Below are 54,946 nucleotides of genomic sequence, written 5' to 3'. Positions count from 1 at the left end.
AAGTGTTAAATCAGTTATTTTATCACTTGACAGGTTAAACGTTTCAATTTAAGCTAATAGAGGATGTTAAACGTTTAACAAAACGGAGTTGAAATAAGTATGAGCAAGCCCAAACAAGTCACAATTGTAGAAGTGGCAGCAGCAGCAGGAGTATCCATTGCCACAGTCTCCAATGTGCTGAATCGAGGTGGTATTCGTTCGTCCAAAGAGACGATTCGCAAGGTCGAATTGGCTGCTGAGCAATTAGGGTATCGACGGAATACGATGGCAGCGGGTTTAAGCCGCAGCAAAACGTATGAGATCGGTCTCATCTTACCAGGGTTAACGAATTACTATGGAGAGCTCGCCGAACATTTGCAGATTGAAGCACATAATGCGGGGTATCACTTATCCGTATTTTCATCAGGGGGATTCGATCCGGATATTGAGCGGAGAAATCTGGAAGTTTTGCTGCAGCGTAGAGTAGACGGATTGATATGTCATGGTTTAGCAATGGGCTTCGAATCTACAAGGTCGATCGTAAACAGCGGTACGCCATTAGTTCTTATCAATGGTTGGAACTGGCCGGAGGATATTGCATTAGGTGCAGTGAATTTAGGCTTTGCAGCGGCTTGCAAACAATCCACTAAATTGTTGGTGGAACGTGGCTGTAGAGCACTTTGCTACGTAGGCAGTAAAGGTTCGAAAGTCATCGACGAACAGCGACGCATGGGTTTCAATGCCGGGATCGGGCAATATGCAAGCGATGTCATTCATGAGATCGTGGACTATAAAGATCTGGATATCGAAGCATTTCTCCAAAGCTTATTACAGCGCCATGTGGCACCCGTAGGCATCGTTGCTTTTGATGACCATGTAGCCTTACGAATCTTATCGGCAGCAAATATGCTCCAGATTGAGATTCCATATCAGCTTCAGATTATTGGAATTAATAACGATTATATAGCTAAACACAGTTATCCGGGTATATCAAGCTGGGACATTCCTTATAGCTATCAAGCCCAAACGGCCATTGACAAGCTGTTACATAAATTTGGCAATAAGGCTGAGTCTGGTGAGGAGCGAGAAATCGAGGTCCCCCTTACTTTTATAGAACGAGAATCAACCAAATCAAAGAAAACGGAGTGAATTGATCATGTGGAAACAAGCCATTGAAGATGCTTTGCAAAAAACGAAAGTGAATATCGAACGATTTGGGGACTTATTTCCGCACGTGAGCGAGAATGATGTGTATCATTTGAATCCAAATACGGATTGGACGGACGGCTTTTGGTCGGGTATTTTGTGGCTAGGCTACCAATATAGCGGTGACAAAGCGTTCCAGCAAGCTGCTCACAAAACGGTTGCAAGCTTTAAGCAAAGATTGAAAGACAATGTAGCTCTGGATCACCATGATATCGGGTTCTTATATTCACTATCTTCTAAAGCGCAATGGATTATTGAAAAAGATGAAAATGCTAAACAACTTACTTTGCAAGCAGCCGATGTACTGATGAAACGCTGGAGACCAAAGGGACAATATATTCAAGCGTGGGGTCCTGAAGGGGACAAAGAAAATGGAGGACGCATCATCATTGATTGCATGATGAACCTACCACTTTTGTACTGGGCTTACGAGCAAACTGGCGATGCCAAATACAAGGAGGTTGCCGTGATTCATGCGGATTTGAGCCGCCGCTATTTGGTTCGCGGCGATGATTCATCCTTCCACACGTTTTACTTTGATCAAGAGAGTGGTGAACCACTTCATGGCGGAACGCATCAGGGGTATCAAGATGGTTCAACTTGGACCCGCGGCCAAGCTTGGGGAATTTATGGGTTCGCGCTTTCGTACTACTATACGAAAAACCCGCTTTACTTAGAAACATCCAAGCGCTTAGCGCGTTACTTCTTTGACCGCTTGCCGCAGGATGATGTGGTATACTGGGATTTCAATGCGCCGGTGAACGCAGAAACGAACCGTGATAGCTCAGCTTCTGCGATTGCTTCAGCGGGAGCCTTAGAGTTATTGGAACACTTGGCTGCTGATGATGCTGACCGTGTATATTTGGAAAATGCGATTCAGCGCTCCATGACTGGGCTAGTTAAATCCTACGCAACCATTGGCAAGCCTGATGCTCAAGGCTTCATCGAACGCGGTTCCTATCACGTTCGCGGTGGAAGTGCTCCGGACGATTACATGATCTGGGGTGACTATTACTATTTAGAAGCTCTCGTACGGATGGAAAAAGGAATCAAAGGTTACTGGTATGAGTAATCAAGCTGCAGCCTGCAATGACCGTGCATATTGGTTGGCTACGATGCTTCGTATAGCTGATCCTGTGATAAAGGCATTGGCATCTAAGAAGCTGCGAGCAACAATGCCAGTAGAGAATAAAAAAGAAGAGCAGCTCCAGTTTTCGCATTTAGAAGCATTCGCACGCACACTGGTAGGCATGGCACCATGGTTAGAAAATCCAGCTCAAGATGCCGAGGAAGAGAAGCTTCGCATTCACTACGGTGAGCTAGTCCGAGCTGCTCTGGACGCGGCGACGGATCCGGAGTCGCCTGATTTTTTGAACTTTTCCAAAGGCATGCAGCCGATTGTTGATACGGCATTTCTGGCTAATGCGATCCTAAGAGCTCCTAACACGCTTTGGCATCGTTTGGACAGACGCGTTCAGGGCAATCTGGTGAAAGCCATGAAGGCAACAAGAACACGCAAACCGGGTTTCAACAACTGGCTCTTGTTCGCAGCTATAACCGAAACGGCTTTAGGGGTGATTGGCGAGGATTGGGATGCCATGCGCGTGGATTTTGCCCTTAAACAACACGAGCAGTGGTACCTTGGCGATGGAATGTACGGCGATGGTCCACATTACCATGCCGATTATTATAACAGCTTCGTGATTCAACCCATGTTGGTTGATATCATTGAGCAGGTTCATGGATATTATCCAGACTGGGCAGGAATGCGAGAGAATATTCTAATTCGAGCGCAGCGTTATGCTGCCGTGCAGGAAAGATCGATTTCACCGGAGGGAACGTTTCCTGTTACGGGTCGGTCGATTGCCTACCGCTTTGGTGCCTTTCAATCACTAGCCCACATTGCACTGCGACGTGAATTGCCGGAAGGTGTTGCGCCAGCTCAAGTAAGATGTGCACTAAGCGCGGTCATCCGCAGGCTGATTGAAGCCCCAGGCACTTTCGATGAGGCAGGCTGGCTGAAGATTGGACTTTGCGGACATCAGCCCGAGCTTGGCGAAACGTATATCTCCACAGGCAGCCTATACTTATGTTCAGCTGTTTTCCTTCCATTAGGATTGCCAGCAGATGACCCATTTTGGCAGGGGACAGAAACCCCTTGGACGTCTCTGAAGGTATGGTCAGGTCAAACCGTTGCCATTGATAAAGCGTTATAATAGATTGCTTAATAAAAAGCGCCTGTTTCTTAATGAAACAGGCGCTTTTTTCGTGTAAACTTAGAAGGGAAACTAGCTTGATCGGATGTTACTAAGCAGTTGGTTAATATTTATCCACAAGCAGCCCGATAGGACGGTTGTGGATAACTTTTAGATATGAGTGGAAAGAAAGTGGAGTGACTCTTTTGAATCAAGATTATCAGTTAACGTTACAGGAAGTGCTGGGACGACCCACTTTCGAGCAAGCCTATATTGCGGCAGGTAAACAGGGATTACAGCGACTAGTCCGCTGGGTACATATCATTGAGGTGATACAGTTTGAACAACTGCTGCAAGGTGGAGAAATGATCCTTACGACAGGGGCTGCCTTCAAGAGTGATACGGAATTGTTTATGACATATCTGGAGCAGTTGATCAATAAAAACGTGACATGCCTCTGTATCGAAATGGGACACTACTTGAGTTCAGTTCCACAAGAATGGATACATGCGGCGGAATCCTATCATTTCCCGCTCATTATTTTTCCACAAGCTGTGAGGTTCATTGACATTACGCAGGATATTCATGCGCATATTATCAATCAACACCATAAAGCACTTCAGGATTTGGAGAAAATATCGCGTGAATTCCATCGAATGACGCTTTCTTCACAAGGTGTCTCCCATGTACTAGGGCTGCTGCAAAGCAGTACCAAAGCCCAAGTTATTTATGTACCTCTGAATGGACAGCCGAAGTTTATTCCGCATTTGGGAAGCCGGGAGTCTGGACAGTGGCTGGATTTTCTAGAAAGTCGACTCGTCGAAAGCCCGAGCAACGGAAATATAGCGGCCCCTTCCGTTATGGAAGATGAGGGTCAAACTGTTATTGTCCAACCCGTTGGGGCTATGGGCAAAACATGGGCACATATCATCCTGGTGTTTAGCCGAAAACCGCAGGAATACGAGTATTTAATTCTGGACTCCGCTTCATTGTCTATCGCACAGGATTTGCTGCGCAAACGTTATATCGAGGAGCGTAAATTGTATTCACAGACGCTTTGGGTAGATGATCTGCTGCATCTGCGGATACGTGACGAAGAGCAAATAAAAGTATTGATTGGAACTGAATTTAAGCGACTTAACGAACTACCCTATCACGTCATCTTGATCGAATTTGTGCATGAACAAGCGGAAGGGTATAGCACAGAGGAGGAGGGAGTGGAATCTTCGGGTATTCATCTTTCACTTGCTGTAAGATCTGTTTTTGAGCAGCATTCCTTTCATCCACTAATTACGTTGAAAAATAATAGACTCGTGGTTGTAGCCTTTGATAAAGCGACGAAAAAACGATCGTCTAAAGAACGCCTTCAGCAAGTTTTCCAATCCATTCAATACCTGAAGGCCGAGGATGAGATCAGGTTAACTATTGGCGTTGGACAAAGCAATCGAAGCTTTATGCAAGCTCACTTAAGCTACCAGGAGGCGCTTCAAGCGATTTCGCTAGCTTCAACACTGCAAGGGAAGGTGCAGTTTTTTGATGAGCTTGGCGTATTTCAATTATTATTTCACATTCCAGATAAACAGATTTTACAATCCTTCGTACGTACGTATCTGGGACCGATCATCGATCATGATCAGATGAAAGGCAGCGAGCTCCTGCGCACACTCAAGGTGTACCTCGACACGGATGGCTCTAAACAAATCGCTGCCCAGCAGCTTTTTATTGTCCGACAATCGCTTTATTACCGCTTGGAAAAAATAGAAGAACTGCTTGGAGCCGACTACATGCTGCCGGAAAAGCGCTTGGCGCTGCAGGTAGGGATACGGGCTTACCAGCTGTTGAATCCGGAAATGAAAATGTGAAAAGAATTTGTAAACATTTTTTACAATTTGTCTAATGGAACGTCCATGGATCGGTCTTATACTTGGAGACAAGTAGAGATTGATCCATTTTTTATGGGATCGTCAAGAGAGGCTGATGCTAAATGATTATTGGGGTTCCTAAGGAAATAAAAAATAATGAGTTTCGTGTTGGTATGACGCCTAGTTCCGTCCTTTCTTACAAAAAAGCAGGGCATGACATTATCGTCGAAACCTTAGCAGGTCAAAGCATTGGTTTCACGGATGATGATTACACAGAGGCAGGCGCAACCATCGTTGCCTCAGCAGCTGAAGTATGGTCGGCAGATATGGTCGTTAAAGTGAAAGAACCACTTCCTGAAGAGTACATTTATTTTCACGAGGGCTTGATTTTATACACGTATTTACACCTTGCACCTGAGGCCGAATTGACGCATGCCTTAGCTCACAATAAAGTGACAGCAATCGCCTATGAGACCATTCAATTGGACAATGGCAGCCTTCCGCTGCTGACGCCAATGAGTGAAGTGGCTGGACGCATGTCCGTTCAGATCGGCGCTCACTTTCTGGAGAAAGCGCATGGCGGCAAAGGCATTCTGCTAGGCGGTGTGCCAGGAGTTGAACCAGGTAAGGTAGCTGTCATCGGTGGGGGGATAGTGGGTGCGAATGCGGCGAAAATGGCCATCGGGCTTGGTGCCGATGTCAGCATCGTTGATTTGAATCCGGATCGCCTACGTCAATTGGATGATCAGTTCCAAGGACGCGTGAAGACGATTATGTCCAATCCTTACAATATCGCCGAGGTCGTTCGTCGCGCTGATTTGGTCATTGGGGCTGTCCTTATTCCAGGAGCTCGAGCACCGCGTCTAGTTACGGAAGACATGGTCAAAATGATGAGCCCTGGCAGCGTTATCGTTGACGTAGCGATTGATCAAGGCGGATCCATCGAGACGATAGACCGCATTACCACGCATGATCAACCGACTTATGTGAAGCATGGGGTTATTCATTACGCGGTGGCTAACATGCCAGGAGCTGTTGCGCGTACGTCCACGCTTGCTCTGACGAATGTGACGACACCTTACGGCTTGCAAATTGCAAGCAAAGGCTATGCGCGTGCAGCTTTGGATAACAAAGCAATTGCAAAGGGCATCAACGTGGTTGCAGGTCATGTTACTTACCAAGCTGTTGCAGATGCACATGGCTACACGTATACGGATATTTACTCACTTTTGCAGTAAACGATATTTAGGATGGGGCTTCCGCAACTTTGGCGGAAGTCTTATTTTTGAGATAAGAATTTGTAGGGTTTGTCATTGTAGGAAGTCCATCTGGATTAGGTGTCGCGGCAAATCAGTATAATACGACGACCTTTACTCCTGTATCGACGACCAAAATCAGGTTAAATATAACAGCGAAACTGACATTCTCTTCCGGGATTGAATCGTGGAAGGTTTACGGGTCTTAACTGTGAAAAAAAGCTGTCCCTCTAGGTCTTTAAACGACCTAAAGGAACAGCTTTTTGTTTGGATCGAAAGGTTGCTTAGAACGCAGGTACGATGGCGCCTTTGTATTTATCTTCAATGAACTTTTTCGTATCAGCGGAGTTCAGTTCCTTAGCAAGCTTTTGCATCGCTTCGGAATCCTTGTTGTCCGGACGGGAAACGATGATGTTCACATAAGGTGAATTTTTGTCCTCAATGAACAAAGCGTCTTTCGTTGGATTTAGATTCGCTTGAAGAGCGTAGTTCGTATTAATAAGAGCCAAATCAAACTCACCGATCGTACGTGGCAGCATAGCAGGGTCTAATTCTTTGATTTGGAGTTTCTTTTTGTTTTCAATGATATCTTTAACCGTACCTTTGATGCCAACGCCGTCTTTCAGTTTAATCAAACCGTTTTTCTCCATCAGTGCAAGCGCACGGCCGGCATTAGAAGGGTCGTTAGGAATAGCGACCGAAGCGCCATCTTTCAATTCTGTTACGGACTTCACCTTTTGGGAGTACGCGCCGAACGGTTCGATGTGAACGCCAACTACTTTAACGAGGTTTTGCTTTTTATCTAGGTTATATTGATCCAGGTAAGGCTGATGTTGGAAAAAGTTAGCGTCCAATTGTTTTTCAAACACTTGTACGTTCGGTTGAACATAATCGTTAAACTCAATAACTTCAAGCTTAACGCCTTGTGTTTTCAATTTGTCTTTCAAGCTATTCAAAATTTCGGCATGAGGGACAGAAGATGCACCGACTTTAAGTGTAACTTCTTTTGCAGCAGCTGGAGTAGCAGAGGCAGCAGGTGCCGAGCTTGCAGGCGTTTCAGCGGCTTTCTGTCCGCATGCTGCAAGAGCAAGCACAACGAATAGAGCCATTAATGATAAAGTAAGTTTCTTCATGATGAGATTACCTCCAAAATAATGTGTTTTATTTGCGGTTAAATTTGGCGACCAAACGGTCTCCTAGCATTTGCAGGAGCTGAACGAATAGAACGAGAATGACGACGGTCACGATCATGATATCAGTACGGAACCGCATGTAGCCGTAGCGAAGCGAGAGATCCCCAAGTCCGCCGCCGCCCACGACACCTGACATGGCGGAGTAGGAGAGCAGGGCAACAGCCGTCACGGTAACGGCTGAAATCAGACCCGGACGCGCTTCTGGCATCAGGACGCGCCAGACGATTTGCCAAGGCGTAGCGCCCATCGACTGCGCGGCTTCAATGACGCCGCTGTCGATCTCGCGCAGCGCGGTTTCAACCAGCCGCGCGAGAAACGGCGCGGCTGCGATAACGAGCGGCGGGATCGCACCCTGTACGCCGATGGTTGTATGCACGATTGCCTTCGTGATCGGAAAAACGGAGATCATCAGAATCACGAAAGGCACAGAGCGAAGGATATTCACGATCAGCGAGAGCACTCCGTAAAGCGGCAGATTTTGCAGCAGTTGCCCCTTGGAAGTAAGAAATAAAATGATTCCCAGTGCCATACCGATGATGACAGTGAATAAGAGCGACCATCCCAGCATGACGAGTGTATCGCCAGTTGCTTTCGTAATTTCGGACCAGTTAATGTCCCAGGTCATATTCATTGGTTGAGCACCTCCACGTCGATTCCTTCTTGCTCAAGTTTGGCAATCACAGAATCGATTTCTTCTTGGTGTCCGCCTGTTAGTAGGGCTACCAATTGACCGTAAGGTACACTTTTCATCGAAGAAATAGTACCTTGAAGGATAGCAAAGGACACATTCGTCGACTTGACGGTTTCGAACAAGATCGGCTCATATGTTTTGGCACCGATGTAGGTAATTCGGATCACCGTTCCGTGCTTTTCTCCCTGTTTCACCATCGGATCCTGGTCTGAACTTTGTGCGAAATCAGAAACTTGTCCAACGAACTCTTTCGTAACCGCATGCTGGGGTTTCAGGAATACATCAAGCACTTTCCCTGTTTCAACGATCAAGCCTTTCTCCATAACAGCAACACGGTCACAGATCGCACGAATGACCTGCATCTCATGTGTGATTAGCAGGATCGTAATGCCAAGCTTTCGATTGATATCGAGCAGAAGTGCAAGAATTGCATTCGTTGTCTGAGGATCGAGCGCTGAAGTCGCTTCGTCACAGAGTAGAATATCCGGATGATTGGCCAAAGCTCTAGCAATACCGACACGCTGCTTCTGTCCGCCTGAGAGCTGGCTTGGATACTTATGCGCGTGTTCCTGCAGACCGACTAAATCGAGCAGTTCCTTAATTCGGGACTGAATCGCCCCTTGCCCCATCCCAGCCAACTTCAGAGGAAAGGCAATATTTTCGGCAACAGTAGATGAAGAAAGGAGATTGAAATGTTGAAAAATCATCCCGATTTTGCGGCGTTTCGTTTGCAATTGGCGAGAATCCAACTTTGTCATTTCTTCCCCATCAATGTGAATGCTGCCAGAGGATGGTCGCTCCAGTAGATTTACACAACGCAGTAAAGTACTCTTTCCTGCACCCGAGTGTCCGATGATGCCGAATATTTCTCCACGATCGATATGTAAATGGATCTGCTGGATGGCCGGTACACGTCCCGGTATATCCTCATATACTTTTTGTAAATTTTCGATATGAATCAGGATGAATACCTCCTATTCCATGCAAATATTGGTGATTATATATTTTGACCAACGGTAGATCATTTTATAAGAAATTGCAACAGGATGCAACATCTAAAATATGGAAAGTGAATATTCGCTTTGCATTGACGCTCCATATATTTGCATATAAACTGAGGTTAAGCGTTTCAATTAGGGAAGATAGCGCTTATATAAAGTAAAGACTGCATTCTTTAAGTTTTTGCTAAGGAGGAGACAAAATTGACAAATTTGCAACAACGCCAAAATGAAATCAAGACCAAAATTGCCGCTGCGGCATTCAAGCAGCCTATTTTAAATAGCGGTTTATTATTTCATCACGATATCCGAGATAATTTCTACTATGCATCTTACTTATTTGCAGCTTCTCAGGAAGAAGCTATCCCATTTGACGGGGATCGTCTACAGGCTAAGATCAAGGCTGAGGGTATCCTGTTTCAAGTTTTGGAACTCCAGGACCAGAACGAAGAGAGTGGAACCTATGGTCATTGGCCCTTACATTTAAGACCTAATCCCCAAGAAGCACCGAAAAATGCACTTCCTGTTGAATTGATGGGGAGTCTGATGGTTTATTTCTATCAACGCTATTCAGATAATTTGAGTGAATCATTGCGAAGTTTATTCGCTTTAGCGCTGATGCACATTTATAAAAGTAACTTTTATCGTAAACCATCTGAGCATTACAGCCATCATGAAGCGAAATACACAGCAGCTAAGCTTATTTTCGGAGAGCTTTATGACGATAAGGCATTGCTTGAGGATGGCTGCCAAAGCTTGCGCAGTACGCTGAATCGGGTTACTACGATAGGCATGTCGGAGTATGGAGGGTTACCTTGGTTCTGGCACTGGATGCAGGCTTTTACGTGCGCTTGGGAGCTTATGAAGGATACAGAAATCAAAGCTGAATTAGCTCGTTTATTGGACTACCTCTGGGAGGTTCGCTCGACGTATTATCTGGGAGGGGCATGGGTGGGCCCGCATTCACGGATATGGCCGCATGATATGCCGAAGGACACCAACGTGCTGCACGATTATGTCCAGTTTGGAGATTTCACATTACCGGATCACATGCCTCGAACCGAATATGCAGGTTTTATAGCCTATGAAGTTTCGTCAGAAGTTCAGCGTACAGCCTTACATCGTGCGGCTCCGGTAGAAATTACTCGCAGAGTTCCCAAACAAGCAGCTCTAGCTGTTGGCAATAACGATGTGCTGCATAGTTATGTATATATCACAGAAAACTTTGCGCTAGGCGGTATGTGGGAACGCGTACAGGAGTTTGATAATGAACAACATCGCTGGGATGTAGCCCTTCCGTTAGATGCGGTCCAAGGTGTGAATCATTTATATTTTTTTCACCCAGGACAAGGCTATGCAGAAGGAGATTTACGTCATCAAAGTAAATATATAGAAGTACTTTTTCACCAAAATGCATTGATCGCTTCCTATCAAATTCCAGATGGTCAGCCTGAATTCATTAAGGGATGTCTGCCTGTAGGAGAATGGATAGAGGAACCGATTGGAATGTTTGGATTATGTGGTCATGTTTACATGGCTGTTTATGTGCAGCAGTCCTTTGAAAGGGAAGTACGCGAAGATCGATCCGTTGTCACAAGCAAAGGAAGAACGAATTCGGTAGTTATCGAGTGTATCGACAAGAAAACAGCTGAAACCCTTCAAATAAGGGATATACGGCAATTTACGAATGTGATGAAGCAGAAACAACCGGTTTATAAGCTGTCCAGCGAGGACGATTTGCAAATCACCTATACGACTTTGAAGGATGAAACAATGGTTTTATGCAGTGGCTTACATAGTGACAGGAAGATCATCAGACTTGTAAATGGCGAAGCTATTGATTTCTCTAGCTATACGGTCGCTTGAAAATAATAGAAAAGAGGATATGACATGCCATTATTTGATTTTCCATTAGAGAAGCTAGTTACTTATGAAGGACGTAATCCCCGCCCTGAAGATTTCGATTCTTATTGGGAGCGGGCAATTGCTGAGATGAAGGCTGTCGATCCCCAAATCGAACTTCGTCCGAGTGAATTTCAAGTGCCTTACGCTGAATGTTTTGATCTCTATTTTACAGGTGTCAAAGGGGCGCGTATTTATGCCAAATATGTTCGTCCTAAACACGCAGATAAGCCGCATCCGGCTATCGTTGAATTCCATGGTTACTCCGGTAGCTCAGGTGATTGGTTAAGTAAATTACCTTATGCCGCTCTAGGCTACTCGTTCTTTTCACTAGATTGCCGAGGTCAAGGTGGTTTATCGGAAGATGCGGGGGGCGTGAAGGGAACGACGCTTCGCGGACATATCGTTCGTGGTTTAGATGATCATCCTGATCAATTGCTGTACAGGGATATTTTCTTAGATACGGCTCAACTCGCCGGCATTGCGATGAGTATGCCAGAGGTTGATCCTGAGCGTGTAGGCGCAATGGGTGGCTCTCAAGGAGGCGCCTTGACGATCGCTTGTGCTGCACTGGAGCCTCGCATTAAGAGGTTAGCGCCTGTTTATCCATTCCTTAGCGATTATAAGCGCGTATGGGAAATGGATTTGGCGAAGGATGCCTATCAGGAACTGAAGGACTTCTTCCGCCGTCACGATCCACAGCACAAACGCGAAGATGAAATATTCACGAAGCTGGGCTATATTGATATTCAGAATCTGGCAAATCGCATCCAAGGTGAAGTGCTGATGGGTGTTGGTCTTAGCGACACCGTATGCCCGCCTTCCACGCAGTTTGCTGCTTATAACAAAATCAAGTCGAAAAAGCAGTTTGAGTTGTACCCGGATTATGGTCATGAAGGATTACCAGGCTTCAGCGATAAAACCTTGCAATTTATGTTGGGCCTTTAAAATGAAATGCCTCTCACATCTTCATGATGGAGAGGCATTTTTCGTTTATTTATTCTGCTGTCGGTACTGGCTGGGAGTGACACCGGTCATTTTTTTAAAAAGCTGGTTAAAAAATTTCATATCCTGATAACCGACACTTGCAGCGACATCGCTGATCTTGTGATCGTTCGCTCGTAATTGCTGACAACAGGCTTCAATTCGCGCGTGCTGCACGTACTCCATGAAGGACATTCCCGTATGCTTTTTAAGCTGGCGATGAAGCTGACGCTCGCTGATCGTCAATCTGGCGGCAGCTTCGGTGAGCGAGATTGGGCTGCTGCAATGCCCGCGAATATGGGCGAGTAGACTATCTAAGTCCTGAAGGCTCGCTTTGGACGCTTCCGGTGTGAAATCCATTTTGGAGCGATACATGTAAACAAGAAGCTGTGCCACACAAGTTTGTAAAATCGTCATAAAGCCGCTGCGATGGGCGTTATATTCGAAATGCAATCGTTCAAAAAGAGGCTGGAATTCCCCATTGCGTTCTTTAAAAGAAAGCCAAGTCGACTGTTCGGTTGCCTGCGTGAACAGGACGTTGAATTCCTCTTTACTTCCATTCAATTGCGAGTGAAATAATTGGTTCAACCATTCCTGGGTGAAAATGCAATTGTAAACTACAAGGTTTTTTTTCTGAGCAATTGATGATGGGCGGAACACATGGGAGACACCAACCGGTATGAAGAAGAGATCACCTTTAGAAACAGGTAATGAGGTATTGTCAATGTAATGTGCACCGCTGCCCTCAGCTACATAGCTAATTTCAATAAAATCGTGCGTATGCTGCAGCATTTCAAATGATTCGTGAACGCGGTTGACGTAAAGCGGAAGTTCCGGAAGGAAAAATTGATCGCCGGGTGTTTCGATAATGCTTCGTTTAATGGTCATTTCGTTTTACTCCTGTTATGTCAATTAAGACCCTAATGATTGTCGGAATTAACCCTAAAAATGAGTACGCTCTCATCATAAAATAAAGGCATCGAAGTAACAATCATTATTTTAGGTGGAGGCAGCTGAAATGAGACAATTAGAAATCGACTGGCAAGCACAATGGGTTTGGGGTAATGGTGAGGTAAGTCCACGAAATGAGTGGCGGTGTTTCAGAAAGACATTCGATGTGGGTTCTGAAGGCTGGGGAGCAGCAAAAATATCCATAACGGCAGATTCGCGATACGCTTTATATGTGAATGGAACCAAAGTGGGACGAGGTCCTGTTCGCTCATGGCCATTCGAGCAGTCCTATGATACATACGAAATTGGACACTTGCTGCACAAAGGACGACCTAATGTGATTGGGGTCATGGTGCTCCATTTCGGTGTGTCCAATTTCTACTATTTGCGCGGACGCGGCGGTTTGTTTGTGCAAGTGGAGTGTGAGCATGAGGGTCATTCTGTCGTAGAGCTGGTGACGGATGAAAGCTGGAAAACCTCGCTGCATCTTGGGTATGATAGCCGCTCTGGGCGGATGTCATGTCAGCAAGGCTATGCTGAGCGGATGGATGCGAGCGCTTGGTCAATGGATTGGTATTTGCCAGATTACGATGATTCTGCATGGGGTCAAGCCACAATCATTGGAGCTGTTGGTATAGAGCCTTGGAGCAGTCTTGTGCCGAGAGATATTCCATTCCTTACTGAGGAACTCGTGTGGCCTGTTCGGATTGAATCCCTCCACCAGGTAAAGCCCGTTGCATGGACTGCTTCGATTGATGTCCGTAATCAAATGGTGCCAGAGAGTGTGAATCATGCGAATCCAGTGGGTTTTGCTGGGTATATGGCAACGGTAGTGAGAACCGAGAAGGCAGCAAAAGCTGTGTTAGGAATCGTACAGCCGAGCACTGTGAAGGGATGCAGCGTGAATGGAGAGTGGCTGGAACCGGAGCGTTATACGGGGGTATTGCCGGAAAGGTATGCCGAGATAGAACTGAAGGCAGGAGACAATCTCATCTTGTTGGAGACGACTGGCGTTGATCATGGCCGAACGCTGCAGTTGGGCATTGATTGCGATGCTTATTTTGAGGTCGTTTCTCCTTTAGGGGAAGCAGGCATCGATACTTCACCATTTATTTCAATTGGTCCTTTTGCATCTTTTGAATGCATTGATCACCAGGAAAGCAGTGATTCTTTGCACCCTTATGAAGGCTATGGCTCTTCTTCAGCGGGGGATGATCGAGGGGATGAATTGGAAGCAGAAGCCTATCCCGCTTTTAACACGTATGTAGAGATTCGGAGTCTTTCTACTGCTAAGGACCTGAGTCGCTATACGGATAGGATTCGCCCTTTCCCACTGGAATTGGTGAGCAGGGATTCTATCTTTGCACTCAGTGTCTGGAAAAAAGAAGCGCTGGCGCAAGCTGTGCCGTACCCTTTGCAGCAGGCAGTTATCCCAAGTGTGAATCCAGCAATATTGCCGAGATATGAGGGTTCAGATACGGAATTTATCCTTGATTTTGGCCGTGAGTTATCGGGATTTATACAATTTGAAGTAGATGCTGCTGAAGGAACCATACTTGATTTCTATGGCTATGAATATATGCGCGACGGTTGGCGTCAAGACACGTTCGATTTAGACAATACGCTGAGATACACGTGTTCGGAAGGACGTCAATCGTATACCTCTTATGTGCGGAGAGGATTCCGATATTTGATGGTTACGGTAAGGAATGCGGCAAGAGCAGTCAAAATGTATGGCGTACAGGTGCAGCAAAGTAATTATCCCATAGCCGAGATAGGCAAGTTCCAGAGTTCTGATGCGCTTTTGAACGATATATGGCAGATTAGTAAGCACACAACTCGACTTTGTATGGAAGATACGTTCGTTGATTGTCCGGCCTATGAACAGGTTTTCTGGGTTGGGGACAGCCGTAACGAGGCATTAGTCAATTATTACGTGTTCGGAGCTACGGAGATTGTCGAGCGTTGTTTGCGGTTAGTGCCTGGTTCCAGAACACAAACACCTTTATACGTGGATCAGGTTCCTAGTGCTTGGAGCAGCGTTATTCCGAACTGGACGTTTTTTTGGGCGCTGGCCAGCTGTGAATATTACGAGCATACAGGGGATGAGGTTTTTGCGAGAGATTTATGGCCGCATATTCGTTTTACCCTTGAACATTATGAACAAAAATTGGATGATCGTGGATTGTTGTTCATAAAAGGCTGGAACTTGCTGGACTGGGCACCAATTGATCAGCCGAATAATGGGGTGGTCACCCACCAGAATATGATTCTGGTCAAAACGCTGCGAAGCGCGGCAGAGTTGGCGAAAGCCGTTGGCGATGTGGGAGAAGCAGCTGAATATGAGGGGAAAGCACTTCGTCTGAGTCAAGCTATTAACAAGCATTTATGGAGTGAGGAACGCAGTGCATATTTGGATTGTATCCATGCGAATGGCCGTGCTTCGACTGTTTTCAGTATGCAGACGCAGGTTATTGCCTACTTGTGTGGTGTCGCTGAGGGTGAACGCGCAGAGCAGATGAAGACATATTTGTTTGCTCCGCCGACAGATTTTGTTCAAATCGGCAGTCCGTTTATGTCCTTCTTTTATTATGAGGCTCTCGCGAAAATGGGCCGCACTGGGATTGATCGTATGATCACAGATATGAGACAGCATTTTGGGCAAATGATTGAATATGACGCCACGACCTGCTGGGAAATGTACCCGAATTTCGCGGAAAATAGAGCGAACCCTGACATGCTTACGCGCAGTCACTGTCATGCGTGGTCGGCAGCGCCGGGCTATTTCTTAGGCGCGCATGTGCTTGGTGTTACTCCTGCCGACAAAGGCTGGCGGAAGGTCGTTGTTGCCCCGCAGCCTGCAGATTTGCAGTGGGCGAGGGGCACTGTTCCGCTGCCGCAGGAGGGACGGATCGATGTCGCTTGGCGACTCGAGGAGGACGGACGCGTGATGCGGCTGCAGGTTTGGGCGCCGCGCAGCGTGGAAGTGGAGATCCGCATCCCGGACGGCATGGACGGGATTGTGGAGCGTCACGAGGTGTGAGAATGAGAGATACTGTCCCAAAAGGTCATAACCTTGAGGGGCAGTTTTTTTTGTTTAAGGGATAAGCGCATCGTACACTTTTAACAGATATACTTCGCGAGAGAGCAAAATAAAAGTTTTCTCAGAAGTTGAAAAGTAGCTAAATGGAGCTGAGAGGACCGAAAAGGGATGTTTCAGATCAAATGGGAGGTGTATGCGAGGGTATTACATTGACGATGGATGATTATGCTGGCTTTCATCGTACAGCCGCGATCTAGTCGTTTTCCCAGCTTATTTGTTCGGGGGCGTCCGAATAAGCGCGTTTTCCGCGCTTATTCTGCCCGGACACGCGGGTCTGTCACGAAGCATCGCAAATCTAAGCTGTAAAGCTAGTTTTCAGCGTTACAGCAACGGTCTAATAAGCACAGTACCTACCATCAAGCTTTTTTCCTCCGGTACACCCGCTCCGGCCGGCCGACCACACCGTAAGACAGGTCGGCGTATAAATCGCCCGAGCTGACTAAGTGCTCGAGGTAGCGACGGCCGGTGGAGCGGCTGACACCGATTTCTTTGGCGATTTGATCAGCGGTCAAGCCGCCGGATGCGCTCGAAATCGCTTGTACGATTTTTACCAATGTGAGCTTGTCAATCCCTTTGGGCAGGAACGTGGTGTCCAAGTTGGATTCTTTCTTGGAAGTTCCAGACATGAGGCGATCAACATCGCTCTGATTGATCATACCGCTTTGGTTCATCCGACTCAGTTCACGATGGAAATTCAGATAGCGCAATAGCGTTTCTTGAAGCCGATTAAAGACGAGCGGTTTGATGATATAATCAAACGCACCGCTCCGTATAGCGTCACGAATGGCGTCTATTTCTTTGGCAGCCGTGATCATAATGACGTCTGTTTCCCGGTAATGCTGCCGAATAAAGGAAAGCATCTCTAAGCCGTTTGCGCCCGGTAAATAGACATCGAGTAGGACGAGGTTCGGAGTCAGAATTTCCAACTGTTCCTTGGCTTGACCCAGATCCGTGGCGATACCGACAACGTGGAATCCATCTACTTTTTCTATGAATCGTCTGTTAATCTCGGCTATTTTCACATCATCTTCAACAATTAATACTTCAACGGTTTGATTCTGGTGTTCCATGGGGCAGACTCCTTTCTTTGAGATCAGGGATCTTGGGAATCGCAACGGTGAAAATTGTACCGCCTGCGGGGTTTTGATGAAATGTAATATACCCACTCAACTTTCCGACGGCATGCTGGACCAAAGCGAGTCCAATGCCGCGGTGTTCCCCTTCTTTGGTCGAAAAGCCTTTTTCAAATACGGCCATACTCGTTTCCTCAGGAATTCCACCGCCTCGATCCTCGCATTCGATAATAAGATCCTCACCAAGGTCGGTTAGAAATAATTTCACATACGGCTCCGTCTGGTCGCCACCAGCAAGCACTGCTTCCATGGCATTGTCAACTAGGTTACCGATGATGGTGACGAGCATATTTCGATCAATCTGAGCTGGGATGTCGCTGAATGAGCTTTCGTGATCAATTTCGAAGGTTATCTTTAATTCCTGAGCATGATTAAATTTGCCAATGAGCAGCCCGCCAATCATGGGATCTGGGATTTCTTGCATAATGAACTGTACCCAATTCTGATGCACATCGGCCTCCCGGGAGATAAGTTCAACAGCTTCTTGATAGGATTCGAGTTGGATAAGCCCAGAGATGACATACAGCTTGTTCGAAAATTCATGCGTTTGTGCGCGAAGTGCCTCTGCAAAGCGTTTGACCTGAGACAGTTCTTCGGCCAATCGATACAGCTCTGATTTGCTGCGAAAGCTTGAAACTGCACCGGTCACGCCTAATTTACGCTCAATAATCGGTACCCGATTCACAATCACCTCATGGTCGCCAATGAGCATTTCATGGTCAAATTCGGCTTTACCCGAACGAACGACTTCATACAATCTCGTATTCGATATAACGTCTTCAATTTGTCTTCCAGTAATCTTTGCCGTGACAGGCAGCTGAAGCAGCTGAAGCGCATAGCGGTTTGCCATCGTTATAATACCCTCACGATTAACCGCAATGATACCTTCGCGAATGGACTCTAGAATTGCCTTCTTTTCGGTATATAATGCGCCGATTTCCTTGGGCTCCAAGCCATGGATGGAACGACGGACGTTATGGGCGATGAGGACAGAACCAACAAGTCCAATGATGAGAACGATCAAAGAGATCATCTCGATTCGTGTTTGATACGCTGTAGTAATCAGTGCAATGTCCTCTGTCAGGAAGCCAACGGATACGATACCGATCACTTGGCCATTGTCGCCAAATACCGGAGCTTTGCCGCGGAGTGAGGGACCGAGAGATCCAATTGCCTTGGAAATAATGGATTGCCCCTCGAGAACGGGACCGTTGTCTCCACCGACCATTTCTTTGCCTATTCGGTCAGGCAGAGGATGCGAATAACGGATACCTTCGCGGTTCCCAACAACGATGTATTCCGCATCTATTTTCTCACGTACCGTCTCCGCAATGGGTTGAATGACGGCTGAGGGGTCATTTAATTGAAAGGCATGCCTTATTTCAGGCATACTTGCCACTGTTTCGGCTACCTTCAAGGCGCGTGTACCAATTTGTTCCTCAAGGGCGGAGGTCATCAAGTAATAGAATATGCCGCCTAGACTTAGGATGATGAAGACAAGCAGTGAACAAATAATCAAGATCAGCTTGGTTTGCAGCCTCATTCCGAGTTAAAGCCCCCCGTTTTTGCTAGTATTGTATCATAAAGCGCTCTCATTTTGAGGGAAAACGCGTTGGAGCTGCCGTGAACAATATGAACAAAATGCCCAAAACGACGTTATTATAATTAATCTTGTTAAACTATTCAATTTTCTATTCAGGTGATATTCTGAAAGCGCTTCAAAGAAAGCGGATTCACGCATAACACCAAAAAGTTGGAGGGGTTTCATTTGATAAAAAATGTCTTAGCAGCATCTTTGAAAGTAACATCGATCAGTTTATTAGCAATCTCCTTAGCAGCATGCGGTAATGGGGCAGCTAAACCAACAGACGCAACGAGTGACAAGGCCAAAGAAACAACAGCACCAGCACAAGCAGCATCCAAATATCCAGAAAAAGCGCTGAGCATCATCGCACCATCCGGCGCAGGCGGCGGTTGGGATATGACGGCTCGTACGATTGCCAAAGTATTGTCGGAAACGAAAGCGCTTGATAAACCGATTTCGGTTGAAAATAAACCGGGTGGAGGCGGCGCCGTTTTCATGGCGGAATATGCCACGAAAGATGTGAAAGACAATTACAAATTGTTCGTGAGCTCACCACCGATTCTTATTAACCATCTGAAAAAAGAAGGTAACACGCCATATGGTTATGCCGATACAACGCCACTTGCTCAATTGACGAAGGATTATGGCGCAGTTGCGGTTGCGGCAAACTCGAAATATAAAGATTTGAAATCACTATTGGATGATTTGAAAGCAGATCCTACGAAACTGACGGTTGCTGGCGGTTCTGCACCTGGCTCCATGGATCATCTGGTTTCCATTCTTCCTGCCTTTAAATACGGTATCGACCCGAAAAAGGTGAAATACGTATCCTATGATGGCGGCGGGGAAGCGGTAACAGCTTTGCTCGGCGGTAATGCGGATGTGCTCGGAACCGATGCATCTTCCTTGGATCAGTATGTGAAAGCTGGCAAGATCAGAATACTGGCGGTGGCATCACCACAACGACTTGGTGGCAGCATGAAAGATGTTCCAACGATGAAAGAACAAGGTGTTGACGCTGAGTTCTTAATCTGGCGCGGTTTCTTCGGACCTAAGAATATGGATGCGGGTGCGAAAAAGTTCTGGGAAGATACGATCAAGAAAATGGTTGATTCCGATACATGGAAAAAAGAAATGACAGCGAACAACTGGGAAACTGACTATAAAAAAGCGGATGATTTCAAAACTTTCCTAGGTCAGCAAGAAACGCAATTGAAAGATATGTTGACAGCTTTGGGTATGCAGAAATAAGAGAGTCTTGGGATGCTGGGGAGAAGCGAATTTGCCTTCTTCCCATGCACGAAGGGCGGGAGGTTGAGAACAGATGAACACCATGTTTGACCGTTATGCAGGTATCGTTTTTTTCGCTATCGGCACCACATTTGTGATCGGCAGCAGGAGTATTTCAACAAGTGCATACGGCAGTAATGTAGGCGCTAATATATTCCCAATGATGCTGGGGGCTTTCTTAGCATTAATGAGCATTCGTCTCATTTATGATACGTTCCGGAAGCAGCAAACGAAAAAACATAAAGAAAATTTGGATTTCAAAAGATTTGGTATCATTTTCGTTTCAGCAGTTCTTTATGCGTTATTTCTCGAAGATATCGGATTCGTCATCTCCACGTTTCTCTTTTTAATGATTGGGTTCCAAACGATGCAAAAAGGTAGAGTTTGGGTTTCGCTTTTGATCTCAGCTGCATTTTCCTATGGGGTGTATACGCTGTATGTGAATGGATTGGATGGATCTCTTCCTGGATTCCCAACTTGGTTAGGCTTCTAAGAATCGCTTACGCAGTGGGTTTGCTAAAAAGCAAGCTCTAAGGAGGTTATTGAAATGAGCACGATTGATTATGTGCTTCATGGCTTGGGTACTGCAATGCAGTGGCACAATGTCGTGTTTGTTTTTCTAGGCGTATTAATTGGTACAGTGGTAGGTGTCCTACCAGGGATTGGACCCATGAGTGGTGTAGCTCTGTTAATCCCGATTACAGCGACAATGACCGCAGGATTAGGTCCTGAAGAAGCCGCGACGAGCTCCATTATTCTGCTTGCTGGTGTCTATTATGGAGCGATGTACGGAGGTTCGACGACTTCCATCCTGCTGAATACACCGGGGGAATCTTCTTCCGTAGTAACGACCCTAGATGGTTATCAGATGGCAAAACAAGGCAGAGCCGGGGCGGCGCTTGCGATTTCAGCGATTGGTTCCTTTGCTGCCGGCATTATTTCTCTAATAGGCCTTATCTTCCTTGCTAGGCCCTTGTCGGCAGTTGCCATCAAGTTTGGTCCTGCTGAATATTTCTCTCTCATGGTTCTCGGCTTACTCGCAATCAGCGGTCTAGCTGGAAAATCCATGGTCAAAGCTTTAATGATGACAGCATTCGGGCTGCTGCTCGCAACGATCGGGATTGATAATGTATCCGGCGTTGAACGTTTTACATTTAATATTCCAGAGCTTTATCAAGGCTTGGAATTCCTTACCGTGGCCGTAGGTACATTCGCTGTCGGTGAAGTATTCAAGACCATTCTACAGCGTGAAGGAAACGATGGTGAATTGGCTAAAATCAATCGAATCCTACCGACCAAGCAGGATTTGAAAGATAGCGCGGCACCTATCGCTCGAGGCTCAGTTCTTGGATTTTTCATCGGGCTTTTGCCTGGAGCCGGTGCTATTCTTGCCTCCTTTTTCGCTTACATTGTAGAAAAGAAAATCAGTAAAAATCCCGAGAAATTCGGGAAGGGTGCCATTGAAGGTGTAGCTTCTCCGGAAGCTGCGAATAATGCGGCGTCAGGCGGCGCCATGATTCCACTTTTGACACTTGGCATTCCTTCATCCGGGACAACTGCTATTCTGATGGGTGCTTTCATTATGTACAATGTTCAACCGGGTCCTTTGTTATTCCAAGATCACCCGCAGCTCGCATGGGGCGTTATTGCCAGTATGTTCGTGGGTAACTTGATGCTGCTTATTCTGAATATGCCGCTCGTCAAAGTGTTTGCCAAAGTCATTGAAACACCAACGAAATATTTGATTCCATTAATTATCGTGTTTTCCGTATTCGGTGTGTACGCAGTTCAATATTCAACGTTTGATTTGCTCCTAATTATGGGCTGCGGTCTTGTCGGGTACTTCTTATCGAAAAACGATTACCCGTTAGCGCCACTGGTACTTGGTCTTATTCTTGGGCCGATGTTGGAAAATAACATGCGCAGAGCATTGACCATTTCGAATGGAGATTTCATGATTTTCTTACAAAAACCTGTTTCCCTCATCTTCTTGATCATTGGTTTCTTATGGTTGACGATTCCTTTAATCCTGAAGATGAGAGGTAAAAATGTTCTTGTAAACGAAGAAGCATAAGTTGGACGAAAACCCCTATGATGCTGGGTGGAGCTCTGATACCAATCAGCCTCTACTTTGTGGACTAGGGGTTTCATTTCATGGAGTGAATTCAGTTGGACATACTTTTTCTTATCGTGCTCAATGTCATTGTACCTGTATTTTTATTAATTGGAGCAGGGGCTTTCATGCATCGTGTATTTCATTTTGATATGCATACACTGTCTAAGCTCAATGCGTATTTCTTACTTCCAGCCGTCTCTTTTACGAATATTTATCAAAGTAAGCTGGAGTGGAGTACGCTGCTGCAAATCGTTAGTTTTTTGCTTCTGCAAAGTATCGCTCTTATCGCGCTGAGCAAAGGAACAACAAAACTGGCTAAATTTGATAAAAGCTTGTCCTCTAGCTTTTCGAATAGTGTAGTGCTTAGCAATTCGGGTAATTTCGGCTTGCCGGTGTCACAGCTTGTGTTTCAAGGGAACCCGGTCGGTTTATCTGTTCAAATTATTGTTACTATTTATCAAAACCTTCTAACGAATACCTTTGGCTTGGTTAATGCGGTTTCTGCACAAAGCCAAGGGCAGAAGATGCTGCGGGAGCTTTTGAAAAATCCCATGATACATGCATTTGTACTGGGGTTGCTGATGCATATTCTGGCGATTCCAATTCCGGCTTTCATATGGCATCCTCTCCAGAATGTATCTAACGCTTTCCTTGCGATAGCACTAGTTACGCTAGGTGCACAGAGTGCTTACTTGCAGTTTAAGCATGTTAGCAGTGTACTTATTTTCAGCCTTCTCGGAAGACTTGTTGTCTCACCGATTCTCGCACTAATCTTGATTTTACTGCTTCATTTAGAAGGTACAACGGCACAAGCATTGTTTATCGCCAGCTCGTTTCCCACGTCAAGGAACAGCGCGGTATTTGCATTAGAATACGGGAATCACCCGGAATACGCAGCTCAAGTGGTACTGCTCTCTACTTTGTTCAGCAGCTTGACTGTTACCTTAGTCGTTTATGTATCGAAACTATTATTTTAGGCATGATGCCCTAGAAACGAGGAGTTCATTTTGAAAGACACGATTGGTGGCAAAAGCATTATTCTGCGTGTGGAGCTGCAAACTGAAGCGGTTCATTTTGGACAATTAATCACCGTCATTACGGAAAATGGTGGGGATGTTATTGCCATTGACGTTATCCAAACAGGTCCAAATTGGACGGTTCGTGATATAACCGTCACAGCTTCCGAACAGGTTCAGTTGGAGGCCGTCACGGGCGCCATCAAGTTGCTTCAGGGTGTAAAGCTTGTTCATGTATCGGATCGCACCTTCCTACTTCACCTAGGTGGCAAGATCGAAATGAAGCCGAAGGTGCCGATTCAGAATCGGGACGATCTGTCTCGCGTGTATACACCCGATGTTGCGCGAGTTTGTATGGCGATTCATGAGAAGCAGGAGAATGCGTACAAGCTTACGATTAAGCGGAATACGGTTGCCGTTGTTTCGGATGGCAGTGCGGTGCTGGGTTTGGGTAATATCGGACCCTACGCGGCTATGCCGGTCATGGAAGGTAAGGCGATGCTGTTCAAGCAGCTCGCGGATGTCGATGCCTTTCCAATCTGCCTAGACACGCAAAACACGGAAGAAATCATTACCACGATTAAGAATTTAGCCCCTGCTTTTGGCGGGATCAATTTAGAGGATATCTCTTCGCCGCGTTGTTTTGAAATTGAGGAAAGGCTGCGCGAAGAGCTTGATATTCCTGTATTCCATGACGACCAGCATGGGACGGCAGTTGTTCTGTATGCGGGGCTCATTAATGCACTGAAAGTCGTTGGGAAATCGATTAATGAAGCTAAGGTTGTCATCTGTGGAATTGGGGCAGCTGGCATAGCTTGCTCCAACATACTACTCGCAGCAGGTGTCAAGGAATTGATCGGAGTTGATCGAGAAGGGGCTTTGGTGAGCAGCAGTTCGTATAGCAATCCCATGTGGAACTGGTATGCGGAACGAACCAATCCAAATCGACTAACGGGTTCCTTGCACGAAATTATTGAAGGGGCCGATGTATTTATCGGCTTATCCTCCGGGGGTGTGCTGAAGCGGGTCGATGTTGAGCGGATGTCGCCGCATCCAATTGTATTCGTAATGGCGAATCCGACACCGGAGATTCATCCAGATGAAATTGAGGACATTGCTGGAGTAATAGCGACTGGAAGGTCTGATTTCCCGAATCAGATTAATAATGTCCTATGCTTCCCAGGCATATTTCGAGCCGCATTAGATTGCCAGGCTACAACAATTAATGAGGAAATGAAACTAGCTGCTTCCGCGGCCATCGCCTCAGTTGTAGCTCCGCAAGAATTGAACAAACTGTACATTATTCCGAGTGTTTTCAATCAAGAGGTAGTTAGACGTATTCGAACAGGGGTCATTGAAGCAGCAATAAGAACCGGAGTGGCTCGGAGAATGCCGCGCGAATTCAGGTCAGGGGGAGCTATATGAGTGGACTGGACACAAGAGCGATTGTAGAAATCAATCAGTTGGCTAATCAATTTCAATCGAGCATTGTTATCAAAGTGGGCAAGCGTTTTATCGATGTCAAAAGTATTCTCGGTCTAAGCATTACGCTTTTCAGCAACGAGGTGTATCACTTAGAAATTCATGGCCCCGACGAAGCTAAGGCTAAGCTTGCAATGGAGCAACTATTTATCAAACATGGACTTCCGCTAAGCGAAGTTTAGATAGGGATATGGGTTGTCATTGAGGGAAACACCTAGTGCAACACCAAGTGAGGCAATCCCGAACTTGGAGCAAAAAACCTTCAACACCACTTTCTTTTAAAGTGGAGTTGAAGGTTTTTTTATCCCAATACTTCTGTTCATGGCAAGGGATTAGGAAAGCAAGTTGTACAGCGTAGCCATGTGCATGAAGTATGTTAAAAATTTACTTCACCTTAAAATGCACAACTGCGCTGTAAAGCATTTTACCAGCGTTCGGGTCGAACACGATGTGATGCTGAATTGCGTACACGTCCAGCAGTAAAGCTTTGTTGTTATCGATTTGTTCGTTGATTTGCCGTTCCAGCGTTTTCATATCATAAGCTTGAAAAAACTCGATTTTATTATCTATGCGATCCAAAATAAAGTCCATGATCTTACTCCTCCCTAAGCTAAGTTGTAAAGTTTAGACAACTTCTCTTATTATAACGTCAATATCTGATATAGGAAGTACATAGGAATAGGCGTATACTGTAAGGGGATACATGACCGCATGTTCAGATGGGTCGGGAATACCTCATTTGCTAGACAAACTTGTAGTAGGAAGTGATGTCGTTTTGAAGTCTACACGGTTATTGGTTGATTTCTTCAAAGAGAAATGGCCGTTGTACGTTGTAGCCGCATTGTCCATTTCTTTAGGTAACATTGTTCACTCGTATTACCCCAAGCTGCTAGGCATGTTTACAGACCAGCTGCAGCAAGAACTTTTGAACAAAAATCTAATTGTTGACTACAGTCTAAAGCTGCTGATGATTGGCGTTACATTCGGTGTTTTAGCAGCCATTGGTCAGTACATGATCATGCGTAACGGAAGACGCTTCGAGTTTGTTTCAAGAAACCGCTTGTTTAACCATTTCACACAGTTGGGCGCAACATTTTATTCAAAGAACGGCGTTGGTAAGCTGCTTAGTTATGTGATGAATGACGTAACTGTCATTCGAGAATCGATTTCCATGGGGATTAACCACGTGGTAAACTCCGCGATTTTGATCACGGCTGTCATTCTTATGATGCTGTTCAGTTCGATCCCGCTTTATCTAATTCTCGTCTGTATATTGCCCTTATTGCTTATTCCTGTTCTAACCGTTCGATTTCAGCCTATTATTAAAAAGCATTCTTTACAGGTACAAGAAGCATTAGGCAAAATGACGGAGTCGGCCGAGGAGCAATTCGGAGGCATACGGGTAGCCAAGAAATTTGCGGTGGAACCGATCATGGTTCGCAGATTCAGCGATACGGTAGATCGGATTCGCGACAACCAATTGAGATTGATTCGGCTATCTTCCTTATTTGAAGCACTTATTCCGTTTCTGGGCGCAATATCGCTGATCATCGCGATTGCTTTTGGGGGCTATTTGACCATTCAAGGGCGGATTACGATTGGTCATTTCGTTGAATTAACGCTATACATACGGATGATGGTAAACCCTTTACAGCAAATTGGCCGCGTCATTAATGCCATGCAGCGCTCTCGAGCTTCGCTTGAACGAATGAATGAGCTGCTCGATTTGAAATCCGAAATTGTGCAAAAGGAGCTTGCTCAAATATCCGATCTCGATCACGAGGGAATTCGGATTGAACACTTGTCTTTTGCCTATCCAGATGACGAAGACGAAGTGCTTCATGACATAACGTTAACGATTGAACCTGGTAAATCCATTGGCATTATCGGGAAAACAGGCAGTGGCAAATCGACCTTGGTGAAGCTAATGCTTAGAATATACGACCCACCGGAGGGAACGGTATGGATTGGGGATACGGATATTCGCGATGTGACACTAGAAAGCTTGCGAAATCAAATCGCTTACGTTCCACAAGAGGGGTTTTTGTTTAGCACGACCATCCGCGATAACATCGCCTTTTATAAAAGAGAATCACCCTTAGAACAGGTTGAACGCGCTGCCAAGAAAGCACAAATTCTCTCCAGCATTACATCATTTCCTGAGAAGTTTGAGACGAAGCTGGGTGAGCGCGGTGTCACCTTATCGGGTGGGCAGCGTCAACGAACAAGCTTAGCTAGAGGGATTATTAAGGATTCTCCTTTAATGATTCTAGACGATAGTGTAAGCGCTGTAGACTCTGTGACGGAAAGGCACATCATCGATACAATCCGCAAAGAGCGATTGAACAAAACGACCATTTGGATCGCACATCGTATCTCCGCATTGAAGCATACGGATGAGATTATCGTGCTTCATGAAGGCAGGATTGTGCAGCGCGGCACGCACGAAGAGCTAATTGCGCAAGAAGGCTTGTACGCTGAGCTTCATGCGATACAAGAGGGAGGTAGCGACGATGCCCAAACAGAGTAACAAAAGCAATGAGGAGCGGCAGAAGACGCGATCTTCCTTTCGTTTTTTATTCGTTTATGCCAAACCGCATAGGTTTACTTTTGTAGCTGTTTTATTTTGCGCATTACTTGGGATAGCAGCTGATTTGTTTCAGCCGTATCTGGTTAAGATCGCGATTGATGATAATTTGATGATTGGGAAAAATGACTATCGCTCCCTGCTGCTCATTTGCTTGTTCTATGCAGGTCTATCTATCAGCAGTTTATTCTTCAGTTATCTGCAGAACAATTTATTGCAGTTTGCCGGCCAAAACATCGTCGCCAAAATACGCAAGGATTTGTTCGAGCACATTTTTAAACAGTCGATGTCTTATTATGACCGGACGCCAAGCGGCAGCCTGATTACACATGTTTCCAGTGACACAGAAACGCTGAATCAGTTTTTTACCCAAGTTCTTCTAAGTTTGGTGCGTGATGGCATGACACTCGTATTCATTATTGTGCTGATGTATCATTTGGACCCGCAGCTAACGATGTACAGCATGATCGTGATCCCTATCATTGTGATTATTGCGGTTAGTTTTCGCAGATATATGCGCAAAACCTATCAGCTCTCGAGGACGCAGCTGTCTCAAATGGTTGCTTTTGCCGCTGAGAATTTATCTGGGATGCATCTCATTCAAGCTTTTCATCAAGAGAAGGAACAGATGAATCGCTTCACTGAGCGGAATCTTGGGTATTTTCGTGCTAATTTGAGAGAAATTCGTACCAATGTTTTGTTCAATCGTTCCTTTGATATATTGGGTAATTTGTCGGTAGCCTTTATTACTTGGATTGGCGGTATTGCCGTTTTCGATAAAACGATTGAATTCGGTGTTTTGTATGCTTTTATTACGTATATTCGGCAGTTTTTTCAACCGATTAATAACATTACTCAGCAGTGGAATACGCTTCAATCTACGACGGTGTCTGTAAATCGAATATGGAATATCTTCTCCATTCAACCGGAAGTTAAGGATAAGGAAGGCGTGTCGTCACCCTCGTTGTCCGATGTGAAGGGGGACATTCATTTCAATCATGTGCATTTTGGCTATTTGAAAGATACAGCTGTTATTGAGGATCTAGAGCTACATATTGAACCCGGCGAAATGATCGGTATTGTGGGGACGACTGGCGCTGGTAAAAGCTCGCTGATTAGTCTGCTTTGCCGCTTTTATGATGTGCAGGAGGGAAGTATCCGCATTGATGGCACGGATCTTCGAGATATCCCGCAGGCCGTACTACATCGTATGGTTGGACTCGTACAGCAGGAACCGTACTTATACGCAGGCAGCATTTTGGACAATGTCCGGATGTTCGATGAAACCATAACGCGTGAGGAAGTGATAGAGGCATGCCGGATGGTTGGGGCAGACATTCTCATTTCACGAATGAAGGATGGTTATGAGACACGCATATCCGAGAGAGGAAGCGGGCTTTCCGCAGGAGAGAGACAGCTGATCTCGTTCGCAAGAATTATCGTATTCCAGCCGAAAGTTCTGATTCTAGATGAAGCTACAGCGAATTTGGATTCACAAACGGAGCAGTTGATTCAATCCGCGCTGCAGGTTGTAGCCGAGGGAAGAACGACACTTGTCATCGCGCATCGCATCTCGACCATTATGCATGCCAACCGCATCATTGTGATGAGTCAGGGGAAAATTGTTGAAGAAGGGAACCACGCTCAATTACTTGCGCTCCGTGGCTACTACGAGCAATTATATCTGCATTCACAGGGGAATATGGATGCTGCACAAACCATTTCGTAGCATGAATGCACCGCAACTGAGGGTGTGAAAATAAGCTTTGTCCGGCTCCTTATTTGGAAGTCGTGACGAAGCTTTTTTTTGCGATAAAACCTACCTCTAAACGCGGTCGCTCATCTATGAATGACTTCGTTAGAGATTTTCTCATTTTGAAGACGTGATAAAAGTCCTAGAAGGATTCTGCAAGACTCTATCGTTTATAGCATAAATGGATTGGTATAACTGTCTTGTAAAGAGATATCTGATCCTATTTTACCATTGGTCGGGGAAAATGTTAAAAAAGCAATTTAGTTACATATTGGAAAATTGTGTTGTTTTATTTAGTTTACTATACTATACTAATGTATAAAATTGTAAAGTTTTGCTGTCGATTATTGTCGAAGATGGGAATTTTCACCTACAACTTTATAATGGCAAACCTATTGAAAAATAGGGACGCAAAGCTAGAGGGACTACATCCAACAAGGATATGTCAGCCAGTTGCATTGTAGCAATTGGTGGAATAGGGCATTTATGCCTGTGTTTCTCCTTTTTTTTGTGATCATTTTCTTCAAGCAATTCTATCGATAGGAGAGAAATTAATGAGAGAGAAAAGACTAACGAATGTACAGCAATTATTCCCCAGTGAGGATGGAAACCAACAAACGCGACAAATGGTTTTGCGACTCATTGAACAATTAGTAACAGGAGTAGATGATCTCAAAAACCCGGACGGCGTCAATCTTAAGGGCGAGAAAAACCGAACAGGGACTTTTTATAACAATCTGATTCGAGATAGCTCCATCCCTAATAGCAGCGTCCCCTTAGAGGAAGTTAATACAGAGTTATTGAAATTGCTGCATGATCATCCTTATCATACGAAATATTTTTTAACGAATATTTTGCCGATGGCAAGCATCCCGGGGATTATGGGCATGATTGCGGCGTTTTTGGTTAACGGAAACAATTTATGGGATGTATACGGCCCAGCCGGAGCTGAAGCTGAAGTAAGAGTAATCAGCATGATGTCCAAATTAATAGGCTATGATGCGTTGAAAAGCGGCGGATATACGACATGGGGCGGACAAGGAGCTGTATTCTCAGGTCTCCGGATAGCGATCGCCAAATTCGTTCCGGACGCATTGCAAAAAGGTGTTCCCGACAACTTGTATGCTTTTTGTTCCGAAGCCGCTCACTACAGCTTGTTTAAATCTATGGAGGCATCGGGAATAGGGAGCGATAGATTAATCAGAGTTCGCACGAATGCTGACAGCTCCATGGATGTGAATGATCTGCGAGTTAAAATGGAAGAAGTAATCGCACGAGGCGGAATTCCGATTTACATTGTAGCTACGACAGGAACGACGGATGCCATGGGGATTGACGATTTGGAGCAAATTTATGCTGTGTCTGACAAGGTAGCCGTTCATCATGGGTTGCTTAGACCTCATATTCATGCAGACTCTGCTTTAGGTGCATTCTTTGCTTTCTTTAATGACTATGATTTCGCCACCAATCCACTCGAATTAAAGAAAGATGTCGCTCAGGCTTTAATTTCTATCCAAAGCAAGATGAAGCATTTGCATTTGGCCGACTCGCTCTGCTTCGATTTTCAAAAGCTAGGGCAGACCCCTTACCTGACAAGCCTATTTCTGGTCAAGGATGCCGCCGATTTAAGACTTATGGATCTGCATCCGGATGAAACCCCCTATGTCGGACATCGGGGATACGGACAGTATCATACTGGGTATACGTTGGAGTGCTCGCGCATGGCTAGCTCCATTAGTATATACAGCGCTCTGCTTGCATTCGGCATTCAAGGGTATCAGCAATTGCTGGCTCAGTTCGTTGAGGTTAATCTCGCTTTCCGGGAAGCGCTGCGCCAAGAAATCCCTCAAGCTGAAATCGTCAATAACGACAATCCTGGCATCATTACACTATTTCGTATATATCCGGAAGGCAGTCCGCATTTTCAGAATGAAATTTCGGGCAAGTGCACTCTTAAGGAAATTGAGCGGAATAATAAATTTAACGAACGTTTATTCGAAATGCTTGGGAATCATCGCGACCGCATATTCTTTGGCGACACCAAAAAGCATCTGCTTGTTCAAACGAAGGATGCTAATTCTATTGCTCTGTACGCGACAAAGATTTTTGTCATCTCCCCTTATACGGAGACAAAACATGTGCATGAAATTATTCAATATTTGAAGGAAACTGTAGCGCAAGTCTATGAGAAATATTCCGAAACATCGATATTAAGCAGGAGGTAATTGAAAAGTGGCAAAGCATGCTCCAAATAAAATAATAAACTGGTTCAGAGGACAAATCGCGGTGAAGATGACGAGCAGTATCTTACTGCTTCTGCTATTCGTATGCGCAGCCTTCACTGTCTCTTCCTATTTGGCCAGCAAAAGTTTAACAACGAAGCTTGAGGATCAATTCGTTCTAAGATTAACCACAAATATTGAAAATGTTTCGAAATATATGACTTCTATTCCTGAACATGCAGATGAAATTACAGGCAAAGATAAACCGGCCTATACTAAAATTAAACAGCAGTTTGAACAATTTAAAAAGCAAGACTCTCTTGAAAATGTTTATGTCTTACAGAAAGTTCAAAATAAAGATCAAATCGTCATTTTAACTGGCGTTGATGAAGATTTCGGCACCGAGTATCCTTTTACGCCAGAGATGAACAATGCGATCAAGGATGACAAACTAACGATCAGTGAGATTTACAAAGACGAATTTGGTATACATAAATCGGTCTTTGTCCCTCTCAAAAATGCTAAAGGTGAAAACGTCGGAATTGTCGGCATTGATTTAGATGCCTCGGTCGTTCCCAAAACGAAGCAAGAATTGTTATGGACAACCTTTACGATTACCTTAATCGTTATAGTCTTAGGCGGTCTGATAGCCTATTTCATAAGTCGAAGTGTGACGAGACCGGTCATTCAACTGATGCGAGTAACAGAGAAGGTTGCTGCTGGAGATTTGTCTGCACAAGTCTCTATCCAGCGAGTAGATGAGATCGGTAAATTGGCTAATGCTTTTAACGAGATGCGTCAGAATTTAGATTCCCTGATCCGCCAAATATTTTCTTCATCCAACCTTATTACCAATACAAGTGCGCAATTGTATCAGTCTGCGGACGAATCCAGCGCAAGTAGCGGGCAGGTTGCCGTTTCTATGAATAGCATGAACGAAGGGGTTGCTGAAGTTGTTTCTTCCATTACAGAGAGTACTTCATCAATCGTTGAGATCAATACGGAATTATCAGAGGTAACATCTGAAGTCAAAGAGATGCAGGAAATGGCCCATAAGGTAGGTGCTCAATCTGCAGAAGGCCAACAGCTTGTTGAGAAGACACTACATCAGATGAATGTGATTCAGAAAGAGATGAAGCATTCCCAAGAAGCCGCGCAGCAGCTAGGAAACCGCTCGAAGGAAATCGGGGAAATTATCCATATCATCACCGAAATTGCACAGCAAACGAACCTACTGGCTTTGAATGCGTCCATTGAAGCGGCACGGGTTGGCGAGCAAGGGAAAGGCTTTGCTGTTGTCGCTGGTGAAGTGAAGAAGCTGGCGGAGCAATCCACGAAAGCCGCAAGCTCGATCACCGAGCTCGTTTCCAGTACACAAAATGATAGCCTTCTTGTCATGGAGAGCATTGTTCAAGGAAATCAAGCAGTTGAACAAGGTCAAAGCTGGATTAACGATACATATGAAAGTTTTAAAGTTATTTTTAACGGAATTTCCGTTTTCTCCAATCGGACAGACCACTTGATCAATACTTTAGTGAGAGCAGAAAGATCCTTTGAGATCATTTCTAACGCCATGCAGAAAATTTCTGGAATTACGGAGGAACAATCTGCAGGCTACGAGGAAGTGGCGGCGGCGGCTCAAGAGCAAAGTGCTTCCATTCAAGAAATTACTTCAGCGATTCGCCAACTATCTGATATGGCTGCCCAGCTGCAAAGCTCCGTTCAAAATTTTAAGATTGCAAATTGAATATAAAGGTTTTCTTCCTTTGATTACTTGCCAGCCTAGTGCTGGCTTTTTTGTTATTTTAAAGTCGTAGTCATCCATAGGCTAATGATCTGGTACTAGGAATAGATAGTACTTCTCAAACTGAACATCTCTAGTACAATAAGAAGTAAGCGAGAGGAGGAATATCATCATGAAATCCAAATTTGTTACGATTGGGCTAGGCTATGTATTGGGAGCTAGTGCTCTACTAACCGCCATTGTATATTTTTTCGCTACGAATTGGGAGAAATTAAACCGCTGGGAGAAACTCATTCCTGTCTTTGTGCTCATAATGGGCTTTTACGGCTTATCTGTATGGCTTTCTCGCCAAAATGGCAGGCAGTTTCTAAGTAAACTTAGCCTGTTCGGGAGCTGCATTTCGTTCGGTGTTGGTGTCGGACTCATTGGGCAAACCTACAATTCTCATGCTGACAGTTACAGCTTGTTCGCCGTATGGTTCATTCCGGCATTTTTACTTGCCCTATTGACTAGATGGCAGCCCTACTATGTACTGGCGTATATTTTAGGTCATCTCGCTTATGGGATTTATTTCTTCGGACGTTGGGGAGGGAGCTCAGATGCGGAAATCATCCAAATTACCATCTGGCTCGGAATCGCCATTGCGAATGGCATCTTGTATGTTCTGACCGAGCGGGGGCGTTTGCACTCATCTTTTCTCAAATGGATCTCTTTTCAAGTTGGGATGGCAGTTTTGATCGTGGCTTCAAATTCACAAGCGTACGAAAAGCACGGAGTCTTAATGAACCTACCACTCGTTCTAGTACTTGCGGTAGCCGTTTACTATACACACAAGACGAGGAACAAAGCTTATCTATTGTTTGCCGGATTGTGGGTATCGATCACGGTGACAGTCAAATATATCGAGCTTATCATCCAGCATTATAACGAGATTTTTTTCATTGCCAGTTTGTTGTTTATTATCTTGTTCATCTTTGCGAATGTGAAGTTCATGAACTTTATTCGCTCTTGGAATCCTGCATCCAAACATTTGGATCCGGAAAATCGCTCAGATTTAGAAGCTTCTGATCATGCGAAGCCGGATGGAGATTTTACCAAATGGGTCGTTCGTGTCCTCACGGTTTCGGTCATCATTATTGGTTCGCTTCTGGGAAGCTTGACGATCATTGGGATCGTTACAGTTGTACTAGGATTTGATGAACCAGAGAATGTGCTTATAGGTTTTGGTATTGTCACTGTCATTGCGATGATCATAGCGAAAAAACTAAATTCATTAGTACGATACACAATTCTCATTAGTGGATTGCTGCTTGGCGCCGGAGCGGCTGTTTTTACAGAGAATGTTACTATTCTCTTGGTTTTCCTAGCGCTTACGGTTGCAGCTTTCATCTACATTGCTGGGGTGGTACATCGTATATTCTTCTTTCTTACTGGTGTCATTATTGCTTCCTTCGTACTTTTCAATTGGATGGATAGCGGAATAATGGTGCTTACTGTGCTTACCGCTTTATTATTCGTTATCTTTGCCAGTTGTCAGGTCATAGCCAATGCGGGAGTCAGACAGCCTATTCTTTACAGCAGTTTTCCTTCATTTTTGTTAACTTTATTTGCCTTAACTTTTATGGCGGAGTCATCTTGGTATTATATAGCCAATGTGCTGTTCTTTATCGTCGTAGTTCTCGCTTTGGTCATAAGTAGACAACTGTATATCAAATGGATTTACGCATGGTCAATGGGCTTCTGGATTGCTTTCCTAGTATACAAATATTACGATCTGGCCTGGAAGCTTCTGCACAAATCGATTAGCTTTGCGGTCATCGGGATTTTGGTTCTTGCCTTTACAGTTTGGTATGAAAAAAGACATCGCTTGGAAGTAAGCGAACAACCAGAGGCTAACTCTAATTATGCAATGAACCGCTGGATCATTGCTCTGCTAGTTCTGCTGCAAGTCATGGCAATGTCCTTACAAATTGGCAAAAGTGAGTGGCTGCTTGCTCACGGACAGCTGATTAAACTGCAGCTTGAACCGCTTGATCCACGTTCTCTCATTCAGGGTGATTATGTGCGTTTACGCTATACGATATCTGAGCCGCCTCTATTTGCAGATAAAAATCAAGATGCAGATTCTAAGGGGAAAATTACAATCGTTCTCGCTCCGAACCAGGATACAGGTGTTTACGAATACCGCCGCGTGTACACCAAAGGTGAAACATTAGCACCGGGAGAGGTTCGCTTGAATGGAAAAAAACTCGGTTACGAGGGTATTGAGTTCGGCATTGAGACTTATTTCATTCCGGAAGGAACAGGCCGTATATATGAAAGGGACGCCAAATTTGCTGAAGTAAAAGTATCTGCTGGCGGCGATGCGATCCTTGTGCGTTTATTGTTACAACCAAGTGTTGTCCAATAAAGATTAATGTGGTAAAATTACCCGATCTTTGCTTAAAAGAAAGGGGTAACTGTTCTCATGTGGCTTATATTTTCAGTACTTGCGGCTGTCAGCTTTGGGCTGCGAGGCATTCTATATCATTGGACCAGCCAGCAATCGTTGAATCGGAATGTGCTGCTCTGCGGCACATTTTTTATGGGGGCGCTCGTCAGCATTTGCTGCGCCCTTATTACTCAGCAAGAGTGGACGGTGTCTACTCTGATTGGTGTTCAGATGGGGTTGTTCTCCTTTGGAGCCAATGCCAGTATGTTCAAAGGCTTTGCGGTAGGCAAAGCCTCGTTAGTTGCCATCCTCACCGGTTTACCATCGGTCGTTGTGGTTTTCGTCGCATTTCTACTTTGGGATGAACGACTCAATTTATGGCAGTTCTTTGCCTTCATTGTGATCGTTGTAGGTATCTTATTCGTCCGATACTCGAATGATATCACATTAAAGAACCTGCAAGGAGCCGGATGGGGAGTGCTTGCTTTGTTTCTTTTTGCCGGGAATGATTTGTCTAGTAAATGGACTACCATCGTTTCTGCGCCATTATTTCCAACGCTATTTTTTATGTTTGCGACGGGGACTTGCTGTTTTGGATTATGGTGGTTGAAGGACAGGGCCAAGGATAAAGGAAAGGAAACTGCGCCAGCCAGTTGGACCGAACGCAGAACCTTTCTGATTGGAATGGTCATCGGGATTACAAATGTCATTGGTATGATCTTCATTATTCATGCGTTCGATCAGGGGAAAACGGGGTTAGTTTCTGCGGTCGTTGCCCTTAATGTATTGATAGTCTTATTGTATACACGGTTTGTTTTGAGGGATAAATTTTCGAAAATGGAGCAATCCGGCTTAGCTTTAGCGTTCATTGGCATAATGATGATGAAATTAGTTGCATCTTGACAACACATTAGTATTGCTGTAATATTCAGTAAATTCTTAATTTCATAAGTAACATTGGTGAACAGGACAGTAATTCTTGTCGGACAGTCGCAGCGAGCCGGAGCAGGTGGGAACCGGTACGAATGTCAAGAGTGAAGCGGGCCTGGGAAATGGTCTTCCGAAGGTACGATGTAGGGAGATCCGGCATAAGCCGTTATCGTTGGAGTGGTTAAACCAGTGGTTTAGCACTTAGAGTGGTACCGCGGGAATGAACAGCTCTCGTCTCTTATTGTAGAGACGGGGCTTTTTTGCGTTTTCCTGCCAAAAACATTCACAGTTCCGCATTATCCTATTAGGAGGAATATTCCATGATTCAGCAGCTTCTAATGAATGAAATCAAGCTTCATGTAGATGTTTTATTTCAAGAGTACGGAATAGAACAGCCTGCGACTCTGAAAATCTTGACGGAGCACCCAGCTCATCCTGAGCACGGTGATTACAGCACGAATGTAGCTATGCTTTTAGCAAAAATAGTACGAAAAGCTCCTTTGCAAATCGCGCAAGAGCTTCAACAGCGCATAGAAAAGAACGGGTCAGTTCAATGCTTATTTGCCAAAGTGGCTGCGGTGCCGCCGGGGTTTCTGAACTTTTATGTAAATTGGGACACCTGGTCCACTGGTCATTATGATGCTTCCAATGGTCTTGCTGACCAAAGAAACAAAACAAAAATTTTGATCGAGCATACATCAATCAACCCCAATAAAGCTGCTCATGTTGGCCATTTGAGAAATTCCTGCATCGGTGATTCCTTGTCACGCATGCTCTCGCAAGCAGGCTATCAGGTGGAGGTGCATAACTATATTGATGATCTGGGAAATCAATTAGCGGATACCGTAGTAGGCATTCTTCATACTCAAACAGAAGAGACTTTTAATCGATTTGGCGACTTTTGTTGGGAGACCTACGCGAAGGTGAATCAGGCTTACAAAGTGCAGCCGGAGCTTGTAGAGCAGCGTTCTACCGTTCTTCATGCGCTAGAGAGCGGGCATTCCAATCTTGCATGGATGGGTGCTTTAGTAGCGGAAAGGATCGTTCGCGAGCAGTTGGAAGAAATGAAGCAATTCGGTATTAAATACGATGTGCTGGTTTGGGAAAGCAGTATTGTGAGAGCGGGATTTTGGGATACAACCTTCGAGCTGCTGAGCCAAACAGATATGTTTCATAAGGTGACATATGGGAAATTAGCAGGCTGCTGGGTACTGAAGAATCTAGAAGAAGGAGCTGTTTCAGTTGGAGAAAGCACGGATTATCAAGGGGATAAGGTGCTCGTTCGTTCCAATGGTATTTTAACGTATACAGCGAAGGATATAGCCTATCATCTATGGAAATTCGGTGTGCTGTCGAATGATTTTGTATATCAAAAATGGGAGGATGGACTATGGTCCACAGCTTCCCAGGGCAAGAAGAAATTAATAGGGCAAGCGGATGTTGTCATTAATGTCATTGATTATCGTCAGCAATACCCGCAGGAGATGGTTATGCTAGCTTTAGAAGTGTTGGGCTATGAGCAGCAGGCGAGTCAGCTTAAACACGTGAGCTATGGGGTCGTTTCCTTAAGCCCGGAAACTGCTGCAGGACTGGGTATTGATATTTCGGAGGGCAAAAGCTCCTATGCGATGTCTGGGCGCCAAGGGATTGGAATTAAAGTCGCGGACCTACTCGATCGCATGGAGAGAGTCATTGACGCTAAACGCTCAAGAAAAGCGGGGATATCCAGCAGATCGATAGCTGCGGCTGCGATCCGTTATTATTTGCTGAAATATCAGCTGCAAACGGAAGTTATTTTTGACCTGGAGCATGCGACGGAAATTACCGGGAACACGGGCGTTTACTTGCTTTATGCATACTCAAGAGCAAACAGTATTTTGGACAAAGCGAAGAAAGATACTCGTCTGTCACAAATGGAGGCAAAGTTCAATGGGGCTCTTTTGGAAGAACAGGAATACCACCTTTTGAGGCACGCCGCCTATTGGCCCGAAACACTGGAAACTGCCACAAAACAATTGGCACCTAGCATACTCTGCCATTATGCTTTCGAGCTAGCTTCGCTTTTTAACCATTTTTACAGTGTTTGTCCGGTTTTAAAAGGCAGTGAAGAAAGCATCGCCCATCGTCTTTGGATCACGCAAATGTATAAACAAACCATGCATCAGGTACTGGAAGTGCTGGGTATGCCGACGCCAAAACGATTGTAACCGGAAAAACATTCGCATTCATCCTATGTATGCTCTCGCCGAGAGACAACCTGTCACTCTTGCGCATATGCTACTGCAGTATGCAGGGGAAAACGAAAGTAAGAGTAAGACAATCCGCTAGAGCAACGATCGGTCAAGGAGGCAATGCCGTTTCGATTAATGCTTCGGAAGTCGGGGGTGTCCGCATTCGTCCTTAAAAATGCAACATTAGCTTTCTGATCTTGATCAAATGCGGTACAATAGGGATATTCGTGCCAATTTGAATGATTCAGGAGGCTTTAACCACAATGACAGAAAAAGATATTGACACACAAGTTCCAGTAGATAACGAACAAGACCAAGAACGCGAACAGGCCCAAATCATTATGACTTGGTTCCAGCACATTCAAGAAGTAATGAAAGAACAATTTCCCGAATATGAAGTAGATGGACAAATCGGCAATAATCCGACTTATGGTCCAATGTTTGCTTTCACACTTAAAAATGATGAAAAGTCCACATCATGCGGATTTTTCTTGAATGAAATTATGAGAAACTTCCAAACGAATCCGAATGCAGGGCTGTGGTTATCGTCATTCTTCGTAGACTTGCTAAGAAGCCCAGAAAATCATCCACTGCCGAATCCTCCACAATCGGAAGATGATGCCAAAGAGCTGCTGGATAAACATATTGTTCCTTATTGCGCGGCTACCGTGCGAGAAGAATTCCCTGACCAAAAGATCTATGTGGACTTGGAGCTTCATGAGGAGCATGGTCCAGTCCTAGAGGCTGGCTTCGTAGCTGTTGAAGACGGCAATAATACGTGTGCGCTTCCGCTGCAATATTTAATGACGTTATATTTACTGAATCGTGACCCGGCAGAGCCTTTAATTCAAGCGATGTATCGGCTGTATGAAGAAAATAATTTAGGTCAATAAGGTTGAGAAATGAACAGCCAGGAGGGTTTCCTCCTGGCTGTTTGATTTGATTTTAGGGAGCTTATAGCGGAATAGACTTCCTATTAATAGTCTTTTCTGTGTTTGTAACTTGGGAAGTTGTACAACGTACAACATTCCTACAAACGGAGATACTCCTCATAGCTTCTAATAATCGGAAGTGCAGCGATAGAACCAAACTTCACATATTTCATTGCGTGCGACGTATTAAAAAGCACAACGGAATCGCTCGGACGCAGCCATCCGCTGTCGCAGAGGGCGAGCAGACCTGCCCAAGTTGCCGAGCCTTCGGGGGACGCAGAGATGCCCTGCGAGCCTAAGGTGCGAGTGGCCTCGGCAATTTGGCTCTTGGAGAGGGCGATGGCTGTGCCGCCGCTTTGTTCCACAATCGACAGGATGAACGCCAAGTCTGGCGGATTCGGTACGCGCATACCTGTCGGACTAGCTTCTACTCCGGCAGCTTGGGCACTTTCAGCTTGGTTGCAGTTGCATGTTATGCCGTCGACAATTGGCTGGCATCCCTCTTCCTGCACACAAACGAATCTGGGCATGGGACCGTCAATCCAGCGGAGTGCTTTGAGCTCCTGGAAAGCTTTCCACATGCCAATAATACCGGAGCCGCCGCCGGTTGGATAGATGATGACGTCGGGGAATGTCCAACCAAGTTGTTCGGCGAGCTCAAGTCCCATTGTTTTCTTGCCCTCTACACGTCCGGGCTCCTTCAATGTGCCTACGTTTACCCAGCCCTGTTCTTGTTTACCCGCTTCAATAATTGCTGCTGCATCATGAATGAAGCCGTCGACGAGGAAGGTAGCAGCTCCATATAACGGGCATTCGTCCACGATTAATGGCGGGCAATCCAGAGGGATAAAGACAGATGCCTTGATCCCTGCACGCCCCGCATAGGCGGCTAATGCGCCCGCGGCATTTCCATTGGATGGAACGGCCGCTTTCGTCGCTCCCGCTTCCTTGAGCAAGGACACAGCGACGGAGAAGCCCCTCGACTTAAAGCTCCCCGTAGGGTTCTGTTCTTCTCTCTTGATCCATAGCCGTTTAATAGGCAGTTTCTGCTCCCATTCCTGCATGTGCAAGAGTGGCGTCCAGCCTTCGCCTAGGGTGACGATACAATCAGGGTTACTCACTGGAAGCAATTCTTTATATCTCCACATCGATGGGTAGCGTGTTTGTATAGCTTCCTTCGTTAATGTTCTCGCTATGTGCTCCAAGTCGTAATCGACCAATAAAGTACCACCGCAGTCACATTTCATTTCTTGATAGCGGAAAGGGAGCCTTACAGAACATCGTGAGCAATAAAGCCCCAATCGGTTCATCTCCGGGCCTCCTCAAAGTTTTCAAAAGGAAAACTATTATAGTTTTAATTTGAGTTTATTTATTACAAACTCTTATTTAGACTATTACCAAGAAGAGAAGATGGAAACGGCTTGTGTCTTTTGATTTATTTTATTTTTCGAACTTATTTTTCGATTCATTTATTCGGTTTGTTTTTGTGAAATGACTTCATCTTATGGAACATCGACTTATCCTTCAGTTTCAAAAATAGCTCAAGCATAGGAGCAAAATTAACCTCAATAATCCAAACATTTCCCTCTTTGTCAAAAGCCATATCAATCCCCATCGTACGCACCCAAGGATAGAAAGGAGCTAGTTTCTGAGCGGCTTGTAAAGCAACTTTATCGAGCTGTGAGAGGAGGTCGGCAGCTCGCATCGTTTTGAGTGCCGAATTTTTGAGAGCATGCTCCACGGATACGACCTTGCCGCTGCTCATGCGAATATTCGTTACGATAAAGCCCTTTCCGGCCACTTTGGCCAGTTTACCGGTCACTTCCCAAGGTGAATTGAGGCGTCGCTGTACCATCACTCTGAGATCAAAGGGCCGGTCATTCACCGTAGCAAGCGGAATTCGCTGCTGAATGATGTTGTTCTTGCCCGCTTTCTTTTTGATATAGGCGTTTAATTGGGTATGCTCTGTAAAATTTTTCTTCTTAGCGCCATCCTGTATCTCATATGTGGAAGAATCCATCTTTTTGATCCGAATGACACCATTGCCCCCATAGCTCCCAGTCGGTTTAATGATGATCTCACGGTATTTTTTTATCATGCGCCAGAAAGAGCTCTTTCGCAGCCAAGCTGTTTTTGGAAGATGCACACTAAGTTTAGACGATTTCCGCAGCAGCTTATATTTGGTCCATTTGCTTGTGTTTAGTTTAGTCATTGGATTTCGCTTCTTGCTTGAGAATAACAAGATCATGTTCTTCAACCCGGAGCAGTTGATTGCGTTCATCAACGAAAACCACTTGAGGTTTGAGGTTGTTAATTTCTGTTTCATTCATAAGTCCCATACTAAGAATAATAACAAGGTCGCCAGGAGCAAAAAGGTGGGCAGGGGGACCATTCAAACCGATCTTGCCGCAGCCTTCCGGCGCAGGTATCGCGTATGTTTTCCACCGGGTGGCGTTTCGCAGGCTTGTGACTTGAACCATTTCATAGGGTAAAATATTCGCTTTGCGCATCAATAAACCATCTATGGTAATGCTTCCCACGTAATCCAAATCGGCCTCCGTTACCGTCGCACGATGGATCTTCCCTTTACACATTAGTCGCTGCATATGCAGTAGCTCCTTTATCATCACATTGGGTATTCATCACAAAGTATGACTAAGGTCAGTCTCCTGGTGTAGGCTAAAGCCTATTTCCAACGAAAAATAGGTTAATGCCACGTTGAATTATGGCTGTGATATACTAATTAAACGGATATATGTAAAACTTGGGTAGATGGGAGTGAAAAGTTCTGCAGCCTATTCTGGTTATTGAAAATCTACATAAGAAGCACCCAAACGAAGGTCTGACGCCTTTAATGGAGCAAATAAATACGAACGTCTTGCCCAAGGATCGTATTGCGATTCTAGGTCCTTCCGGCCAAGGGAAGAGTACACTGCTTCGGATATTGTCCACCTTAGAAAGCATGGATGGCGGAAACTTATCCTTGCATGGACGACTTGCTGCGAGCTGGGGACCAAGTGAATGGCGAAAGAAGGTCTGCTATGTCCCCCAGCAGCAGGTAATGCTTCCTACTACGGTCGCAGACAACCTAGCTTTGACGAGTAAACTGCATCAGTGTAATTTCGATAAACCATTAGCGCTTAGCTTGATGGAGCAGGTTGGGCTCGGTGACCTGAATTGGGCTCAGAAGGCGGCAGATTTATCTGGAGGACAGAAGCAGCGGGTTCAACTAGTGCGGTCAATGCTGCTAGGAGCGGATATCCTCTTACTTGATGAAGTGACTTCTGCGCTTGATTCACAGAGCAAGCAGGCAGTAGAAGATACCCTGATGAATTGGCTTGAAGAGCGGGGAGGCGGGCTTATTTGGGTGACGCATGAAATGGAGCAAGCCAAAAGGGTAGGCAATCGGTTCTGGTATTTGAATCGTGGATCATTAACTGAATCTGTACCAGAAGAAACAGTTGAATGGACGGATTCATTCTCAGTCGAAGGGGGTATGGATTCAACGTGTCTACCCTAGCGTTAGGCTTTACATTGACCTTCGTCATGATTACGGTGGCCTTATCTAAATGGCAGAAGCTTGGGCTTGAGAAGGACATTGCCATCGGAACAATTCGTGGAGCCTTGCAGTTGTTATTCATTGGGTATGTGCTTCATTTTATTTTTCAAACGGAGCATTGGGGACTTATCTTTATTATCATTGCGATTATGATTGTGATTGCTACACACAATGCGGGCAAACGCGGAGAAGGGTTAAAGGGGATATATTGGAGAATAGCTGCTGCGATTGCTGTAACGGAAACGTTAACAATGTCACTCATGCTTGGTCTACATATTATCAAGCCAACGAGCCAATTCATTATCCCGATTAGCGGTATGACAATTGGTAGTTCTATGATTGTTTGTGGATTGTTTTTGAATCAGATGGACCGTGAGGTGCAATCGTCGCGTGGGGAAATTGAAGCGCTGCTAGCTCTCGGATCTTCGGTTAGACAGGCTATTCAGCAAGCACTGCAGCGCTCCGTGAAGGCCAGCATGATTCCGACAATAGACGGAATGAAAACTGTTGGACTCGTTCAGCTTCCTGGAATGATGACGGGGATGATTATCGCAGGTGCAAATCCTGTGGAGGCTGTTCGTTATCAAATGTTGATTTTGTTTGCTTTCACAGCAGCAGCGGCAATTACAAGTATCATATTGAGCATACTTAGCTATAAATTGTGGTTTACTCGGGAAATGACGTTGAAGTAAAGGAGTGGATATTTCCCGGGGAACCGCACAAAACGACATGATATGAGAACAACAAGAAGCATCCGAGTAAATTAATCGGATGCTTCTTGTATGGGTTACAGGATCTGTGGAAATAAAAACGGAGCCTTAGCTCCGTTTCATCCTATTAATTTAAGACCGCTAATTAATACCAGACTAGCAATAATCGTGCGTAGAATATTGGTCGGTGCCTTGGCAGAGAGCATGCTGCCGATAACGACGCCGGGAATGGAACCGATGAGAAGATTGAGGACAAGTGTATAATTCACATTTCCCATACTTGCGTGCAGAATACCTGCAGTCGTCGCAAGGAAGAAAGCGTGAGCGATGTCAGTTCCTACGAGCTGAGCAGGGATCATACGGAAAAAGTAAAGCATCGCAATGGCATACAGGGAGCCGGATCCAATGGACGTAAGTCCGACAACAAAACCCAGTACAGCACCAATGGTGATGGTTAGTCCTCGTTTCTCCTCCAAAGATTTAAGCTGCCAGCGATTTTCTTTGATCTTGTGACCGAAGAAAACTTTAAACAAGGTAGCAAATGCTACCAGAATCAAGACATAACCAAGAGCATGCTTAATAATGATCTCCTGATTATGAAAGAACGAATTGAATAATTTCAAAAAAATTACGGCTGTGATTACACCTGGAATACTACCCATAGCCAGCATTTTGACCAGCTTGAAATCAATCGTTTTCTGCCGCCAATGCTGAATCGTGCCAAAAAGCTTGGTAATCGAATTATAAAGCAGGTCTGTTCCCACGGCAATTGAAGGATTAACACCAATCAGGATCAAAATGGGGGTTAGCAGCGAAGCTCCACCTACACCAGTCAATCCGACCATAAAACCAACAAATACACCCATAAATAAAACTGTTAAAGTCATGTTGTCATGTCCCCAATCAAATTACCCACTAACCTTATTGGATTAATTTTATTACATAGAAAAGCATTATGTAAAGGGATATTTTTAATTTGCTTTGTTATTTGACTTCATCATTGCTCTGAACATGCTATTCATTCATTCTGGAATCAGTTACAATATGTGGATGTGAAAAAAAGTCAGCATTTAGGAGGGGACATCCATGAGAAATCGAACAACGGTTATGGTGAGTATTGTATTGGCGGTATTAGTGTCGTCTATCGATACCACGATTGCCAATACCACAATGCCGATTATTGTGAAAGAAATTGGTGGCAATGACCTGTACGCATGGGCATTTACCTCTTATATGGTCCTTTCTACTGTATTAGCTCCATTAGCAGGCAGATTATCTGACCTATTTGGGCGGAAACGGATCTATGCAGCAGGTATACTTCTGTTTCTATTCGGATCTGTGCTTTGCGGTTTATCTCAGAGCATGCTGCAGTTGATCCTATTTAGAGCCATTCAAGGGATTGGAGCAGGGGTAATGATGCCTTTTCCAGCTATCATTGCGGGAGATATATATCCGGTGGAACAGCGCGGTAAAGTTCAAGCGTATTTCACAGGGATGTGGGGGTTATCTGCGATATTAGCGCCTCTATTGGGTACGTTTTTCGTGACCTACCTGAGCTGGCGGTGGATTTTTTTCGTTAATATACCGGTATGTATTGTTGCACTTCTTGCCTTGCAGCCGTATAAGGAGGTGTATCAACCGAAGAAAGCAGTGGTCGACTATGGCGGAGCTATTTTGTTTGCCTGTGGTATATCCTTATTGCTGCTTACAACAGCAGTTGAGCATTATAGCTACGTGTATGGCGCGCTAGGGGGCATATTTATGATGGCTTTCTTTTTATATGAGAGAAGACATCCTGCGCCGATCGTTCCGCTAAACCTGCTGCGCAATCGTCCGGTGGCCATTATGATTGCAAGCTCTTTTCTCAGCTGCGCGGCTCTCTTTGGGACATCCAGCTTCATACCTCTCTTCTTGCAAAATCAAGGATACTCGTTGTTTGTCAGCGGTATTGCACTTCTGAGTACATCCATTGGGTGGATGGCCGTAGCTATACCTGGTGGAACATGGGTACTTCGCTATGGATATAAACGGCTTCTAGTCATAGGTAATATGATACTCGTCATTACAGCTGCCTTATTTTATTTCATACACGAGGCTTCTCCATTTTGGTACACGTTTACCGCACTAACAACGCTTGGTCTTGCTTATGGGATAATCTTCACCATTACTACAATCGGTTCACAGCAGCTTGTGGAAGCGCACCAGAAGGGGATTTCCACCTCGCTGCAGCTCTTTGCACGGAATATTGGAACAGCTGTCAGCGTAACCATTATGGGGGCAATCCTAACGAAATCCAGCGTCTTTTATACGGGTATTCACGGCATGTTCGTATTTGGACTTTTGGCAAGCTTACTTTCATTGGCCATGCCGTTTGCTATTCGTTCGGCATCCAATCTGAAAAGCCAGAAGACGGAGTAACCTCCGCATTCTGGCTTTTTTTATATAGCATTTGGACTAGCATTTGCATCAGGGATAACATAACTATTTTCAAATAACTCAGCTGTAAGTGGAACTGAGAATAAGTATCCTTGTATATGTTCACAACCAAATCTTTCTAGAAGAATGAGCTGTTCATGAGTTTCTACACCTACGGCAATGACATTCAAATTTAAACTATGTGACATGGTCATAATCGCTTTAATGATTGAAGATGCAGATATGTTGGAAGAAATGTCTTGAACGATCGATTTATCAATTTTCAAAATATCGACTGGTGATTTATGTAAATAACTTAAAGAAGAATAACCTGTTCCGAAATCATCTACAGAGAGTTTAACTCCCTCGTTCTTTAAAGCAGTAAGCTTTTCCATACAGCTGAGGTTGTTATACAACGATACACTTTCGGTGATTTCGAGTTCTAAATAGTTTGCTTCCAGCTCATTTTGATGCAGAATCTCGAGAATCATTGTCACCAAATCTTCTTGATGAAGCTGGCCAGCCGATATATTGACTGCAATAGGAACAGGCTCCATACCCGCATCTTGCCATTTTTTTATTTGTAAGCAGGCTGTTTGTAGTACCCATTTTCCAATTGAAATAATTAGTCCTGATTCTTCTGCAATAGGAATAAATTCCTTCGGCGAGACGCTTCCTAACTCGTGGCTATCCCACCTTAGTAAAGCTTCTACGCCGATTATTTTGCCTGTAGGAATATGGCATTTGGGTTGGTACATCAGGTAGAGCTCATTATGTTCTATGGCTGTCCGGAGGGATTGTTCACATGCGCTTCTCCTTGAATGAATGACACTCATTTCCTGTTCATAAAATTGATAATGGTTTCCTCCACGTTCTTTGGCCTGATACATCGCATGATCGGCATTTTTCAATAAAACCTCTGGATATTCTCCATCGATAGGATATAAAGAGATACCAATACTTGTGGAAACAAAAACATTTCGTCCGTCGATTTGGAAAGGAGCCTCCAATTGTTGGATGATCTTCTCCGCTTGTACAGCAGCTGACTTCCGATTACCGAATGGGTACAAAATCACAAATTCATCGCCACTTAGTCTAGAGACAATGCTTTGTGCAAACAAGCTTTCAGAGAGCAATGCGGAGAACTTTTGCAAAACGAGATCTCCTAAGGGATGGCCTAAGGTATCATTGATGAGCTTAAATCGATTTACATCAAGGAAGAGTAGAGCTAAGCTCTGATTATGTTGTTTGGCTTTGTTTAACGCATCATGGAAAAGCTGATTGAACTGGTTGCGATTCGGCAAACCTGTCAGAAGATCAAAGTAGGCTAGCTGCTGTATCATTTCCTCGGACTTCTTTTTTTCAGTCAGATCGCGAAGATAAGCTGTATAGACATGCTTTCCTTTATACGGAGTACTCGTAATCGTTATTTCCGCCGGAAATACGCTGCCATCCGATCGAAATGCGTTCAATTCGATTCGCTTCCCGATAATCGTTTCGTCTTTGACCGTGAACAGCAGATTTAAGAAGGTTGTCTCTTGGCCATCTTTTTCAAAAAGAAAATCGATTAATGTAAGCCCTAAAGCTTCTTTGCGTTGGTATCCAAAAAGGGTTTCTGCCGCCGGATTAAACGCAATGATCCTCCCACTTGAATTAAACATCATGATACAATCAATAGCAGATTCTAAGAGGGAAGCTTTGAGTGCTGTTTTGTTAGTAAAGGATATATAAAGAGCAATTATTGAAATAATGAACATTAGCAATATGAGGTAAATAGGATAACTATTAGTTAGGGTATGATGCATGAATCCACCTCATTTCGTATAAATAAAAAAGTCCATCCCGAATGAAAGGATGAACTCCTTGACTCGGTAACCTGTCGTCCATAGCATCCCAATTAGGGATGCCTTAGGTCATGGCTTTGCGTCGCATTGTTTCCAATGGTTTGCTTTTATCGATTCTATATATGTAGTTCAAAAGGCACTAGTTAATGATGTAAAAGACTTATATACCAGTTAATACGCCTCATTATAAATAGTTAAAAATGACGTGTCTATAGCGGTATTTACATATAATTAGCGAATTATGTCGAATTCGACTAAAAATAATTAATAATGCTAATTTCTTAATTTTTCTATAGTTCTAGAGATGGATAGGTGAGGTTCAATGAGTAAATTAGGCCAAGTTCGAGGCATTATTTTTGATATGGATAATACACTGCTGAGGTCTAGCATTAATTTCCAAATGATGAAAAAACATGTGGCGGAATACCTTATCGAAAAAGATCTATTGCCGGTTGGTTTTCCGATTCAAGAGCATACCACATCAACCATGATTGAGCATGTGAAAGCGAATGGGATGCCTGAAGAGTCCTATATAGAAGTGATGAATATGGTTGTTCAACATGAACTAATAGGCATGGAGGGGGCAGGACTGGAATCCCATGTTTCCGAGCTTCTAAATATTTTAAAGACGGGCTATGTCCTGGTTATTGTGACTAATAATTCATACAAGGCCGCAGTACATGCGCTGGAAACGACAGGAATTCATCCATACTTTGATTTGATCATCGGAAGAGAGCAGATGAATGCCATGAAACCATCTCCATCCGGATATTTAGCCGCTAAGCAGCATTTTCCACAAATTCTTGAGAGTGAATGGATATCGATCGGTGACTCGTGGATAGACGGCAGAGCATCCATAGATGCAGGAGTTCCCTTTATCAGCTATGGGCCCAGCGGACATCTGATGGAGGAGAAGGGAATCACCCCTGTAGCGCATGTTGACAGCTTGCTTAAATTGTTAGATTATGTGTAGATAACGAAAAACGAAAGTAGTGAAAAAAGATGTTAATAAATGTGAAATCCCGACTAAACGAAAATGACATACAAGAACTGCTGAGTTACAGCGTTTTCCCCGATCCGGAGTCGTTGCAACCTGTCATTGAGCGTTATGAAAATGATGCTAATCTATGGTTGTTTGGGTATGAATCCGAAGGTATCTTAGTGGGCATCATTGGCTTTGAGCTCAGTGATAATCAGGAGATGACGATCACTCATCTGGCCGTTGAACCGGAGAGCAGAGGGGTAGGCTTTGGACGAGGGATTATTCTTGAAATTATTGAAGATATGCACCCCGTTCGAATCGTGGCAGAAACCGATGAAGAATCGGTCCAATTTTATCGGAATATTGGGTTCGTCATTCGCAGCCTTGGGGAGAAATATCCTGGTGTAGAGCGTTTTCTATGTACATATGAGGTAGAAGAAGCCGAAGAGGATTAGTATCTCATTTACGAATCATAATCTGTACATAGCAAAAATCCCCTAACATTGAGGGGATTTTTTGCTATGTACACTATTTCTGTTTGCGGGAAGCAGCCCAAGCATCCAGTTGCCGCTGTTTCTCCTCAATGACCTTATTCCCGCCAGCAGCTTTCAGTGCTTTCAAAAAGGAGGGAAGGATCAGATCGGGATCGAATTCTCCTGAATTGAGTGCTCCTGCGTACTGTAGGAGGACGTTCCCACTGGCGATCACTTCATTTTTCACTTTGTCGGGGTTAAAAACGAATCCAAGGGCGATAGACTTGTCTGCGGTTTCGTTAAAGATTCGATACTTCTCCCAGAGGTCAGGGTCATCGGTGGCCCAGGTGTAGGAATTCAGCTGGTTGCCGAATATCCAAGGCAGGTTAAGGTTATAGCCAATGGTTTTGGCTGATTCTCCGGGTGGGTAATCGATCACGTTGTCGGCTATTTTGACATAATGCTTGCCTTCGATTCCCCAATCAAGCAGATTCAGCAAGTACTTATCCCTATAAAGCAAATTAAGGAACATCATCGCCCTTTCGGGGTTTTGGGACGTTCTGGGGACAGCGAACATGGCGCTTGTCGTATCTCCGGTTGTCGTATAGGGCTTGGTCAGCTCCACGGTTACCATGGGAAAGCCTGTATTCCTTGATTCCTGCGTATCGAAGCCGGGTTTTATGGACTGCGAGTAAGCGAAAGCTTTGCCAGCTTTAACGGCTTCAAATTCATCTTGTCTTGTAGTGGAGCCGTCCTTATTGATATAACCAGCCTGATACCAGTTGTGCATAATCTTGGCGTCGTGCAGATATGCCGGTGTTTCATATAAGTTAATGACTTTCAATTCCTTGCTAGCACGGTCGATAACACCCGGACCACCGCTGGAATCCAGCATGTCGAACTTTCCATAGCCGTTCAATACGGTGAGGGGAGAACGGTCATATTTGACCTGAAGAGGGACCATGCCAGGTTCTTTTTCCTGGATCGTTTTCCAGATCGGCTCGAAATCTTCGAGTTTACGAATGGTGGAGAGATCGATATTGTATTTATCGACGATATCCTTTCGCATGACGATGCCTTTCGTCGAGGCGAATTCTTTATTGGTCACCACGCCATAAATGCTGCCTTTTACCCGTCCGTTCTCGATGTAGGTAGGATCAAGTGTGTTCGTAATGCCCTGTCCATATTGGTGCAGCAGATCGTCCAAAGGGATGATTTGCTGTTTGGCAATTTCCTGACCGAGGTACAACCATGATGAGGTGAACAGTAAATCAAATTTCTCATTGGAAAGGAACATCAAGTTGGTTTTATCCAACCAGACAGAGAAGTCAATCGGCCGCAATTCAATCGTAGTATTGATTTTCTTTTTCAGATAGACATTCATGGCGTCTTGTACATCCGGCAAATCTTTAGGGACGGGTCCACTAGGGAACACCATAACCATTTGATAAGGCGGGAGTTTCGCTGCTGCTTCATCTTCCTGTTCGCTCGTGGATGAGGGAGATGTCGCTGCAAGAGGCACGGTCTCCGCATTGTCGCATGACAAGAGGAGGGTGGAACAAACAAGGCTCGTGCTCAAAACATGGGCTAACTTGCTGATAAGTTTCAATGCGCATACCCCTCCTAAATTTAATATATCAAATAATGATGAGCTTAAAAAGAAGGAATCAGGTAGCTGGCGTGGAATTGACGGGGAGTAAAGGGGGCAGTGAAACGTTAATGAAAAGAAGTACTCTTCGATCTCAGCTTATTTTAGGCTTTGCTTTGGTAACCGTCCCGCTCGTCATTTTATTAATTTGGAATAATATGTATGCGACGAAGGTCGTGCATTCTCAAGTCGCACAGTCTAATAAAAATATGCTGACTATGTATATGAATCAAATCGATCAGGTACTTGAGGAACTGGATAAATACCTGTATAGAACAGCAAATCAGGATAACGATTTAATATCACTAAGTGCTTTCGACAAGGACAATCCAGAATCCTATTATGCGAAAATTCGTACTTTAAACGCGATGTATCTGAATACGAATTACTATAAAGATGCGGACGTGCTGTTTGCTTACAGCTCCAAATATAACGATTTGTTGGTGGCGCCGCAGCCGTATATGAATAATGAACGGAAGGAATCGATCAAAACTAGACTGGATAAGCTGATGCTGGATTCTGAAAGCCGCAGCACCTTGCAGCGCTCCTGGCAGCTGATCTATCAGGACAATCAATACTCCCTCGTACGGCTTGTTGATACTGGCTATGAATCGTACATCGGCGCTTGGGTGGACATTAATCGGCTCATGATCCCTCTGAATCTGCTCCATCTGGGGGAACGAGGGCAGGCTTTATTTTTATCCAAAGAAGGAACGGTTCTAAATGCACTTAGAGATGTGGAATTCAAGAAGAGTCTTCAATCGATAGATTGGAAGATGGACTTAACGGAAGAAGATCAACCTTTTCAGATTGTGCGGCTGGCCGAAAAGTATTTGCTCGTTGTTCAGCCGTCACATAACGCGGATATTTATTTGTCTGTTATGATACCTGAGCGCAATCTGCTCGAGGGGCTGACCTTTTTCCAAAGAATTAATTACTATGTGTCGGTTTTGGCGCTTGTGATTTTGTCAATTTACTTGTTTTTCCTGGAAAACTTCATTCTTAAGCCGATCGCTCGGTTAATCAAAGGGATGAGGAGAATTTACTCGGGGGACTTGTCCGTAAGGTTCAAAGATGATAGATTGATGGAATTTAAGGTGATCGGTGAGACGTTCAATAACATGGTCACACAGATTGAAGTGCTGAAAATTGATATTTACGAGGAACAAATCCGTACGAAAAAGGCGGAGCTTAAACATCTGCAAGCGCAAATTCACCCGCATTTCTTTATGAATTCCTTGAATATTGTATACAACTTGGCGCAAACGAAAAATTTTGAGCTGATTCAACAAATGGCCATTAATCTGGTAAAATATTTCCGCTTCGCCATTCGGACGCATCTTTCTTCAATTACGTTATTGGAAGAATTGGATCATATCCGAAGCTATCTGGCGGTGCAGCAAGTGCGGTTTCCGGAGCATCTGTCATTCCACATTGACATTGCCCCTGAACTGCAAAGTTATCGCATTCCACCTTCAACGATCCAGCCTCTCGTGGAAAATGCCATGATACACGGCTTCTCGATCAACCAATTCCAATCGTTTCAAATCAGCATTGAGGTGCGGTCCGATCCCGATTCTGAATCACACATTGTTGTTCAGGTTCGTGACAACGGCAAGGGGATACCAGATGAGAAGCTGAGACAACTGCAATCTCATAGTTATTTTGAAGAAGAAGGCAACGAGCATATCGGCTTGTGGAATGTGATGCGCAGATGTAAGCTTTACTACAAATCAAATGTGGATATTGTACTGGAGCGGGCGGAGCCCAGCGGTTCAATCGTTACGTTAAGGCTTCCGCGCCAAAGATCAGATGAATGAGGGGTAAGCATGTACACAGCTTTGTTGGTGGATGATGAGATATTTGCAGTCAAAGGGATGATCTCTGGTGTGAATTGGGATCGATTAGGCATCAGTGAAGTTTACGAAGCTTATCATGCCTCGACCGCTAAGGAAAGACTTCTGCAAACGCATGTTGACGTGATGATTTGCGACATAGAAATGCCCGATGAGACAGGACTGGAGCTGGTCGAGTGGGTCAAAGCGATTAGGCCAGAGGTGGTTGTGTTGTTTTTGACTTGCCATGCCGACTTTGCCTTCGCTCAGAAGGCGATTCACATAGGCAGCTTCGATTATTTGCTGAAGCCGGTTATTTTTAGCGAGCTTGAGCAGGTGTTGCAGAGCGCTCTTGATAGTATTCAGGAGCGAAGGGAGCTGAAAGAGTCGACTGAGCATCTGAAGAAATATCAGTCGATGTGGGAACACAAGAAGACAGCATTGATTGAACGATTTTGGCAGGATATTTTGTGCCAGCGATTGCTGCCGAATAGGGCGACACTTCGATCCGCGTTTGAGGAATATCAGCTACCCATTGAGGTACTTTCCCATGTGACGTTGATCCTGATTAGCGTTGAGGAGTGGGGGAAGCATTTCAGCGCCAGAGATGAAGAAATCATGAGCTTCGCGCTGCGCAACGCTGCGGAAGAGATGATTATTGGGACGAGACATGGTCATGTGGTTGAGGATAACCGAGGCAATATGATCATTATGCTTTACAGAGACAGTATGACTTCGATTCATGATGATGAGCTCAGTGAAGTTTGTACGAGCTATTTGAAGGCGTGCCAGCAATACTTGTATTGCCAGCTCTCTTGTTATATCAGTGAAGTTGCACCGCTTACCGATATTATGAAATCGTATCACACCCTGCTGGAGTGGGAGCATAAGAACGTTGTCCAGCAGAATAGGGTGCTATTATATCGCGATTATCGGAATCATCGTGGCGATGGCATGCTGAGTGTTTCCTTGATGGATTGGGCGGACTGGTTTGAGAAGGGTGATCGGGAAAAGCTGTACGGATTGGTTGAACATCAAATGGTTACATTCAGTGAACAGCAGGTAACGATCGAAACCTTGGAAGCTTTTTATCATGGGTTCCTGCAAGTCGTCTATTATGTTCTTCATCGCAAGGGTCTGTCAGCGCAAATGCTCTATAAGGACGCGGCTATGCCCGACTTATCCATAGTAACGAAATCCATATCTAGCTTAGAGCTGTGGATGAAGCAGATGATCGGGAGCGTAACTGGGCTGTTATTCTCCAAGCGGCCGCCGAATTCAATCGTACAGAAGATTAAAGACTATATCGCAAGCCATCTGGACGTGGATTTTAACCGGGAGGATCTGGCAGATTACGTATTCCTGAATCCGGCCTATATCTCTCGGTTGTTTAAAGCGGAAACGAATCTTTCCCTTTCGGACTACATCTTGCAGCAGCGCATGAACAAAGCCTCCGAGCTGCTGCTGAATACGGATCAACCGGTGAGCCAAATCGCCATAAATCTCGGGTATGGGAATTTTTCGTATTTTGCGAGGATGTTTAAGCGGGTATATGGCGTGACGCCGCAGGAGTATCGGAAGAAATAGGGGAGATGCGACACCATAATTACTACAGTTTAGCCCAAGGTCTGGACTCAGCTACGCCTGAGCCAGACTAGGCTTAGCATGTCTCAGCTGTAGGCCAGGACCATGATGACCCCAACAACCC

Annotated in this window: 42 protein-coding genes, 2 riboswitches and 1 other annotated feature; of the genes, 29 read left to right on the top strand and 13 right to left on the bottom strand. The window is 44.8% G+C overall.

The window, feature by feature from the left end:
* Window positions 1-99: 99 nt before the first annotated feature.
* The 5 genes from GC098_RS26630 (at window position 100) to ald (ending at window position 6,480) form a co-directional block, all read left to right on the top strand.
* A complete protein-coding gene (locus GC098_RS26630; protein WP_171646228.1) occupies window positions 100-1,128 on the top strand; it encodes a LacI family DNA-binding transcriptional regulator in 1,029 nt (342 codons plus the stop codon).
* A 7-nt stretch (window positions 1,129-1,135) separates the two neighbouring features.
* Window positions 1,136-2,257 (top strand): glycoside hydrolase family 88 protein, encoded by a 1,122-nt coding sequence (locus GC098_RS26625; protein ID WP_171646227.1) that lies wholly within the window; start codon window positions 1,136-1,138, stop codon window positions 2,255-2,257.
* On the top strand, window positions 2,250-3,401 hold the full coding sequence (locus GC098_RS26620) for a DUF2264 domain-containing protein (RefSeq protein WP_171646226.1): 1,152 nt from the start codon (window positions 2,250-2,252) through the stop codon (window positions 3,399-3,401). Before GC098_RS26625 ends, GC098_RS26620 begins: the two co-directional genes overlap by 8 nt.
* Window positions 3,402-3,586: 185 nt before the next feature.
* Window positions 3,587-5,242: a PucR family transcriptional regulator gene (locus GC098_RS26615; RefSeq protein ID WP_171646225.1), complete on the top strand. Its 1,656-nt coding sequence runs from the start codon at window positions 3,587-3,589 to the stop codon at window positions 5,240-5,242.
* A gap of 122 nt (window positions 5,243-5,364) precedes the next feature.
* A complete protein-coding gene (ald, locus tag GC098_RS26610; protein WP_171646224.1) occupies window positions 5,365-6,480 on the top strand; it encodes an alanine dehydrogenase in 1,116 nt (371 codons plus the stop codon).
* Window positions 6,481-6,782: 302 nt separating this feature from the next.
* Here the strand turns inward: ald and GC098_RS26605 are convergent, their stop codons facing one another.
* The 3 genes from GC098_RS26605 to GC098_RS26595 are packed head-to-tail and all read right to left on the bottom strand — an operon-like array spanning window position 6,783 to window position 9,344.
* On the bottom strand, window positions 6,783-7,631 hold the full coding sequence (locus GC098_RS26605; protein ID WP_171646223.1) for a MetQ/NlpA family ABC transporter substrate-binding protein: 849 nt from the start codon (window positions 7,629-7,631) through the stop codon (window positions 6,783-6,785).
* Between the two features lie 28 nt (window positions 7,632-7,659).
* A complete protein-coding gene (locus tag GC098_RS26600) occupies window positions 7,660-8,322 on the bottom strand; it encodes a methionine ABC transporter permease (protein WP_373462617.1) in 663 nt (220 codons plus the stop codon).
* Window positions 8,319-9,344, bottom strand: coding sequence for a methionine ABC transporter ATP-binding protein (locus GC098_RS26595; protein ID WP_171646229.1), 1,026 nt, complete (start codon window positions 9,342-9,344; stop codon window positions 8,319-8,321). The genes GC098_RS26600 and GC098_RS26595 overlap by 4 nt, the downstream gene beginning before the upstream one ends.
* Before the next feature lie 240 nt (window positions 9,345-9,584).
* Here GC098_RS26595 and GC098_RS26590 point away from each other — a divergent pair, with 240 nt between their 5' ends.
* Complete coding sequence (locus GC098_RS26590; protein WP_171646222.1) at window positions 9,585-11,246, top strand: hypothetical protein; 1,662 nt, start codon at window positions 9,585-9,587, stop codon at window positions 11,244-11,246.
* Window positions 11,247-11,270: 24 nt separating this feature from the next.
* Window positions 11,271-12,230, top strand: coding sequence for an acetylxylan esterase (locus GC098_RS26585; RefSeq protein ID WP_171646221.1), 960 nt, complete (start codon window positions 11,271-11,273; stop codon window positions 12,228-12,230).
* Window positions 12,231-12,275: 45 nt separating this feature from the next.
* On the opposite strand, the gene GC098_RS26580 is transcribed toward GC098_RS26585, so the two are convergent.
* Window positions 12,276-13,154 carry a helix-turn-helix domain-containing protein gene (locus tag GC098_RS26580; protein ID WP_171646220.1) on the bottom strand — a complete coding sequence of 293 codons (879 nt, stop codon included), beginning with the start codon at window positions 13,152-13,154 and terminating at the stop codon, window positions 12,276-12,278.
* 130 nt (window positions 13,155-13,284) lie between these two features.
* On the opposite strand from GC098_RS26580, the gene GC098_RS26575 reads away from it, so the two are divergent.
* Window positions 13,285-16,260: a family 78 glycoside hydrolase catalytic domain gene (locus tag GC098_RS26575; RefSeq protein ID WP_171646219.1), complete on the top strand. Its 2,976-nt coding sequence runs from the start codon at window positions 13,285-13,287 to the stop codon at window positions 16,258-16,260.
* Window positions 16,261-16,676: 416 nt separating this feature from the next.
* On the opposite strand, the gene GC098_RS26570 is transcribed toward GC098_RS26575, so the two are convergent.
* Window positions 16,677-17,390: a DUF977 family protein gene (locus tag GC098_RS26570; RefSeq protein WP_171646218.1), complete on the bottom strand. Its 714-nt coding sequence runs from the start codon at window positions 17,388-17,390 to the stop codon at window positions 16,677-16,679.
* A complete protein-coding gene (locus GC098_RS26565; protein WP_171646217.1) occupies window positions 17,365-18,996 on the bottom strand; it encodes an ATP-binding protein in 1,632 nt (543 codons plus the stop codon). Before GC098_RS26565 ends, GC098_RS26570 begins: the two co-directional genes overlap by 26 nt.
* Before the next feature lie 228 nt (window positions 18,997-19,224).
* Here GC098_RS26565 and GC098_RS26560 point away from each other — a divergent pair, with 228 nt between their 5' ends.
* The 6 genes from GC098_RS26560 (at window position 19,225) to GC098_RS26535 (ending at window position 25,124) form a co-directional block, all read left to right on the top strand.
* On the top strand, window positions 19,225-20,289 hold the full coding sequence (locus GC098_RS26560; RefSeq protein WP_376773959.1) for a Bug family tripartite tricarboxylate transporter substrate binding protein: 1,065 nt from the start codon (window positions 19,225-19,227) through the stop codon (window positions 20,287-20,289).
* Between the two features lie 73 nt (window positions 20,290-20,362).
* Window positions 20,363-20,821, top strand: coding sequence for a tripartite tricarboxylate transporter TctB family protein (locus GC098_RS26555; protein WP_171646215.1), 459 nt, complete (start codon window positions 20,363-20,365; stop codon window positions 20,819-20,821).
* Between the two features lie 54 nt (window positions 20,822-20,875).
* The gene (locus GC098_RS26550) at window positions 20,876-22,402 is read left to right on the top strand and encodes a tripartite tricarboxylate transporter permease (RefSeq protein ID WP_171646214.1); all 1,527 of its coding nucleotides are present in this window, start codon (window positions 20,876-20,878) and stop codon (window positions 22,400-22,402) included.
* 95 nt (window positions 22,403-22,497) lie between these two features.
* Window positions 22,498-23,421, top strand: coding sequence for an AEC family transporter (locus tag GC098_RS26545; RefSeq protein WP_171646213.1), 924 nt, complete (start codon window positions 22,498-22,500; stop codon window positions 23,419-23,421).
* Between the two features lie 30 nt (window positions 23,422-23,451).
* Complete coding sequence (locus tag GC098_RS26540; RefSeq protein ID WP_171646212.1) at window positions 23,452-24,885, top strand: NAD-dependent malic enzyme; 1,434 nt, start codon at window positions 23,452-23,454, stop codon at window positions 24,883-24,885.
* Window positions 24,882-25,124: an HPr family phosphocarrier protein gene (locus tag GC098_RS26535; RefSeq protein ID WP_171646211.1), complete on the top strand. Its 243-nt coding sequence runs from the start codon at window positions 24,882-24,884 to the stop codon at window positions 25,122-25,124. Before GC098_RS26540 ends, GC098_RS26535 begins: the two co-directional genes overlap by 4 nt.
* A gap of 202 nt (window positions 25,125-25,326) precedes the next feature.
* On the opposite strand, the gene GC098_RS26530 is transcribed toward GC098_RS26535, so the two are convergent.
* Window positions 25,327-25,533, bottom strand: coding sequence for a YrzA family protein (locus GC098_RS26530; protein ID WP_171646210.1), 207 nt, complete (start codon window positions 25,531-25,533; stop codon window positions 25,327-25,329).
* Window positions 25,534-25,717: 184 nt separating this feature from the next.
* Between GC098_RS26530 and GC098_RS26525 the strand changes: the two genes are divergently transcribed.
* The 8 genes from GC098_RS26525 to GC098_RS26490 all read left to right on the top strand — a co-directional run bounded on the left by GC098_RS26525 (window position 25,718) and on the right by GC098_RS26490 (window position 39,733).
* Window positions 25,718-27,472, top strand: a complete 1,755-nt coding sequence (locus tag GC098_RS26525; protein ID WP_171646209.1) for an ABC transporter ATP-binding protein — start codon at window positions 25,718-25,720, stop codon at window positions 27,470-27,472.
* Window positions 27,456-29,258 carry an ABC transporter ATP-binding protein gene (locus GC098_RS26520; RefSeq protein ID WP_171646208.1) on the top strand — a complete coding sequence of 601 codons (1,803 nt, stop codon included), beginning with the start codon at window positions 27,456-27,458 and terminating at the stop codon, window positions 29,256-29,258. Before GC098_RS26525 ends, GC098_RS26520 begins: the two co-directional genes overlap by 17 nt.
* A gap of 399 nt (window positions 29,259-29,657) precedes the next feature.
* Window positions 29,658-29,743, top strand: a riboswitch (cyclic di-GMP riboswitch).
* A gap of 93 nt (window positions 29,744-29,836) precedes the next feature.
* Window positions 29,837-31,507 (top strand): pyridoxal phosphate-dependent decarboxylase family protein, encoded by a 1,671-nt coding sequence (locus GC098_RS26515; protein ID WP_171646207.1) that lies wholly within the window; start codon window positions 29,837-29,839, stop codon window positions 31,505-31,507.
* Window positions 31,508-31,514: 7 nt separating this feature from the next.
* On the top strand, window positions 31,515-33,251 hold the full coding sequence (locus tag GC098_RS40325) for a methyl-accepting chemotaxis protein (RefSeq protein ID WP_171646206.1): 1,737 nt from the start codon (window positions 31,515-31,517) through the stop codon (window positions 33,249-33,251).
* A 169-nt stretch (window positions 33,252-33,420) separates the two neighbouring features.
* Window positions 33,421-35,658, top strand: coding sequence for a GDYXXLXY domain-containing protein (locus GC098_RS26505; protein WP_171646205.1), 2,238 nt, complete (start codon window positions 33,421-33,423; stop codon window positions 35,656-35,658).
* 57 nt (window positions 35,659-35,715) lie between these two features.
* A complete protein-coding gene (locus GC098_RS26500) occupies window positions 35,716-36,582 on the top strand; it encodes an EamA family transporter (protein WP_171646204.1) in 867 nt (288 codons plus the stop codon).
* Between the two features lie 48 nt (window positions 36,583-36,630).
* Window positions 36,631-36,851 (top strand) — a binding site (T-box leader).
* Window positions 36,852-36,929: 78 nt separating this feature from the next.
* Window positions 36,930-38,816, top strand: a complete 1,887-nt coding sequence (locus GC098_RS26495) for an arginine--tRNA ligase (RefSeq protein WP_171646203.1) — start codon at window positions 36,930-36,932, stop codon at window positions 38,814-38,816.
* 287 nt (window positions 38,817-39,103) lie between these two features.
* Window positions 39,104-39,733 (top strand): hypothetical protein, encoded by a 630-nt coding sequence (locus GC098_RS26490; protein WP_171646202.1) that lies wholly within the window; start codon window positions 39,104-39,106, stop codon window positions 39,731-39,733.
* A gap of 137 nt (window positions 39,734-39,870) precedes the next feature.
* On the opposite strand, the gene GC098_RS26485 is transcribed toward GC098_RS26490, so the two are convergent.
* The 3 genes from GC098_RS26485 to panD form a co-directional block, all read right to left on the bottom strand.
* A complete protein-coding gene (locus GC098_RS26485) occupies window positions 39,871-41,082 on the bottom strand; it encodes a threonine synthase (protein WP_171646201.1) in 1,212 nt (403 codons plus the stop codon).
* A gap of 155 nt (window positions 41,083-41,237) precedes the next feature.
* A complete protein-coding gene (locus tag GC098_RS26480; protein WP_171646200.1) occupies window positions 41,238-41,984 on the bottom strand; it encodes a YheC/YheD family protein in 747 nt (248 codons plus the stop codon).
* Window positions 41,977-42,378, bottom strand: coding sequence for an aspartate 1-decarboxylase (gene panD, locus GC098_RS26475; RefSeq protein ID WP_171646199.1), 402 nt, complete (start codon window positions 42,376-42,378; stop codon window positions 41,977-41,979). The genes GC098_RS26480 and panD overlap by 8 nt, the downstream gene beginning before the upstream one ends.
* Window positions 42,379-42,626: 248 nt before the next feature.
* On the opposite strand from panD, the gene GC098_RS26470 reads away from it, so the two are divergent.
* Window positions 42,627-43,292 carry an ABC transporter ATP-binding protein gene (locus tag GC098_RS26470; protein WP_281367132.1) on the top strand — a complete coding sequence of 222 codons (666 nt, stop codon included), beginning with the start codon at window positions 42,627-42,629 and terminating at the stop codon, window positions 43,290-43,292.
* Window positions 43,280-44,023: an ABC transporter permease gene (locus tag GC098_RS26465; RefSeq protein WP_171646197.1), complete on the top strand. Its 744-nt coding sequence runs from the start codon at window positions 43,280-43,282 to the stop codon at window positions 44,021-44,023. The genes GC098_RS26470 and GC098_RS26465 overlap by 13 nt, the downstream gene beginning before the upstream one ends.
* 137 nt (window positions 44,024-44,160) lie before the next feature.
* Here the strand turns inward: GC098_RS26465 and GC098_RS26460 are convergent, their stop codons facing one another.
* Complete coding sequence (locus GC098_RS26460) at window positions 44,161-44,928, bottom strand: sulfite exporter TauE/SafE family protein (protein ID WP_171646196.1); 768 nt, start codon at window positions 44,926-44,928, stop codon at window positions 44,161-44,163.
* 199 nt (window positions 44,929-45,127) lie between these two features.
* On the opposite strand from GC098_RS26460, the gene GC098_RS26455 reads away from it, so the two are divergent.
* A complete protein-coding gene (locus tag GC098_RS26455) occupies window positions 45,128-46,459 on the top strand; it encodes an MFS transporter (protein ID WP_171646195.1) in 1,332 nt (443 codons plus the stop codon).
* A 20-nt stretch (window positions 46,460-46,479) separates the two neighbouring features.
* Here the strand turns inward: GC098_RS26455 and GC098_RS26450 are convergent, their stop codons facing one another.
* Window positions 46,480-48,213, bottom strand: coding sequence for a putative bifunctional diguanylate cyclase/phosphodiesterase (locus tag GC098_RS26450; RefSeq protein ID WP_281367133.1), 1,734 nt, complete (start codon window positions 48,211-48,213; stop codon window positions 46,480-46,482).
* A 110-nt stretch (window positions 48,214-48,323) separates the two neighbouring features.
* Window positions 48,324-48,416: riboswitch (cyclic di-GMP riboswitch) on the bottom strand.
* A 206-nt stretch (window positions 48,417-48,622) separates the two neighbouring features.
* Here GC098_RS26450 and GC098_RS26445 point away from each other — a divergent pair.
* Together GC098_RS26445 and GC098_RS26440 are read left to right on the top strand one after the other, a co-directional pair.
* Window positions 48,623-49,273, top strand: a complete 651-nt coding sequence (locus tag GC098_RS26445) for an HAD family hydrolase (protein ID WP_171646193.1) — start codon at window positions 48,623-48,625, stop codon at window positions 49,271-49,273.
* A gap of 41 nt (window positions 49,274-49,314) precedes the next feature.
* Window positions 49,315-49,737 (top strand): GNAT family N-acetyltransferase, encoded by a 423-nt coding sequence (locus tag GC098_RS26440; protein WP_312880350.1) that lies wholly within the window; start codon window positions 49,315-49,317, stop codon window positions 49,735-49,737.
* Between the two features lie 73 nt (window positions 49,738-49,810).
* Here the strand turns inward: GC098_RS26440 and GC098_RS26435 are convergent, their stop codons facing one another.
* On the bottom strand, window positions 49,811-51,364 hold the full coding sequence (locus GC098_RS26435; RefSeq protein WP_171646191.1) for an ABC transporter substrate-binding protein: 1,554 nt from the start codon (window positions 51,362-51,364) through the stop codon (window positions 49,811-49,813).
* 110 nt (window positions 51,365-51,474) lie between these two features.
* Here GC098_RS26435 and GC098_RS26430 point away from each other — a divergent pair, with 110 nt between their 5' ends.
* Window positions 51,475-53,223, top strand: a complete 1,749-nt coding sequence (locus GC098_RS26430) for a sensor histidine kinase (RefSeq protein ID WP_171646190.1) — start codon at window positions 51,475-51,477, stop codon at window positions 53,221-53,223.
* A 9-nt stretch (window positions 53,224-53,232) separates the two neighbouring features.
* The gene (locus GC098_RS26425; RefSeq protein WP_171646189.1) at window positions 53,233-54,825 is read left to right on the top strand and encodes a response regulator transcription factor; all 1,593 of its coding nucleotides are present in this window, start codon (window positions 53,233-53,235) and stop codon (window positions 54,823-54,825) included.
* Window positions 54,826-54,946 lie beyond the last annotated feature (121 nt).

Origin of the sequence: Paenibacillus phytorum, from assembly GCF_013141715.1 — a bacterium.
Classification (GTDB): Bacteria; Bacillota; Bacilli; order Paenibacillales; family NBRC-103111; genus Paenibacillus_E; species Paenibacillus_E phytorum.
This window is presented reverse-complemented; position numbering and strand designations above follow the sequence as displayed.

Bases quoted from the DNA above. Each gene is read 5' to 3' on its own strand.
- GC098_RS26505 (WP_171646205.1), top strand. From the start codon at position 33,421: ATGAAATCCAAATTTGTTACGATTGGGCTAGGCTATGTATTGGGAGCT.
- GC098_RS26535 (WP_171646211.1), top strand. From the start codon at position 24,882: ATGAGTGGACTGGACACAAGAGCGATTGTAGAAATCAATCAGTTGGCT.
- GC098_RS26620 (WP_171646226.1), top strand. From the start codon at position 2,250: ATGAGTAATCAAGCTGCAGCCTGCAATGACCGTGCATATTGGTTGGCT.
- GC098_RS26555 (WP_171646215.1), top strand. From the start codon at position 20,363: ATGAACACCATGTTTGACCGTTATGCAGGTATCGTTTTTTTCGCTATC.
- panD (WP_171646199.1), bottom strand. From the start codon at position 42,378: ATGCAGCGACTAATGTGTAAAGGGAAGATCCATCGTGCGACGGTAACG.
- GC098_RS26460 (WP_171646196.1), bottom strand. From the start codon at position 44,928: ATGACTTTAACAGTTTTATTTATGGGTGTATTTGTTGGTTTTATGGTC.
- GC098_RS26425 (WP_171646189.1), top strand. From the start codon at position 53,233: ATGTACACAGCTTTGTTGGTGGATGATGAGATATTTGCAGTCAAAGGG.
- GC098_RS26490 (WP_171646202.1), top strand. From the start codon at position 39,104: ATGACAGAAAAAGATATTGACACACAAGTTCCAGTAGATAACGAACAA.
- GC098_RS26580 (WP_171646220.1), bottom strand. From the start codon at position 13,154: ATGACCATTAAACGAAGCATTATCGAAACACCCGGCGATCAATTTTTC.
- GC098_RS26450 (WP_281367133.1), bottom strand. From the start codon at position 48,213: ATGTTCATTATTTCAATAATTGCTCTTTATATATCCTTTACTAACAAA.
- GC098_RS26570 (WP_171646218.1), bottom strand. From the start codon at position 17,390: ATGGAACACCAGAATCAAACCGTTGAAGTATTAATTGTTGAAGATGAT.
- ald (WP_171646224.1), top strand. From the start codon at position 5,365: ATGATTATTGGGGTTCCTAAGGAAATAAAAAATAATGAGTTTCGTGTT.
- GC098_RS26445 (WP_171646193.1), top strand. From the start codon at position 48,623: ATGAGTAAATTAGGCCAAGTTCGAGGCATTATTTTTGATATGGATAAT.
- GC098_RS26575 (WP_171646219.1), top strand. From the start codon at position 13,285: ATGAGACAATTAGAAATCGACTGGCAAGCACAATGGGTTTGGGGTAAT.
- GC098_RS26600 (WP_373462617.1), bottom strand. From the start codon at position 8,322: ATGAATATGACCTGGGACATTAACTGGTCCGAAATTACGAAAGCAACT.
- GC098_RS26565 (WP_171646217.1), bottom strand. From the start codon at position 18,996: ATGAGGCTGCAAACCAAGCTGATCTTGATTATTTGTTCACTGCTTGTC.
- GC098_RS26530 (WP_171646210.1), bottom strand. From the start codon at position 25,533: ATGGACTTTATTTTGGATCGCATAGATAATAAAATCGAGTTTTTTCAA.
- GC098_RS26455 (WP_171646195.1), top strand. From the start codon at position 45,128: ATGAGAAATCGAACAACGGTTATGGTGAGTATTGTATTGGCGGTATTA.
- GC098_RS26630 (WP_171646228.1), top strand. From the start codon at position 100: ATGAGCAAGCCCAAACAAGTCACAATTGTAGAAGTGGCAGCAGCAGCA.
- GC098_RS26485 (WP_171646201.1), bottom strand. From the start codon at position 41,082: ATGAACCGATTGGGGCTTTATTGCTCACGATGTTCTGTAAGGCTCCCT.
- GC098_RS26625 (WP_171646227.1), top strand. From the start codon at position 1,136: ATGTGGAAACAAGCCATTGAAGATGCTTTGCAAAAAACGAAAGTGAAT.
- GC098_RS26500 (WP_171646204.1), top strand. From the start codon at position 35,716: ATGTGGCTTATATTTTCAGTACTTGCGGCTGTCAGCTTTGGGCTGCGA.
- GC098_RS26515 (WP_171646207.1), top strand. From the start codon at position 29,837: ATGAGAGAGAAAAGACTAACGAATGTACAGCAATTATTCCCCAGTGAG.
- GC098_RS26605 (WP_171646223.1), bottom strand. From the start codon at position 7,631: ATGAAGAAACTTACTTTATCATTAATGGCTCTATTCGTTGTGCTTGCT.
- GC098_RS26585 (WP_171646221.1), top strand. From the start codon at position 11,271: ATGCCATTATTTGATTTTCCATTAGAGAAGCTAGTTACTTATGAAGGA.
- GC098_RS26430 (WP_171646190.1), top strand. From the start codon at position 51,475: ATGAAAAGAAGTACTCTTCGATCTCAGCTTATTTTAGGCTTTGCTTTG.
- GC098_RS26470 (WP_281367132.1), top strand. From the start codon at position 42,627: ATGGAGCAAATAAATACGAACGTCTTGCCCAAGGATCGTATTGCGATT.
- GC098_RS26550 (WP_171646214.1), top strand. From the start codon at position 20,876: ATGAGCACGATTGATTATGTGCTTCATGGCTTGGGTACTGCAATGCAG.
- GC098_RS26520 (WP_171646208.1), top strand. From the start codon at position 27,456: ATGCCCAAACAGAGTAACAAAAGCAATGAGGAGCGGCAGAAGACGCGA.
- GC098_RS26495 (WP_171646203.1), top strand. From the start codon at position 36,930: ATGATTCAGCAGCTTCTAATGAATGAAATCAAGCTTCATGTAGATGTT.
- GC098_RS26480 (WP_171646200.1), bottom strand. From the start codon at position 41,984: ATGACTAAACTAAACACAAGCAAATGGACCAAATATAAGCTGCTGCGG.